General features: G+C 35.9%; 60 protein-coding genes and 1 tRNA gene (2 of these 61 cut by a window edge). 36 read left to right on the plus strand and 25 right to left on the minus strand.

Annotation, left to right across the window (positions count from 1 at the left end; all coding sequences use genetic code 11):
• The 7 genes from QWT87_RS03765 to mce all read right to left on the minus strand — a co-directional run.
• Positions 1-570, minus strand: the 5' end (the start) of a protein-coding gene (locus QWT87_RS03765; protein ID WP_302713750.1) for a site-specific integrase. 633 nt of this gene lie to the left of the window's left edge; the window shows 570 of its 1,203 coding nt (coding positions 1-570); it begins with the start codon at positions 568-570; the stop codon falls past the left edge of the window.
• A gap of 84 nt (positions 571-654) precedes the next feature.
• Positions 655-1,998, minus strand: a complete 1,344-nt coding sequence (locus QWT87_RS03770; protein ID WP_302713752.1) for a DUF3987 domain-containing protein — start codon at positions 1,996-1,998, stop codon at positions 655-657.
• Positions 1,976-2,365 carry a hypothetical protein gene (locus QWT87_RS03775; protein WP_302713754.1) on the minus strand — a complete coding sequence of 130 codons (390 nt, stop codon included), beginning with the start codon at positions 2,363-2,365 and terminating at the stop codon, positions 1,976-1,978. The genes QWT87_RS03770 and QWT87_RS03775 overlap by 23 nt, the downstream gene beginning before the upstream one ends.
• Positions 2,358-2,630 carry a helix-turn-helix domain-containing protein gene (locus QWT87_RS03780; protein ID WP_302713756.1) on the minus strand — a complete coding sequence of 91 codons (273 nt, stop codon included), beginning with the start codon at positions 2,628-2,630 and terminating at the stop codon, positions 2,358-2,360. The genes QWT87_RS03775 and QWT87_RS03780 overlap by 8 nt, the downstream gene beginning before the upstream one ends.
• 128 nt (positions 2,631-2,758) lie before the next feature.
• The gene (locus QWT87_RS03785; RefSeq protein ID WP_302713758.1) at positions 2,759-3,625 is read right to left on the minus strand and encodes a hypothetical protein; all 867 of its coding nucleotides are present in this window, start codon (positions 3,623-3,625) and stop codon (positions 2,759-2,761) included.
• Between the two features lie 87 nt (positions 3,626-3,712).
• A tRNA-Ile gene (locus QWT87_RS03790) sits at positions 3,713-3,786 on the minus strand.
• A 62-nt stretch (positions 3,787-3,848) separates the two neighbouring features.
• Entirely contained in the window at positions 3,849-4,247 is a 399-nt protein-coding gene (gene mce / locus QWT87_RS03795) for a methylmalonyl-CoA epimerase (RefSeq protein ID WP_302713760.1), read from the minus strand.
• A 90-nt stretch (positions 4,248-4,337) separates the two neighbouring features.
• Here mce and rbfA point away from each other — a divergent pair, with 90 nt between their 5' ends.
• The 9 genes from rbfA to QWT87_RS03840 all read left to right on the plus strand — a co-directional run bounded on the left by rbfA (position 4,338) and on the right by QWT87_RS03840 (position 12,747).
• Positions 4,338-4,697, plus strand: a complete 360-nt coding sequence (gene rbfA / locus QWT87_RS03800; protein ID WP_302713762.1) for a 30S ribosome-binding factor RbfA — start codon at positions 4,338-4,340, stop codon at positions 4,695-4,697.
• Between the two features lie 3 nt (positions 4,698-4,700).
• Positions 4,701-5,906 (plus strand): ABC transporter permease, encoded by a 1,206-nt coding sequence (locus tag QWT87_RS03805; protein ID WP_302713764.1) that lies wholly within the window; start codon positions 4,701-4,703, stop codon positions 5,904-5,906.
• Between the two features lie 47 nt (positions 5,907-5,953).
• Positions 5,954-7,747, plus strand: coding sequence for an endonuclease (locus QWT87_RS03810; RefSeq protein ID WP_302713766.1), 1,794 nt, complete (start codon positions 5,954-5,956; stop codon positions 7,745-7,747).
• 62 nt (positions 7,748-7,809) lie between these two features.
• Positions 7,810-8,547, plus strand: coding sequence for a shikimate dehydrogenase family protein (locus tag QWT87_RS03815; RefSeq protein WP_302713768.1), 738 nt, complete (start codon positions 7,810-7,812; stop codon positions 8,545-8,547).
• 78 nt (positions 8,548-8,625) lie between these two features.
• Positions 8,626-10,431, plus strand: coding sequence for a DUF349 domain-containing protein (locus QWT87_RS03820; protein WP_302713770.1), 1,806 nt, complete (start codon positions 8,626-8,628; stop codon positions 10,429-10,431).
• A 60-nt stretch (positions 10,432-10,491) separates the two neighbouring features.
• Complete coding sequence (gene ribD / locus QWT87_RS03825; RefSeq protein ID WP_302713772.1) at positions 10,492-11,523, plus strand: bifunctional diaminohydroxyphosphoribosylaminopyrimidine deaminase/5-amino-6-(5-phosphoribosylamino)uracil reductase RibD; 1,032 nt, start codon at positions 10,492-10,494, stop codon at positions 11,521-11,523.
• A 101-nt stretch (positions 11,524-11,624) separates the two neighbouring features.
• Positions 11,625-11,813 (plus strand): bacteriocin-like protein, encoded by a 189-nt coding sequence (locus QWT87_RS03830; protein WP_087705838.1) that lies wholly within the window; start codon positions 11,625-11,627, stop codon positions 11,811-11,813.
• 45 nt (positions 11,814-11,858) lie between these two features.
• A complete protein-coding gene (locus QWT87_RS03835; protein WP_302713774.1) occupies positions 11,859-12,023 on the plus strand; it encodes a bacteriocin-like protein in 165 nt (54 codons plus the stop codon).
• A gap of 121 nt (positions 12,024-12,144) precedes the next feature.
• On the plus strand, positions 12,145-12,747 hold the full coding sequence (locus QWT87_RS03840; protein ID WP_302713776.1) for an IMPACT family protein: 603 nt from the start codon (positions 12,145-12,147) through the stop codon (positions 12,745-12,747).
• Positions 12,748-12,873: 126 nt separating this feature from the next.
• On the opposite strand, the gene QWT87_RS03845 is transcribed toward QWT87_RS03840, so the two are convergent.
• Both QWT87_RS03845 and QWT87_RS03850 read right to left on the minus strand, forming a co-directional pair.
• Positions 12,874-13,989 (minus strand): hypothetical protein, encoded by a 1,116-nt coding sequence (locus tag QWT87_RS03845; protein WP_302713778.1) that lies wholly within the window; start codon positions 13,987-13,989, stop codon positions 12,874-12,876.
• Positions 13,990-14,114: 125 nt separating this feature from the next.
• Positions 14,115-14,804: a zinc metallopeptidase gene (locus QWT87_RS03850; RefSeq protein WP_087705832.1), complete on the minus strand. Its 690-nt coding sequence runs from the start codon at positions 14,802-14,804 to the stop codon at positions 14,115-14,117.
• 106 nt (positions 14,805-14,910) lie between these two features.
• Between QWT87_RS03850 and QWT87_RS03855 the strand changes: the two genes are divergently transcribed.
• The 18 genes from QWT87_RS03855 (at position 14,911) to QWT87_RS03940 (ending at position 33,153) form a co-directional block, all read left to right on the plus strand.
• Complete coding sequence (locus QWT87_RS03855; protein WP_087705831.1) at positions 14,911-16,038, plus strand: GNAT family N-acetyltransferase; 1,128 nt, start codon at positions 14,911-14,913, stop codon at positions 16,036-16,038.
• Positions 16,039-16,080: 42 nt separating this feature from the next.
• Positions 16,081-16,257 (plus strand): hypothetical protein, encoded by a 177-nt coding sequence (locus tag QWT87_RS03860; protein ID WP_302713782.1) that lies wholly within the window; start codon positions 16,081-16,083, stop codon positions 16,255-16,257.
• A 121-nt stretch (positions 16,258-16,378) separates the two neighbouring features.
• Positions 16,379-16,750 (plus strand): NADH-quinone oxidoreductase subunit A, encoded by a 372-nt coding sequence (locus tag QWT87_RS03865; RefSeq protein ID WP_027380112.1) that lies wholly within the window; start codon positions 16,379-16,381, stop codon positions 16,748-16,750.
• 104 nt (positions 16,751-16,854) lie between these two features.
• Positions 16,855-17,415, plus strand: a complete 561-nt coding sequence (locus tag QWT87_RS03870) for an NADH-quinone oxidoreductase subunit B (RefSeq protein WP_047397471.1) — start codon at positions 16,855-16,857, stop codon at positions 17,413-17,415.
• Positions 17,416-17,420: 5 nt separating this feature from the next.
• Positions 17,421-17,915: an NADH-quinone oxidoreductase subunit C gene (locus tag QWT87_RS03875; protein WP_076393017.1), complete on the plus strand. Its 495-nt coding sequence runs from the start codon at positions 17,421-17,423 to the stop codon at positions 17,913-17,915.
• Positions 17,916-17,979: 64 nt separating this feature from the next.
• On the plus strand, positions 17,980-19,203 hold the full coding sequence (nuoD, locus tag QWT87_RS03880) for an NADH dehydrogenase (quinone) subunit D (protein WP_076393019.1): 1,224 nt from the start codon (positions 17,980-17,982) through the stop codon (positions 19,201-19,203).
• A 138-nt stretch (positions 19,204-19,341) separates the two neighbouring features.
• The gene (locus QWT87_RS03885; RefSeq protein ID WP_302713800.1) at positions 19,342-19,851 is read left to right on the plus strand and encodes an NADH-quinone oxidoreductase subunit NuoE family protein; all 510 of its coding nucleotides are present in this window, start codon (positions 19,342-19,344) and stop codon (positions 19,849-19,851) included.
• 102 nt (positions 19,852-19,953) lie between these two features.
• Positions 19,954-21,312, plus strand: a complete 1,359-nt coding sequence (gene nuoF, locus QWT87_RS03890; protein WP_076393023.1) for an NADH-quinone oxidoreductase subunit NuoF — start codon at positions 19,954-19,956, stop codon at positions 21,310-21,312.
• Between the two features lies 1 nt (position 21,313).
• Entirely contained in the window at positions 21,314-22,198 is an 885-nt protein-coding gene (locus tag QWT87_RS03895) for a hypothetical protein (protein ID WP_302713803.1), read from the plus strand.
• A 42-nt stretch (positions 22,199-22,240) separates the two neighbouring features.
• Positions 22,241-23,239: a 2Fe-2S iron-sulfur cluster-binding protein gene (locus QWT87_RS03900; RefSeq protein WP_302713805.1), complete on the plus strand. Its 999-nt coding sequence runs from the start codon at positions 22,241-22,243 to the stop codon at positions 23,237-23,239.
• 179 nt (positions 23,240-23,418) lie between these two features.
• Positions 23,419-24,483, plus strand: coding sequence for an NADH-quinone oxidoreductase subunit NuoH (gene nuoH / locus QWT87_RS03905; RefSeq protein ID WP_076393027.1), 1,065 nt, complete (start codon positions 23,419-23,421; stop codon positions 24,481-24,483).
• A gap of 90 nt (positions 24,484-24,573) precedes the next feature.
• Positions 24,574-25,131, plus strand: a complete 558-nt coding sequence (locus QWT87_RS03910; protein WP_027380121.1) for a NuoI/complex I 23 kDa subunit family protein — start codon at positions 24,574-24,576, stop codon at positions 25,129-25,131.
• Entirely contained in the window at positions 25,131-25,628 is a 498-nt protein-coding gene (locus tag QWT87_RS03915) for an NADH-quinone oxidoreductase subunit J family protein (protein ID WP_076393029.1), read from the plus strand. The genes QWT87_RS03910 and QWT87_RS03915 overlap by 1 nt, the downstream gene beginning before the upstream one ends.
• Before the next feature lie 4 nt (positions 25,629-25,632).
• A complete protein-coding gene (gene nuoK, locus QWT87_RS03920; RefSeq protein WP_034703571.1) occupies positions 25,633-25,962 on the plus strand; it encodes an NADH-quinone oxidoreductase subunit NuoK in 330 nt (109 codons plus the stop codon).
• Positions 25,963-25,964: 2 nt separating this feature from the next.
• Complete coding sequence (gene nuoL, locus QWT87_RS03925) at positions 25,965-27,878, plus strand: NADH-quinone oxidoreductase subunit L (RefSeq protein ID WP_076393031.1); 1,914 nt, start codon at positions 25,965-25,967, stop codon at positions 27,876-27,878.
• Positions 27,878-29,371: a complex I subunit 4 family protein gene (locus tag QWT87_RS03930; protein WP_185206958.1), complete on the plus strand. Its 1,494-nt coding sequence runs from the start codon at positions 27,878-27,880 to the stop codon at positions 29,369-29,371. The genes nuoL and QWT87_RS03930 overlap by 1 nt, the downstream gene beginning before the upstream one ends.
• 16 nt (positions 29,372-29,387) lie before the next feature.
• Positions 29,388-30,773, plus strand: a complete 1,386-nt coding sequence (locus QWT87_RS03935) for an NADH-quinone oxidoreductase subunit N (protein WP_076393035.1) — start codon at positions 29,388-29,390, stop codon at positions 30,771-30,773.
• 76 nt (positions 30,774-30,849) lie between these two features.
• The gene (locus tag QWT87_RS03940) at positions 30,850-33,153 is read left to right on the plus strand and encodes a GAF domain-containing protein (protein WP_302713822.1); all 2,304 of its coding nucleotides are present in this window, start codon (positions 30,850-30,852) and stop codon (positions 33,151-33,153) included.
• A 48-nt stretch (positions 33,154-33,201) separates the two neighbouring features.
• Here QWT87_RS03940 and QWT87_RS03945 read toward each other — a convergent pair whose 3' ends face one another.
• Positions 33,202-34,374, minus strand: coding sequence for a Pycsar system effector family protein (locus QWT87_RS03945; protein WP_302713824.1), 1,173 nt, complete (start codon positions 34,372-34,374; stop codon positions 33,202-33,204).
• A gap of 26 nt (positions 34,375-34,400) precedes the next feature.
• Here QWT87_RS03945 and QWT87_RS03950 point away from each other — a divergent pair, with 26 nt between their 5' ends.
• Entirely contained in the window at positions 34,401-38,117 is a 3,717-nt protein-coding gene (locus QWT87_RS03950) for a metallophosphoesterase (RefSeq protein WP_302713826.1), read from the plus strand.
• Between the two features lie 461 nt (positions 38,118-38,578).
• Here QWT87_RS03950 and QWT87_RS03955 read toward each other — a convergent pair whose 3' ends face one another.
• From QWT87_RS03955 to QWT87_RS03975, 5 genes are all read right to left on the minus strand, one after another.
• Positions 38,579-39,451 carry a hypothetical protein gene (locus QWT87_RS03955; RefSeq protein WP_302713828.1) on the minus strand — a complete coding sequence of 291 codons (873 nt, stop codon included), beginning with the start codon at positions 39,449-39,451 and terminating at the stop codon, positions 38,579-38,581.
• A 2-nt stretch (positions 39,452-39,453) separates the two neighbouring features.
• Complete coding sequence (locus tag QWT87_RS03960; protein WP_302713830.1) at positions 39,454-40,533, minus strand: FUSC family protein; 1,080 nt, start codon at positions 40,531-40,533, stop codon at positions 39,454-39,456.
• The gene (gene mazG, locus QWT87_RS03965) at positions 40,534-41,301 is read right to left on the minus strand and encodes a nucleoside triphosphate pyrophosphohydrolase (protein ID WP_235132836.1); all 768 of its coding nucleotides are present in this window, start codon (positions 41,299-41,301) and stop codon (positions 40,534-40,536) included.
• A 393-nt stretch (positions 41,302-41,694) separates the two neighbouring features.
• The gene (locus QWT87_RS03970) at positions 41,695-42,219 is read right to left on the minus strand and encodes a hypothetical protein (protein WP_302713833.1); all 525 of its coding nucleotides are present in this window, start codon (positions 42,217-42,219) and stop codon (positions 41,695-41,697) included.
• Between the two features lie 554 nt (positions 42,220-42,773).
• Positions 42,774-42,998, minus strand: a complete 225-nt coding sequence (locus QWT87_RS03975; RefSeq protein WP_302713835.1) for a hypothetical protein — start codon at positions 42,996-42,998, stop codon at positions 42,774-42,776.
• Between the two features lie 157 nt (positions 42,999-43,155).
• Between QWT87_RS03975 and QWT87_RS03980 the strand changes: the two genes are divergently transcribed.
• Positions 43,156-43,392: a helix-turn-helix domain-containing protein gene (locus QWT87_RS03980; RefSeq protein WP_302713837.1), complete on the plus strand. Its 237-nt coding sequence runs from the start codon at positions 43,156-43,158 to the stop codon at positions 43,390-43,392.
• Positions 43,393-43,399: 7 nt separating this feature from the next.
• On the opposite strand, the gene QWT87_RS03985 is transcribed toward QWT87_RS03980, so the two are convergent.
• The 5 genes from QWT87_RS03985 to ruvX all read right to left on the minus strand — a co-directional run bounded on the left by QWT87_RS03985 (position 43,400) and on the right by ruvX (position 48,130).
• Entirely contained in the window at positions 43,400-44,251 is an 852-nt protein-coding gene (locus tag QWT87_RS03985; RefSeq protein ID WP_302713839.1) for an HNH endonuclease, read from the minus strand.
• Positions 44,238-46,181 carry an AbiJ-related protein gene (locus tag QWT87_RS03990; protein WP_302713841.1) on the minus strand — a complete coding sequence of 648 codons (1,944 nt, stop codon included), beginning with the start codon at positions 46,179-46,181 and terminating at the stop codon, positions 44,238-44,240. Before QWT87_RS03990 ends, QWT87_RS03985 begins: the two co-directional genes overlap by 14 nt.
• Before the next feature lie 325 nt (positions 46,182-46,506).
• A complete protein-coding gene (locus QWT87_RS03995; protein ID WP_076393145.1) occupies positions 46,507-47,067 on the minus strand; it encodes a DUF5606 family protein in 561 nt (186 codons plus the stop codon).
• 77 nt (positions 47,068-47,144) lie between these two features.
• The gene (gene def, locus QWT87_RS04000; RefSeq protein WP_087705801.1) at positions 47,145-47,717 is read right to left on the minus strand and encodes a peptide deformylase; all 573 of its coding nucleotides are present in this window, start codon (positions 47,715-47,717) and stop codon (positions 47,145-47,147) included.
• Entirely contained in the window at positions 47,714-48,130 is a 417-nt protein-coding gene (gene ruvX, locus QWT87_RS04005) for a Holliday junction resolvase RuvX (RefSeq protein ID WP_116098477.1), read from the minus strand. The genes def and ruvX overlap by 4 nt, the downstream gene beginning before the upstream one ends.
• A 114-nt stretch (positions 48,131-48,244) precedes the next feature.
• On the opposite strand from ruvX, the gene QWT87_RS04010 reads away from it, so the two are divergent.
• Positions 48,245-48,724: a SixA phosphatase family protein gene (locus QWT87_RS04010; protein ID WP_087705797.1), complete on the plus strand. Its 480-nt coding sequence runs from the start codon at positions 48,245-48,247 to the stop codon at positions 48,722-48,724.
• A 423-nt stretch (positions 48,725-49,147) separates the two neighbouring features.
• On the opposite strand, the gene QWT87_RS04015 is transcribed toward QWT87_RS04010, so the two are convergent.
• Positions 49,148-50,692, minus strand: coding sequence for a serine hydrolase (locus QWT87_RS04015; protein WP_302713846.1), 1,545 nt, complete (start codon positions 50,690-50,692; stop codon positions 49,148-49,150).
• A gap of 120 nt (positions 50,693-50,812) precedes the next feature.
• On the opposite strand from QWT87_RS04015, the gene QWT87_RS04020 reads away from it, so the two are divergent.
• The 5 genes from QWT87_RS04020 (at position 50,813) to QWT87_RS04040 (ending at position 53,722) form a co-directional block, all read left to right on the plus strand.
• Entirely contained in the window at positions 50,813-51,223 is a 411-nt protein-coding gene (locus tag QWT87_RS04020) for a hypothetical protein (RefSeq protein ID WP_302713848.1), read from the plus strand.
• A 34-nt stretch (positions 51,224-51,257) separates the two neighbouring features.
• Positions 51,258-51,755, plus strand: coding sequence for a metallophosphoesterase family protein (locus QWT87_RS04025; RefSeq protein ID WP_302713850.1), 498 nt, complete (start codon positions 51,258-51,260; stop codon positions 51,753-51,755).
• An 81-nt stretch (positions 51,756-51,836) separates the two neighbouring features.
• Positions 51,837-52,331 (plus strand): Smr/MutS family protein, encoded by a 495-nt coding sequence (locus QWT87_RS04030; RefSeq protein WP_302713852.1) that lies wholly within the window; start codon positions 51,837-51,839, stop codon positions 52,329-52,331.
• Positions 52,332-52,349: 18 nt separating this feature from the next.
• Positions 52,350-53,066 (plus strand): DUF3822 family protein, encoded by a 717-nt coding sequence (locus tag QWT87_RS04035; RefSeq protein ID WP_087705790.1) that lies wholly within the window; start codon positions 52,350-52,352, stop codon positions 53,064-53,066.
• A gap of 71 nt (positions 53,067-53,137) precedes the next feature.
• Positions 53,138-53,722 carry an RsmD family RNA methyltransferase gene (locus QWT87_RS04040; RefSeq protein ID WP_087705788.1) on the plus strand — a complete coding sequence of 195 codons (585 nt, stop codon included), beginning with the start codon at positions 53,138-53,140 and terminating at the stop codon, positions 53,720-53,722.
• Between the two features lie 18 nt (positions 53,723-53,740).
• Here the strand turns inward: QWT87_RS04040 and QWT87_RS04045 are convergent, their stop codons facing one another.
• The gene (locus QWT87_RS04045; protein ID WP_087705857.1) at positions 53,741-54,088 is read right to left on the minus strand and encodes a winged helix-turn-helix transcriptional regulator; all 348 of its coding nucleotides are present in this window, start codon (positions 54,086-54,088) and stop codon (positions 53,741-53,743) included.
• 87 nt (positions 54,089-54,175) lie between these two features.
• On the opposite strand from QWT87_RS04045, the gene QWT87_RS04050 reads away from it, so the two are divergent.
• Positions 54,176-54,775, plus strand: a complete 600-nt coding sequence (locus QWT87_RS04050; RefSeq protein ID WP_302713857.1) for a nitroreductase family protein — start codon at positions 54,176-54,178, stop codon at positions 54,773-54,775.
• 209 nt (positions 54,776-54,984) lie between these two features.
• On the opposite strand, the gene murI is transcribed toward QWT87_RS04050, so the two are convergent.
• The 3 genes from murI to QWT87_RS04065 form a co-directional block, all read right to left on the minus strand.
• Entirely contained in the window at positions 54,985-55,815 is an 831-nt protein-coding gene (gene murI / locus QWT87_RS04055; protein WP_108411039.1) for a glutamate racemase, read from the minus strand.
• A 109-nt stretch (positions 55,816-55,924) separates the two neighbouring features.
• Positions 55,925-57,049: a radical SAM family heme chaperone HemW gene (hemW, locus tag QWT87_RS04060; protein WP_302713861.1), complete on the minus strand. Its 1,125-nt coding sequence runs from the start codon at positions 57,047-57,049 to the stop codon at positions 55,925-55,927.
• A 51-nt stretch (positions 57,050-57,100) separates the two neighbouring features.
• Positions 57,101-57,671, minus strand: the 3' portion of a protein-coding gene (locus tag QWT87_RS04065) for a PorP/SprF family type IX secretion system membrane protein (RefSeq protein ID WP_076393081.1). Its footprint extends 380 nt past the window's final position; 571 of the gene's 951 nt are visible here — the last part of the coding sequence; the start codon falls outside the window, past its right edge — the gene reads right to left on this strand; its stop codon occupies positions 57,101-57,103.

The following is a 57,671-nucleotide window of genomic DNA, read 5'->3' on the forward strand; positions in this document are numbered from 1 at the left end:
TGATATTATTTTTCTCCGAATTGCTTTTTTAATTAATGCTCTTAATTCCCTCATCTTAAAAGCAATACCTCCATCTTTATTACCACGAGACCTCATATATGCTTCAAATTTCTCCAAAAATTCAGGCGTTATATCAATAAATTTAATCTTATGATTAGAAAACTTTAGAAGTGTATTTCTGGTTTCACTATAAGCCCTTGCATTACCAAGCCTGTGAGCTGTTGTCATTTCTTCAATGATTTCATCAAAAAAAGGAATTACTAATTTTTTATCCTTTTGCCTTCCTTTAAACTTCTCTTCAAATTCCTCAAGAGAAAAATCCTTTTCATCTAACTGAAAATCTCTAATAATGTTTTGAGCTTTAACTTTATTCTTTGTTAAAATAATATTTTCAGTCTTATAATTCGGATGACCTTTTAAAAGTTGTTCATTTTCAAAATGTTCTCTGGAGCATTTCAGACCAATATTAATTTTTTTTCTTTTACGTGCTTTTATGATTTGTAAGTAAACAGAATATTGACCATTAGACATAGGTTTACTGTCAAGCACTATCTTAACGCTTGCATTCATTTTATTTTATTTTAAAAGTTTAGGAAAACTGCCCAAGAAGTTGGGCAGTTAGATTAAATTGCAGAAACTGCAATAATTGCAAGTTTACACCATCTTTCTGTCTCTGCGATATTCACCATGTTTGACCGGAATAATTATTTTCTTTTTTTTCCATTGGCTTAATTTATCGTCAACCGTTCTGGTTGGAATACCTAAAGTTTCACCTTTTTGTATTGCTTCCGCTCTTGTAAAAGTTGATGGTAATGAAAAAAGAAATTGCTCATCATTTTCTGATAAGAATGAATCATCAAATGAATTAAATGTTATTAATGAATGTTTTAATAATGTCTTCGTAATTCTTAAAGCTAAGATAAAATCAACATTTTCACATTGCAACTTTTTGCCTTCTATAATTTTATCTAAATTTCTTAATGCAGATAAAATCATTGCGATTCTATAACATATAAGACCATGTCTACGTAAATTAGATAAAAATGAATGAGAATGTCCGTTTATAATTGTCTCATGTAAAATCTCAAATTCTTTTGTAAAAGCTTTATTTTGTGACTTTGTAAATAAAAATTCTATTTCACAATCTAATTCTTTCAGCTTTCCATAAAAATCAAATATTACAGAAGCTTCATTTTGAAATATAGTGTTGATATCATTTGTTTTCTTTAAAAACAAATCAGATTTAAATCCAGAGATCTCATCAAAAGAATAAACAATAAACCTGGAAAACAATCCATTCTCTTTAGACTTTATTAAACTTTTGAGCTGTTGTGGTGTTCCACTTAATAATATTGATAATTTTGGTTCTTTTATATCAACAAAAATATTCTCTAATTTTCTGCTAATTGATAAAGGCTCGTGATGAAATGCCTTACGCAATACATCAGAATAATTACTCCAATCATTATTTAGCATAATACTCATTGTATCCGCTTCTGATTCTATTATAACTAAACCGTTCTGTGATTTAGATAAATAGGAGTACATTTCCGCAGTTGAAATATTGGCAGGTAAAATCTTGATTTCAGGTGAAGGGCAATTTTCAAAATCTCTTTCTTTCGCTTTTTTCTTTTCTTCTCTACATTCTTTCTGCTCCTGAATGCTTAATTCCAATAACCTATCGTGAATTTTCTCAATTAGAATCCTTGACTTATTCATAACGCCTTTGCCAGATGCAGCAGGCGCAATAATCATTGAATAAAGATTCGAATAGACTTTATCACTGTCATAAACCCCATAAACATTAGGTAAACAACCACTTAACACAGATAATGATGATACTAAAACTATATCTCTTTCTCTTCCTTCAAAATTATTTGTTATATTTTTCAATACAGAGGGTAATAATTTAAAGACTTTATCATCAAGCATTTCATTAACAATTCCATTATTATATTTAACTTCCTCCATACCTCTACACATTAATTTTGCTTTCAAAAACTTTAGGAAAAATAAAATATCCCTTATTATCATTCTTCATTCTATCATCATAAGGAGGTTCTTTTTTAGATAAAGAGTTAAAAAAAACTCCATCTGTATAAAAAACTAAATAATTCACTAAAACATCTGCCAATTTATAATCATATTTACTACTCAAAGGAGGAATTGAAATTTGAATTTTTTTTGGATAATACGTTACAGTTATACCTCTTTTAGTTTTTTGATCTATTTCATAAAGGTAGCCATTAGTGGCAGTCTGAATAATTGATAAGTTTTCAATAGTTCTTAAAATCCTTTTATTAAATTCATGATAATCAATTTCATCCGCATGACCAATTGAATAATATTCTAAATTTTTATACATCTTTTCTAAATTTTGAATTGTTCAACAATACCTCTTCTAAGGCATCTATACTCTTATTTTCATTTTGAAGCATCCAATTATCTAAATCAGATTTCTTAAAGTACAGTTTCCCACCATTAGGTTTGGAAAATGAAATTTTCGATTCAGATGTTAATTTATACAGTGAACTTTCTGATAAATCAAGATATTGGGTAGCTTCCTTGAAGCTTAAAATATCCTTTCCTATAAATGCAGGATATTCTTTTTTAAATTCTTTTGTTTTCATTTTTCTAAAATTTAAAGAAGTCCAGGTACCTTTATATTGGGACTTCGATTTTTTATGCTGCAAAGAAAACAAGTGAATACTCTTAGATACAATAGAAAAACCCTGATATCAGGGTATATCAGGGTTTATTATAATTTGGAAATAATCTCGTCGATAAGTTCTTTTTGGGGAGAACTTCTTTTAGACATTGAATCTTTAGAAGAAGAAAGTTGTTGTGAGGTAAATTTAGAACCATCATTATTTCTAAAAATATTTGTTAAATAATGATTTTCATAAGAAAGATAAGTTGATTTAATATGTCCCTTATTAGCTAACTCTCTGAATAAATATACCAATAATGGTTTGTTAGTTGTATTATTTTTTGAACTTTTTGCTATCCAATTGATACCTAACTTATTTTCTTCAGTTGTAAAAGCATTAACAAAATCTTCTTTATTACAAAGGATTAATGAATGATTAATTAGTGAAGTATATAGAGCTTCTATTTTCTTAATTTTACTTTCCTCATCCTCAGCAATTACTTCAAGTCGAGGAAAATTTTGTTTAGCTTGTCTCTGTATATTATTGATGTAAGATAAAATGTTTTTATCAGCAATATCTTTATAATGATATAAAAAAGGATACTTATCAATTAAATCTTTACGGAATATTTTAGATACTTGAATATTGATATTATCTAAATAAAAAAGAATTTTCTGCTTGCTTATTTTTTGCTGAAAATCCAGACCTTTATTTATATTTTCAAAGCCTTCGGTTAGGAAATTAAGTACAATTACACTAACCTCTTTACTAAAAGAAAAAATTTGTTCAGATTTTTCATCATCTACATAAATATCCTTGAGCATAGTGACCTGCATATTTATTCTATCAACATTTGTAATTCTAAGAGCAAAAGGTTCAATACTAAATGAATGATAAAAAGTATCTAATTTATCATCTATTGACTGAAGGTAAAGCTCAAGATTTCTGAATGGATATAGCAATTCGTTATTCACAACTCAAAAATAATAAAATGTTGCAGTATTGTTGCAGCCAAAAATAAAAAAAGCACCTACATTTCTGTAAGTGCTTGATTTAAAAAGTGGTCCCACCTGGGCTCGAACCAGGGACCACCTGATTATGAGTCAGGTGCTCTAACCAACTGAGCTATAGGACCTCAAAACTTGGTTAAATTTTGTGTTTGCAAAAATAGTAAAATTTCTTTCACTACAAAATTTTTTATTGCTTTTCTTGGCAAAGTTCTACCAGTACGCCATTCGTGGATTTGGGATGAAGGAAGACAACTAATTTATTATCAGCACCTTCTTTCGGCTCTTCCGAGAGAAATTCAAAACCTTCTTTTTTCAGTCTTTGCACTTCCTCAAGAATATTTTCCACGCCAAAAGCCAGATGATGGATGCCTTCTCCTTTTTTTTCAATAAACTTTGAGATCGGGCTATCCTCTTTACTCGCCTCCAAAAGTTCAATTTTGCTTTCTCCGGCAGCATAAAATGAAGTAACCACCCCTTCCCTTTCTACAGATTCCTGTTTGTAAGATTCCTTTCCTAAAAGCTTTGCAAAAAGTTCATCAGATACGCCTAAAGATTTAACGGCAATGCCGATATGTTCTAATTTCATAAATATTTAAATAAATTAAGTCGTAAATTTGATACAGCGAACAAATTTCAAAGTATCAATTCAAACAAAAGTACTAAATTTGCAGAAATTATGGAAAGTAACAGACAAAGAAAAGTAGCACAGATTATACAGGAAGACTTCGCAGAACTTTTCCGCAAACAGGCTTCAGAAAGCAAACAAAGCATTCTGGTAACGGTTTCGGATGTAAAAGTAACGGCGGATCTGGGTATTGCCAAAATTTATTTAAGCATATTTCCACAGGAGCACCGCAAAGCCGTGATGAAGGAAATTGAAGAAAATAAAGCCCAATACAGAAACTTCATCGGTCAGAAAATGGCGAAGCAGGTTCGTATAATCCCTAATCTTAATTTCTACTTAGACACTTCTCTGGATGACGTTGAAAAACTGGAACGTGAATTGAGAGGTGAAGGTGACAACCCTATTCTGTAACCCTTGAAAAACATTGCATTTTATATCGCATCCCGATACCTTTTGTCTAAAAAAGGAAGCACTGCCGTTACGTTCATTACGTGGTTGGCGGTTGGTGCGATGACGGTTGCCGTAACTGCAATGTTCGTTATCATCTCAGTTTTTTCGGGGCTTGAAGACCTCAATAAAGAATTGATTTCAAATCTTCATGCCGATCTTACGATTAAAAGTTCTTCCGGAAAAACACTGAAAGATTTCGATAAAATTAATTCCGTTCTCAAAAACAATAAAGAGATCAGTAACTTTTCGAGAGTTATTGAAGAAAAGGTATATATTAGCTATAACGGAAAAGGCGATATTGCTTATTTAAGAGGGGTAGATTCTGCCTACACAAAAGTGAACCCCATCAATAAGGATGTTTTTTACGGCGCTTATCCCAGCTTTAAGTATTCCAACGAAGTTTTAATGGAAAACTCTCTGGATAACAGACTTTCGATTCCTGTACCGTCCAGTTCAGATTATGCAACGATCTTTATGCCGAAACCGGGAACCGGAATCATTAATAAAGAAGAAGATATTTACAACAAGAAAGATATCCTCGTCTCCGGAGTTTTTGCTGGAAAAGACCAACTGGACAATTATATTATTGCTCCTGTTGAATTGACTGAAGAGCTTTTAAATCTTCCTAAACATTCGGCTTATCAAATCGTTATCAAATTAAAGAATCCTGAAAATACAGACTCCGTAAAGCAACAGCTTATTTCTTCCCTTGGAAAAAACATTGATGTAAAAACCAAAGAGGAAGAAAATGCGGCATTCTGGAAAATGATCAATACCGAGAAGCTTTTTATTTATTTAATTTTTGCTTTGGTAATCTTTATTACCACCTTCAATTTAGCAGGAGCCATCATCATTCTTCAACTGGATAAAAAAGAACAGGCAAAATCCCTTATTTCGTTAGGTTTTCCGTTAAGTCATTTAAGACAGGTTTACTTTTATACCGGAGTTTTAATTGTCGTTCTAGGAATTATTTCAGGCTTACTTATAGGAACCGGACTTTGCTATTTCCAGCAGTTCACAGAGTTCTTTAAAGCCAACGAAACCTTACCTTTTCCGGTGAAAATAGTGGGTAAAAATTACATCACTGTTGCGGTTACCGCATCCTTATTCGGCTTTGGAATTTCATGGGTATTTTCCAAGATCAGCAAAGATTATATTACTAAAAATTAATACATAAGCTTTCATTTTTTCGTATCTTTGCGTCCCAATTTTTAAAAATGAAACGTAAATTATTCTCTTTTTTATTGAGCTTTGTCTTGATAAGTACCTTTGCTCAGATTCCTACGGGATATTACGACGGAACTGCAGGTCTTTCCGGAGCTGCTTTAAAAACCAAACTGAAACAGATTATTACTAACGGTCACGTTGACAATGGATATAGTGCACTATATAGTGGTTATGCAACAACGGATCGCGATAATATTGCAGGAATTCCGGGACTGGAAAACGACAATACGGTTTTAGACATGTATTCCGAGAATCCTAACGGAACAGATCCTTACTCATACAGCTATCCGGGAGCGCAGTGCGGAAATTATAACAGCGAAGGCGACTGCTACAACAGAGAGCATATCGTTCCTCAAAGTTTATTCAACAGCAATGCTCCGATGGTTTCAGATATTCATTTCATCAGACCGACCGACGGAAAAGTAAACGGAATGAGATCAAACTTTCCTTTCGGAAAAGTAGGATCGGCTTCTTTCACTTCTCAAAACGGATCAAAACTGGGAACTTCTGTTTCTCCGGGATATTCGGGGACGGTTTTTGAGCCTGTTGATGCTTTTAAAGGAGATATCGCGAGAATGGTTTTATATTTCGTAACAAGATATGAAACTCAGCTTTCAGGTTTCGGAACAGGAAATATGTTGGGAGGTTCCGCATTTCCGGGATTACAGACCTGGGAACTGAACCAGTTATTGGCATGGCATATCGCAGATCCTGTTTCTGCTACCGAAATTGCAAGAAACAACGCTTCTTATACTTATCAGGGAAACAGAAATCCATACATCGATCATCCTGAATACGTTGCTCAGATCTGGGGAACTCCGGTTGCCGATACACAGGCTCCGACTGCTCCAACTAATTTGGCGACCAACAACCCTACTTCCAACACCATTTCTTTAAGCTGGACGGCTTCTACAGATAACATCGGTGTTGTAGGATATGAAATTTATAAAGACGGCGTTTTATATGCTACGGTTACCGGAACAACGGCTACGGTTTCCGGGCTGAATCCTTCTACTACCTATAATTTTTATGTGATTGCTAAAGATGCAGCAGGAAATGCTTCTCCGGCGAGTAACACCGCTTCAGGAACAACTCTTGCAGGAGGACAGCCGGGCGGAAGCTGCGGAACAGAGGATTTCTCTAATATTCCGGCGGCGGCTTCAAACTATACAACGCAAACATGGACGAGCAATAGCATTACATGGACAGCCACAGACGCAAGAACCGATCAGACAATTAACAGCAGAGCTATTACTATTAAGAATGGTAACCTGACAAGCTCTACAATTTCAGGCGGAATCGGAAGCTTAACAGTAACTACGAAAATACCGTTTTCTGACTCTGCAGGTAATCTGACTTTACAGATTAACGGAACTAATGCAGGAACTATTCCTTTTACTACTTCAGCTACCACTACTACAATCAGTAACATCAATGTTCCTAACAATGTGGTTATTAAAATAATCAATTCTGAAACAGGAAAAAGAATTTCTATTGATGATTTAAGCTGGACCTGCTTCACTTCATTGGCAACTGCGGAAGTTTCAAAAGATAAATCTCAGTTTACCATCTATCCTAATCCTGTAAAAAACAATGAATTGTTTGTAAAAGGAGAAAATCTGAATAAAATTTCGAAAGCTCAGATTTATGATCTATCCGGAAAGCTGATCGAAACGATTGAAAATCCTTTTAAAACTTCTAACAGAATTAACCTGAAAGGTTTGTCCAAAGGAACTTACATTCTGAAAACAGATTCTTCCTCAGCGAAATTCATCGTAGAATAAAACAAAAAAAATATTTATCTCAAAGACCGGTTTTTTCCGGTCTTTTTTTATAATTTTATCTTATGGATTCCAACAAAAAATTAGGCTTGATCGGGAAAAACATTTCCTACTCTTTCTCGAAAAAATACTTTGAAGACAAATTCCAGAAACTGATGTTGAAAGATTATTCTTACAACATTTTTGATTTAAACGAAATTGATGAAGTGGAAGACGTCTTTTCTGCTCCGGAATTACTGGGCTTTAACGTAACGATTCCCTACAAAGAAAAAATCATCGATTATCTGGATGAACTGAGTGATGAAGCAAAAAAAATCGGAGCCGTAAATTGTGTACTGATTGAAAACGGAAAGAAAACAGGTTATAATACCGATGCTTTCGGATTCGAAAAGACTTTGCTGCTTCACAAAAAACCACACCATGATTCAGCCATCATTTTAGGAAACGGAGGTGCTGCAAAAGCGGTAAAATATGTTTTGGACAAACACGGAATTCCATCGGTTACGGTTTCCAGAAGCACGGAAATTAATTATGACAATTTAAATGCTGCTTTTGTACAGGATCATAAGCTCATTATCCAGTGTACTCCGGTAGGAACTTTCCCGAATGTGGAAGACTGCCTGAATTTCCCTTTCGAAGGGCTTTCAAAAGAACATTTGATTATCGATTTAATTTACAACCCAAACTATACCAAATTCATCATCAGTGCCTCTGAAAAAGGAGCCAAAACAGTAAACGGATATTATATGCTGGAACAACAGGCAGAAAAAGCATGGGAAATTTGGAATTTTCAAAAAAAATAACATAAATTAGTACTATATTTAGCTTTTTAGCTCTATATTTAGAGGATATTTTAATGCCACTCACATAAACGATTTGCTATGATTACAGAAAACAACCTTTCTGAAAACGAGGAAAACAAAAATTCTAACGAAATCCCTCAGGAAAAAACATCAGAACCTGCAGAATCTCAGGATGAAAGCACTCATTATGAGGAAACGGAACATGAAGAAGAGCACGAAGAAGTAGAAATTTCTCTTGCCGATGCCCTGAAGGAAATGGAAAAAATCATCAATGCGCCCAATGCAGGTGAAGATTTCAAAAAATTCAATCAGCTGAAAGAAAAAGCAAGTCATTACATCCATGATGAAGTGGAAGATAAAAAGCATGAATATGCCGAAGCGGGAAATGCTCCTGAAAATTTCAGTTATGAGCATCCTTCTCAGGCGAAATTCTCTGCTTTGGTGAATATTTTCAGAGAAAAGCACGATGCTTACCAAAAGGGGCAGGAAGAAGAACAGAAGAAAAATCTGGAGCACCGCCAAACCATCATCGAAAGGCTTAAAAATCTGTATACGAATTCCGAACCGGGAACCAATCTTTTCAAATCGATAAGAGAGATTAAAGAAGAATGGTCTAAAGCGGGACAGGTTGCGAAATCTGAATTCAAGATTCTTAACAACAATTATTTTCATCATCTGAACCAGTTTTATCAGATGCTTGATCTGAATAAGGAATTTCTGGAGCAGGAGTACAGCCACAATCTTGAAAAAAGACAACACATCATTGAGCGTGCAAAACAGCTTGAACATGAGCCTGTGATTCAGAAAGCGCTGAATGAGCTGCAATATCTTCACAAACTATGGAAAGAAGAAGCAGAACCGGTTGCAGAAGAATTCCGTGAGAAAACATGGGAAGAATTCAAAGAAATTTCAAATAAAATCCACGAAAGAAAATCTGAACTTTCGGCTGCCATTGAAACGGAGCAGAACGAAAATCTGGAAAAGAAAAATCAGATCATCGCTGAAATTAAGAAACTTTCTGAGCCCGGAGAAAATCCCAACCATAATTACTGGCAGAATGCGATCCGCAGAGTGGAAGATCTCCGTTCAGAATTTCTGAAAACAGGAAGCGTTCCGAGAAAGCTCTCTAACCAGAACTGGAACGAGTTCAAAACGATTCTGAGAGGATTCAACACGACAAAAAACACCTATTATAAATCATTAAAAGGTTCTCAGCAGGCAAATCTGGAAGAAAAATTAAAACTGATCCAAACTGCAAAAGACAACCAAAATAATGAAGAGTGGGACATCGCTGTTCCTTTGTTCAAAAAACTTCAGGAAGACTGGAAAAAAATCGGTCACGTTCCGAAAAGCATGACGAATAAAATCTGGGATGAATTCCGTGATGCGTGTAATGCGTTCTTCAACAATTACCGTGAAAAGAGTAATGCTTCTACGGATAACTGGAAGGAAAATTACAAGCAGAAAAAGGCAATTCTTGACGAGTTAAAAACAATCGGGAACGAAGATGGAAGTATCGAAAGAATTGAAGCCATTAAAACCGCATGGAACAACATCGGAAAAGTACCGAGAGATAAAATCTCCATCAATACAGAATTCAACAAAACGTTGAGGGAAAAATTGAAATTAAATAAAATCAACGAGCTGGAACTTAAAGAAGAAGGATTATCTGAAAATCAACTTACGGACAAAGCAAGAAAAATCAAGAGCCAGATTTCTGATCTTGAAGCTGAAATCGTAAAGCTGGAAAACAATCTCGCTTTCTTTAAAAATCCTTCAAGAGAGAATCCTATGTTGAGGGATACTTATAATTCTATCGACGAGAAAAAAGCTCATCTGGAAACTTTAAAACAAAATCTTCACAGCATTATTGCCGGAGAATAAAACTATTTAAAATATTAGAAAGCGGAGCAAAGCAATTTGACTTCGCTTTTTTCATTCAGTATGCAGGACGAATTTTATATTAAAAGAGCCATCGAACTGGCTCAGAAAGCCATCGGAAAAACCTATCCGAATCCTTTGGTGGGAAGTGTGATTGTTCATAACGGTACAATTATCGGTGAAGGCTATCATCAGAAAGCGGGAGAACCACATGCGGAAATTAACGCCATTAATTCTGTTGAAGACCCATCTTTAATTCCCGAATCTACTATTTACGTTACATTAGAACCTTGTGCACATTACGGAAAAACACCGCCCTGTGCTTTAAAGATTAAGGAATTAGGCTTTAAAAAAGTCGTAGTGGGAGCGATGGATTCTCATGACAAAGTGAACGGAAAAGGAAAAAAAATCATTCAGGATGCCGGAATTGAAGTAGTTTCAGGCGTTCTGGAAAAAGAATGTATTGATCTTAATAAAAGATTTTTCACCTATCACGAAAAGAAAAGACCTTACATTATTCTGAAATGGGCGCAATCGGGAGACGGATTTCTGGATAAGGATTTTAAACCAACCGCAGTTTCAAATTCTCTGGTGAATCAGTTTGTGCATCAGTTGAGAGCAGATGAACACGCTATTTTAGTCGGAACACAGACCGCTTTAAATGACAATCCCAGCTTAACGGTAAGAAATGTGGAAGGCGTTAATCCTGTGAGAATTTTAATTGATTTTGATCTTAAAGTTCCTCAGAATTTTAAAATTTACAACGAAGAAGCGAAAACCATCGTGATTAATTCTGTAAAAGAAGAAATTACAGATCATGTTCATTTTATTAAAACCGAAAAGGACAATTTCCTTCAGAATCTTATGGAAGCTCTGTATAAAGAGCAAATTCAGTCTGTGATTATCGAGGGTGGAAAATTCACTTTACAACAATTTATAGATGCTAATCTCTGGGACGAAACTGTGATAATTACTAACGAAAATCTACTTTTGGAAAACGGAACCAAAGCTCCTGTTTTTGACCAGTCAAATCCTTTCAAAACTGAAATTATCCGAGATAACCGCGTAGATTTTTTCCTTTCAGAAATCATTTAAACATTTAACAGTCAAAAATTTAACATAATAAAAATTTTATAATTTTTCACCATAGTTTGAAATTAAATGTGTAGCTTTATGATGAACTAAAAATCATCATCATGAAAAATTTAAGAAAATTATCAAAACATGAACTGAAAAGCGTTCTGGGAGGAATCGAAACCTGTGATCAAAACTGCATAACAGGATATTACAAATGCTGCATCCCGCGTCAGAGATATTATTGCCTTCCGATCGGCACAAAATGCACCAGTAATAATGGCCCCGGAAATCCAGGAGAGCCGGTTTAATACTGATCAGAAATTTTAATCATCTCCGCAACTAATTCAAACTATATGAAAAATCTAAAAAAGCTACCCAGAAAAGAACTTAAAAATCTTGTTGGAGGAATTGCACCGGTTTGCTGTTCTTATTATCCGCCAAATCTACAAAGATGCTGTAAAACCCCTTCAAGTATGAGCTGTCCTCCACCGTGGCTGGAAGGAAGCTTTCCTTGTTAATCGAATAAAGAGAACTGCAACGGTTCTCTTTTTTGTTGTCTGTTTACGGGACTTTTCTTAAAAAAATTTTACCTTTGAACAATTATTCTAACATTCGAAAAAATATCTTTCCTCATTATATATGTTCAATTTTAAAACGATAGAATCTCCGGTAGAAAATACTTTATTAAAAGAAAAGGGAAGTAAATTTCTGGGTTTTGCATTTCCCGTGAACAATGAGGAAGAACTGAAACACGCTTTGGAAAAAATCCGTGCAGAACATCAGAAGGCAACGCATCATTGCTATGCTTTCAGAATGGGACTTAACGGAGAAAACTATCGGGCAAATGACGACGGAGAACCTTCCGGAAGTGCAGGACTGCCCATTTATAACCAGTTATTAGCACATGAAATCACCAATGTTCTGGTTATTTCCGTACGTTATTACGGCGGCACAAAACTGGGGGTTTCCGGTTTGGTAAAAGCGTATAAAGAATCGGCAAAAATTACACTGGAAGAAGCAAATATCATTACAAAAGAGCTTGAAACGACTATTGAGATTCAGTTTAATTTTAATCAGCAGAATATAATTTTTACTTTGCTGTCTAAGTATGACGCGAAAATCATCAATTTTGATGCACAGGAAAGAGCAATAATTTCAGCAAAAATAAAATTAAGACACAAAGATGAAATTTTGGAATCCTTAATCAATATGCAATTTGTGGAATATAAAGTGCTCAATTAAAAGGAATTCACGTAAAGATTGCAAATCAAAAAATGGCTTCAACTGAAATTGATGATAAGTTTAGGTAAAGGCAATTCGTATTGATATTTTTGTAATGTTATTATATCATAATCAGATCAATTAAGATCAAAGTTTTATCATTTTATTTTCTTCCCTGTTATAAAGTATAATTTGAATATTCTTTTTCTGATATTTTTTCTTCAAATAAACTGCGATCTTCCGTTGAATTTCAATTTCCGGAATCGGTGCCGATTTTATTTCTTTAAACGCCCACTCCTGTAAATTTATATACCGACTTCCTTTACAAAAATTATTGGGTTCAGCTTCAAAATACGGTTTTAATTCTTTTACATTTTGTGAAATACAGATATTCATTTGATAGCCTTTTCTGGAATATAAATTAAATGAAAAATACTGATACCAACTCCCCCAGAAACTAAAAACAGGCAGTACAAACCACAGTACCAAAAACAATGCATTTGTGGCAATGGTTTTCTTATTAAGACCTTCCATGGGTTTTGAATAGATAATGCCTAAAATAAATATCATGGCAAAATTCCAGAGCCAGACTATTGAATTATATTTCAGCCCGAATGGTCCGATAAAAATAAGAATGCTTACGTGCATACCTATTAATAGATAACTAATCACTCTCTTTGACTTTGAAAACAATAATAGTAATGCTAAAAGAACTTCTACAAAAGGAATGAATAAGCCCACAAAAAAAAGCTTATACTTTAAAATAAAATCCATCGACAAGCCAAGAAAATCCCTTAAAAACATATTGAGCCATACCAAAGAAAGGAAACTGCGACTGAATTTATGAAGACCACTGAAAATATAGACCGACACTAAAAATAAATGACCAAATATTAAAATATTTTCACGTTTGTAGAAATTAAGAATGACCAAGAGCAAAAAACACAGATACATATATTCCCAAGGCTGCCATCTCACCGTATCCAAAGAACAGCTCATTGCTTCTAATAAAAATAAAACAACAAGCAACCATCTGTTGGGTTTAATACATACAACAAGCAATAATGCAGATAGAGAAGCTCCGAATAAAAACTGATGCACAAAAGCAGGAATGTTTTCTAAACTGCTTATTGGGGGAATTACAGGATATACTCTTTCTGTAATCCAAGTTTTATAGCTCCCAATTTTGGTTAAAAACCAGAAAAAAGCGATGCCCTTGATTAAATAGTTGGTTTGCTTTTCTAATTCATAATTATCGCGCATTGATGTTTCCTGATTATTTCATAAAAATATTAATTTCAATTGAATATAGAACATCATTTATTGCACAAAAAAAACATCTCGGACAAACGATCCGAGATGCGATATGTTTCGTTTACATTTGAAGATTAATCCCTTCTTCCGCCCATTAATAAGGAAGCAAAATAAAGAAGCTGTACCAAAGATCCGATCGCAGCCACCACATATGTTCTTGCTGCCCATTTCAGACTGTCTTTTACGCCTACATACTCTTCCGTTGTTACCGTGCCTGTATCACGAAGCCATTTCATCGCTCTGTTGCTTGCATCATATTCCACCGGAAGCGTCACAAATGCGAAAAGCGTTGTAAAAGCAAACATAATCACTCCTATTGTAAGAACAAGTTTACTTCCGCTTAATGCCATGATAACAAGCCCTCCCATAATGACAAACTGCATCAGGTTGGAACTTATGCTTACCACCGGAACCAATTTAGAACGAAGCTGTAACATAGAATATCCTACTTTATGCTGAACGGCATGACCGCATTCATGAGCTGCAACAGCCGCTGCTGCTGCGTTCCTCTGCATATACACCGCTTCGGATAGGTTAACTGTTTTATTTTCGGGATTATAATGATCTGTTAACTGTCCCGGAACCGACATTACCTGTACGTCATTAATTCCGTTGTCTCTCAGCATTTTTTCCGCAATTTCTTTTCCTGAAAGTCCGTTTCTAAGATAGACTTTAGAATATTCTTCGAATTTCGATTTCAGCCTCCATGAAACAAACCAGCTTACCGCCATCGAAACAATAATAATCAAATAATAACCATTCATCTCTGTAATCTTTTATAATATACTTTTCATCCCATATGATGTAAAAACTGTGCCAAAGTATTGTATTAATTTAGCTATATTTGTTCCATAATTTCACGAAAGAATCATGTCAGAAATTTCAGTTATTGAGGTAAAAAACAGCGATCAGCTAAAGCAATTCGTAAGATTTCCCATGGATCTGTACAAAAACAATCCGTATTACGTTCCGGCTCTTATTAATGATGAGATTAAAATATGGAGTACGAAGGAAAATCCGGCACTGCAATACTCTGAAGCCAAACAGTTTCTTGCCTATCAGAATAATAAAATCGTCGGAAGAATTGCCTTAATGATCAATCATAAGGAAGAACGCGAACTAGGGATAAAGAAAGTACGCTTTGGCTGGATTGATTTTATTGATGATGAAAAAGTTTCTCAGGCACTCATCGGAAAGGCAGTTGAGTACGCCAAAGAAAAAAACATCGGAAAGATTGAAGGACCAATGGGTTTCACGAACCTTGATAAAGCCGGAATGCTGACTTTGGGCTTCGATAAACTGGCAACGATGATCGGAATCTACAATCATGCGTATTATCCTCAACATCTGGAAAAACTGGGTTTAACCAAAGAAAAGGAATGGGTGGAATTTGAAATTATGTTCCCGGATTCCCTTCCGGAGAAAATTTACAAATTCAACGAACTGATTTCCCAGAAATACCATCTGAAAGTTCTAAGATTTAAATCTAAAGAAGAAATTCTGCAGTATGTGGATGCGATGTTTGATCTGCTGGATGAAACGTACAAGCACCTTTCTACCTACACTCCTATTTCAGATGAACAGCGAAAAACCTACAAAGAGAAATATTTCCCTTTAATAGATAAAGATTTCATCGTGTGTATCGCAGATGAAAATAACAATCTGGTTTCTTTTGCCATTACAATGCCCTCCTATTCAAAAGCTCTGCAAAAATCCAAAGGAAAACTGCTTCCTTTCGGATGGTGGCATTTTTTACAGGCAGGAAAGAAAAACGACAGGGCTAATTTTTACCTGATCGGAATTCATCCTGATTATCAGAGACGCGGTGTAACGTCCATTATTTTTAAAGAAATCTGGGACATCTTCAATAAAAAAGGAGTGAAATATCTGGAAACCAATCCGGAATTAGAAGAGAACAAAAGCATTCAGCTTCTTTGGCAGGATTACAATCCCGTGAACCATAAAAGAAGGAGAACCTACGCTCTGGAAATCAAATAATTTTTCATCATCAAAAAGTAGACTTATTGTAAGTTTTAAAATATGAAACCACAACTCATCATTTTCGGAATTTTAATTGTCGGATTTATTGCATACAATTTATTTTTCCAGTTGGCGGACGACAGAACCAATACAGCAGTGAATATTATCTACGCAAGTCTCCTTTTTGCCTATATTTCCTTTATGGCATATTCTCTCATCAGAAAAATGAAAAAATAATCGTTATTTTTAATGATTCTAAATTATCCGTTTTATCCATTTTCAAGCTACTTTTAACCTCATAAATTTCATGCTTTCTTGTTTATTCGCTAAATTTGCAAATTGAGATAATAATGCAAAAATGAATTTACCTGAAAGTTATATTCCAATCCTTATACAAGCAGGTGTTGCGATCGGTTTCGTAGCCATTTCTTTGCTTGGAGCGCATTTTTTAGGTCCGAAACAGAAAAAAGGAAATTCTGTAAAAAACCAGAGCTGGGAGTGTGGAGTCCCGGTAGAAGGAAATGCAAGAACACCGTTTTCCATTAAGTACTTTTTGACGGCGGTATTATTCGTATTATTCGATATTGAAATCGTATTTTTTTATCCGTACGCGGTAAACTTCAGAGAATTCGGAATGGAAGGATTCCTTGCCGTTCTTACATTCGTAGCGATCTTCTTCATGGCATTTTTCTATGTATGGAAAAGAGGCGCTTTAGATTGGGATAAATAAGAAATTATAAATTTTAAATTACAAATTTTAGATGGTGATTTTCGATTAAAGTTAACATTAACAATAATTTAGAATCTAAAATTTAAAATCTAAAATCTACTAAAATGTCAGATAACAAACCAGTAATAAGAACAGATGCACCGGCTCCGGAAGGATTTGAAGGAGAAGGTTTTTTCGCAACGAAACTGAGCAGTGTAATCGGGATGGCAAGAAAATTCTCTCTTTGGCCGTTACCATTTGCAACCTCTTGTTGCGGTATCGAGTTTATGGCTACCCTGAATCCAACGTATGATGCTTCCCGATTTGGTATGGAAAGAAACTCTTTCTCCCCAAGACAGGCAGATATGTTAATGGTTTGCGGAACGATATCCAAAAAATTAGGACCAGTACTTAAAGAAGTGTACACTCAGATGGCAGAGCCGAAATGGGTGGTTGCAGTTGGAGCCTGTGCTTCCAGCGGTGGTATTTTTGATACGTATTCTGTTTTACAGGGTATTGATAAAATTATTCCGGTAGACGTTTACGTTCCGGGATGTCCTCCGAGACCGGAACAGATTATTGAAGGTGTAATGCAGGTTCAGGCTTTGGCGGAAAGCGAAAGCATCAGAAGAAGAGATATGCCTGAATACCAGAAATTACTAGATTCTTACAACATTAGCAACTAACGGAAATGACAAACGAATTCGTATTAGAAGCAATTACAAGAGAATTTCCGGAGTCTGTTATTGCAAGTTCAGAGCCTTATGGAATGTTGACGATTGAAGTAAAGAAGGAAGATCTGAAAAAAATCGTTCACTATCTGAAAGATTCATCACTGGAAATCAATTTCCTTACCGATGTATGCGGAATCCATTATCCTGAGTTTCCGGAAAAGGAAATCGGTGTGGTTTATCACCTGCACAACATGATGACGAACTTCAGATTACGTCTGAAAATATTCATGTCCAGAGAAAACATCGAAGTAGATTCTTTAGTGGAATTGTATGCAGGAGCCAACTGGATGGAAAGAGAAACGTATGATTTCTACGGAATCAAATTTAAAGGACATCCGGATCTGAGACCTATTTTAAATATGGAAGATCTTGGTTACCACCCGATGCTGAAAGAATATCGTCTGGAAGACGGAACAAGAACAGACAAGAACGACAGCATGTTCGGAAGATAAAAAAGCGAATGGCACCAATGGCAGCGAGCCAATAGCCAGAAGCAAATAGCTAAAAGCAATCATTATGAAAGATAACTCATTATCTAATATACTCAACCAATACGAAAGTAAGGAACAGATTGACGGACAGTTATACACCCTCAATTTAGGACCTACCCACCCTGCAACGCACGGTATTTTTCAGAATATCTTAACGATGGACGGAGAAAGAATCCTTCATGCAGAGCAGACTGTGGGATATATCCACAGAGCATTTGAGAAAATTTCTGAAAGAAGAAACTACTCTCAGATCACTACCCTTACCGACCGTATGAACTACTGTTCTGCGCCGATTAACAATTTAGGTTGGCACATGACGGTTGAAAAACTGATCGGCGTTGAAGTTCCAAAACGTGTAGACTACATGCGTGTTATTTTAATGGAGCTTGCGAGAATCGGAGATCACCTAATCTGTAACGGTGTAACAGGAATGGACTCCGGAGCAATTACCGGTCTTACCTATATGTTCATCGAAAGAGAACGTATCTACGATATGTATGAGCAGATCTGCGGAGCGAGAATGACGACCAATATGGGAAGAATCGGAGGTTTTGAAAGAGATTTCACTCCAAAATTCCATGAGTTATTAAAGGATTTCCTTAAAACGTTCCCGCCAAGATTCAAAGAATTCTGTACATTATTAGAAAGAAACAGAATCTTTATGGACAGAACCATCGGAGCAGGATCTATTTCTGCAGAAAGAGCATTAAGCTATGGTTTCACAGGTCCGAATTTACGTGCAACAGGTGTGGATTATGACGTGAGAGTTGCGCAGCCTTATTCTTCTTACCAGGATTTCGACTTTATCATTCCGGTAGGAACTTCCGGAGATACCTACGACCGTTTCATGGTTCGTCAGCAGGAAATCTGGGAATCTATTAAAATCATCAAACAAGCATACGAAAACCTTCCTGAAGGACCATTCCACGCGGATGTTCCGGATTTCTATCTTCCTGAAAAGGCAGATGTCTACAAGAAAATGGAAGCACTGATTTACCATTTCAAAATTGTAATGGGAGAAACAGATGTACCGAAAGGAGAAGTATATCATGCAGTAGAAGGCGGAAACGGAGAATTAGGTTTCTATCTTGTGAGTGATGGCGGAAGAAGCCCTTACCGACTGCATTTCAGAAGACCTTGTTTCATCTACTATCAGGCATATCCTGAGATGATTACAGGTTCTGTAATTTCAGATGCGATCGTTACGATGTGTAGTATGAATATTATTGCGGGAGAATTGGACGCATAAAAGAAATTATAGATTTTGGATTATAAATTTTAAATTAATCTAAACTCTTTAAATATAAATTAATATCAAAATTGATAAGATTTTTAGAACTAAGATTTTCATCTAAAATCTAAAATCTAAAATCTAAAATCTTTAAATATGAGCGAAACAATAGCTTTTAAACCGGAAATTTTAGAACAGGTACACAAAATCATCGCAAGATATCCTGAAGGAAGACAAAAATCTGCCCTTATCCCTGTACTTCATTTGGCACAGAAAGAATTCGGAGGCTGGTTAGACGTTCCGGTAATGGATTATGTTGCAGAATTATTGAGTATCAAACCTATCGAAGTTTATGAAGTAGCTACTTTCTACACCATGTTCAACATGAAGCCGGTAGGTAAATATGTTCTGGAAGTTTGCAGAACCGGACCTTGTATGGTTTCGGGAAGTGAAAAAATCCTAGACCATATCCGTACAAAACTGAACATTAAAGACGGACAGACTACGGAAGACGGAATGTTTACTTTAAAACCTGCTGAATGTTTGGGAGCTTGTGGATATGCTCCGATGATGCAGCTTGGAAAATTTTTCCATGAAAATTTAACGATAGAAAAAGTAGACGAAATCCTTGATCTTTGCAGAGAAGGACAAATCGCTTTAGACTAATAGAAATTTTAAATTCTACATTTTAGATTTTAAATTATTCACTTAACGTTTAATCATAATTAATGCAAGAAGCCAAAAGCCTATTGCAAGAAGCAAATAACAATGAGTAAAAAACTTTTACTTAAAAACGCACATATTGAAGGCATCCGCTACTTTGAAACCTACCGTAAAAACGGAGGTTACGAAGCTGCTGAAAAAGCCTTAAAAATGACTCCTGACGAAATTCTTGAAGAAGTAAAAGCTTCAGGACTTCGTGGACGTGGTGGAGCAGGATTCCCAACAGGAATGAAATGGAGCTTCCTTGCAAAACCGGAAGGCGTTCCGAGACACCTTGTTGTAAATGCCGATGAGTCTGAACCGGGAACGTTCAAAGACAGATATCTGATGGAGTTTCTTCCTCACTTACTGATCGAAGGAATGCTTATTTCATCATACTGTTTAGGTTCAAATGTTTCCTATATCTACATCCGTGGAGAATACTCATGGATTCCTGATATTCTTGAAGAAGCTATTGAAGAAGCAAAGGCAGCAGGATTTTTAGGTAAAAATATTTTAGGAACCGGTTTCGATTGTGAAATTTACGTTCAGAGAGGTGGTGGAGCATACATCTGTGGTGAAGAAACCGCATTGCTTGAATCTCTTGAAGGTAAAAGAGGAAATCCGAGACTGAAACCGCCATTCCCTGCTGTAAAAGGACTTTGGGAAAGACCAACGGTAGTGAATAACGTTGAATCTATTGCGGCCGTTGTTCCGATCATTGAAATTACAGGTGCTGAATATGCTAAAATAGGAGTTGGAAGATCTACAGGAACAAAATTAATTTCTGCCTGTGGAAACATCAACAAACCCGGAGTGTATGAAATCGACATGACCATTACGGTTGAAGAATTCATTTACTCTGAAGAATATTGCGGAGGAATTAAAGACGGGAAAAGATTAAAAGCCTGTATTCCGGGAGGAAGCTCTGTTCCGATTGTTCCGGCTAATTTATTATTAAAAACCGTAAACGGAGAACCTCGATACATGAACTACGAATCTTTGGCTGACGGTGGATTTGCTACCGGAACCATGATGGGTTCAGGAGGATTCATTGTTTTGGATGAAGATCAGTGTATCGTAGAACATACCATGACTTTAGCGAGATTTTACAATCACGAAAGTTGCGGACAATGTACCCCTTGCCGTGAAGGAACGGGATGGATGTATAAGATTTTAAAGAAAATCGAGAAAGGAGAAGGAAAAATGGAAGACATCGATCTACTTTGGGATATCCAAAGAAAAATCGAAGGAAACACAATTTGTCCGTTAGGTGATGCAGCAGCATGGCCTGTTGCAGCGGCTATTCGTCACTTCAGAGATGAATTCGAATGGCACATTAAAAACCCTGAGTTATCACAGACTCAGAACTACGGATTGGCACATTATGCAGATCCGATTCCTGCAGTTGAGAAGAATGCTTAAGATGAAAAAAATATTGGCAGTAGGTCTAATGATGTCGGGTTTTGTTTTCGGACAGGTAAAAAAAGATACATTAGAAGAAAAAAAATATAAACTAGAGGCGACTCCATACAAAGCTGAAAAAAAAGAAAAACCTTTACCCTTAAGCAAAAAAGGTCAGGTTTTCGTTTTCTACGGATGGAACAGAGCGGCTTACAGCAATTCTGACATTCATTTCTCGGGAAACGGTTATGATTTTCAGTTGAATAATGTCTCTGCGAAAGACAGACCAACTAAATTCGGAATTGTTTATTTCGATCCAAGCTGGTTTACAGTGACCCAGTATAATTTCAGACTTGGTTATTTTATTAAAGATAATTTAGCTTTGGTTTTAGGAATTGATCATATGAAATATGTAATGAACCAGGATCAGACGGTTGGGTTTTCAGGAAATATTTCAGATCCGAAATATGCAGCCATGGTACAGAATGGGCAGGTAAATCTTGCCGATGAAAAGTTCCTTACTTTTGAGCATACAGACGGATTAAATTATGAAAACGTAGGACTTGAAAAATATAAAAATCTGGTTCATAAAAAGAACATCGATCTGGTATGGTCTTACGGAGCCGGAATCGGGTTTATGTTTCCGAAAAGTAATGTAAAGCTTTTTGGTAACGAGAGAAGCGACCGTTTTCACGTTGCCGGAATGGGAACCGATTTAAGATCCAGTCTTAACCTTGTATTCTGGAAAAACTGGATGCTGAGAGCAGAAGTAAAAGCCGGATACATCAATATGTGGGACATTAAAACGACATTAAATAATAAACCGGATAAAGCCAGACAGGATTTTGTTTTCGGACAGGTTCTTGCCGGAATCGGATATACATTTAATACAAAAAAGTATAATTAAAACAGAGCTTAATTGCTAAGGCAAAAGCGAAAAGCATAGAATATGAGCGAAGAGGTTAAAAAATTCAAAATAACGATAGACGGACAGACTACTGAAGTTTTGCCGGGTACTTCTATTCTGGAAGCTGCAAGACAAATCGGCGGAAAATCTGTACCTCCTGCAATGTGCTACTACAGCAAACTGGAAACCAGCGGCGGAAGATGCAGAACCTGCCTTGTGGAAGTTTCCAAAGGGTCTGAAGCAGATCCGCGTCCTATGCCGAAATTGGTGGCAAGCTGCAGAACCAACGTTATGGATGGGATGGAAGTAAAAAATCTTACTTCTGAAAAAGCTCAGGAAGGAAGAAAAGCAGTTACGGAATTCCTTTTGGTAAACCATCCGTTAGACTGCCCTATCTGCGATCAGGCAGGAGAATGTCATCTTCAGGATTTAGGGTACGAGCACGGAAATCTTGAAACCAGAACGGAATTCGAAAGAAATACACATGAAGCAGACGATTTGGGTCCTCACATCAAACTGAATATGAACCGTTGTATTCTTTGTGCAAGATGTGTACTCGCTGCAAACCAGTTAACCGGAGAAAGAGAACACGGAATTTTGTTCAGAGGAGATCACGCTGAAATTTCAACCTACTTAAATAAAGCTCTGGATAATGATTTCATCGGAAACGTAATCGACGTTTGTCCTGTAGGAGCATTAACCGACAGAACAGCACGTTTTTCAAGCAGAGTATGGTTTACAAAACCAATGAACGCTACCTGCAAATGTGATAAATGTTCCGGAAAAGCCGTAGTCTGGATGAAAGGTGACGAAATCGTGAGAGTTACCGCAAGAAAAGACCAGTGGGGAGAAGTTGAAGAATTTATCTGCGACACCTGCCGTTTCGACAGAAAAGAGCTTTCTGACTGGAATATTGAAGGTCCGAGACACATCGACAGACATTCAGTAATTTCATTGAACCACTACGAAAAGCCTAAAGATGAACTAAGAGTTTTAGATAATCCGATGGCAAAGGAAATCAGTGAAAAAGACGAAAAATAAGAAGTTGGATGTCTGAAGATGGAAGATGGAGGTTTATAACCGTAAAATATTCCGCTTCTGCTTTTAACTTTAAAATCGTTAAAAAATAAAATAAATTGGTAATGTGATGAAGAGTTGATGCCACGATGTGATAAACTTCCAGCTCCCAGCTCCCATCTTCAAAACATTTAAAATAAAAAATGGATTTACTTACATTTAAACTTATACTTGTATTTGCGCTTTTCCTGCTTTCGTTAACGATTGCAGCCTACTCTACCTGGGCAGAAAGAAAAGTTGCTTCTATTATGCAGGACAGAATTGGTCCCAACCGATCAGGACCTTTCGGATTGCTTCAGCCTTTAGCCGACGGTGGAAAGTTTTTCTTTAAAGAAGATTTTACCCCTGCGAATGCAGAAAAATTCCTTTTCGTACTGGGACCGGCTTTGGTAATGTTTATTTCATTAATTACAGGAGCTGTTATTCCCTGGGGTAAAAGTTTAAATATTGCAGGTACGTCTTATGATCTTCAGGTGGCAAACATCGATGTCGGAGTACTTTTCATCATCGGAATGGCTTCCATCGGAGTTTACGGAATTATGATCGGAGGTTGGGCTTCTAACAACAAATATTCATTATTAGGTGCGATCCGTGCTTCTTCTCAGATGATTTCTTATGAATTAGCAATGGGATTGGCTTTGCTTTCCATCATTATGATGACGGGAAGTTTAGATTTAAAAGAAATTACGGAAAGCCAGACAAACGGAAAACTGTGGGGATTCATTCCTTGGGTTTCGGGACTTAACTGGAATATTTTCTACCAACCGATTGCTTTCTTAGTATTTATTGTAGCAGCTTTGGCAGAAACCAACAGACACCCTTTCGATTTACCTGAGTGTGAATCTGAATTGGTAACAGGATATTCTACGGAGTATTCTTCCATGAAATTAGGATTGTATATGTTCGGTGAATACGTGAATATGTTTATTTCCAATGCTTTCATGGTTGTTCTGTTCTTCGGAGGTTACAATTATCCCGGAATTGAATGGGTTACTCAGAACTGGGGAGAAAATACAGCCGGAATTTTGAGTATTGTGGCGTTTTTAATTAAAACCATCATCGGAATTCTGATCTTTATGTGGATCAGATGGACACTTCCGAGATTCAGATATGACCAATTAATGCACTTAGGATGGAAAACTTTAATTCCAATGGCATTGGTTAACCTGCTGGTTACAGGAGCTGTAATTTTAGCATTTGGAAATTAATTAATTTGAAAATGAGCTGATGTGAAAATGCGATGATGCGATCAACTTCCATCTCCCGGCTTCCATCTTCTAACATTTAATAATAAAAAAATGAAACTTACGAACAGATCAAAAGTTGTTTCTAATAAAGAAATGACCCTTGCTGAAAAAATCTACTTACCTGCGATTTTTACAGGAATGGGGATTACATTTAAGCATGCTGTAAGAACCGTATTGAAAGGGGCTCCCGCAGTATACTCATATCCGGAAGTACAGAAACCGAGAGCAGAAATCTGGAGAGGTCAGCACGTTTTGAAAAGAGACGAGGAAGGCAGAGAAAGATGTACGGCTTGCGGACTTTGTGCGGTGGCATGTCCTGCAGAAGCAATTACCATGACTGCTGCAGAGAGAACCAAGGAAGAAAAGCATCTTTACAGAGAAGAAAAATATGCATCGGTATATGAAATTAATATGCTGAGATGTATTTTCTGTGGTATGTGTGAAGAAGCCTGTCCGAAATCTGCGATCTATCTTACCGACAGATTGGTAGACGTGGAAACCAACAGAGGTTCTTTCATTTACGGAAAAGATAAATTGGTAGAAAAAATAAATGAAAGGATTGACATCACAGAAAGACAATCCGAGAAACAAAAAAATGCGGTAAAATAATGGATCAGTTTTTATTTTTCTTGGTGGCGTTTTTAGCAGTGGCAAGTGCGGTTTACTTCGTTTTTGCGAGAAATCCTCTGTACGCTGTTTTGTCATTAATTGTTACAATGTTCTCTATTGCGGGCATGTACATCCTTCTGAATGCACAGTTCCTTGCGATTATCCAGATTATTGTGTATGCCGGAGCGATCATGGTATTGTTCCTTTACATACTAATGATGCTTAACCTTAATAAACAAGACGAAAGTAAGAAGGGCAATACTTTAAAATTTGCCGGAGTTTTTACAGCAGGACTTTTGTTAATTGGAGTTTTAGGCGTTTTCAGAGGTGTTCAGCAGAATCAGATCGTTGTTGAAAATGTAGACAACGGAGTTGGTCTGACGAAAAATCTGGGAAGACTTTTGTTTAATGAATATGTTTTGCCGTTTGAGCTTGCATCCATCCTTATTTTGGCAGGTATTGTAGGTGCGGTATTAATCGGTAAAAAAGATCTATAAAATTATGGGAGAAGTAAATACATTTATACAAAGCGTCCCTCTGAATTATTTCATCATACTTTCATCAGTACTGTTCTGTTTGGGAGTTTTAGGAGTATTGCTGAGAAAAAACGCGATTGTTATTTTGGGTTGTGTAGAGCTTATGCTGAATTCTGTAAACCTTTTACTGGCTGCGTTTTCTGCATATAAAGGTAACGGCGACGGACAACTTTTAGTTTTCTTCATTATGGTGGTTGCTGCTGCGGAAGTAGCGGTAGGTCTGGCAATTATTGCTATGCTGTATAGAAATACCCGTTCTGTTGATGTAAGTATATTTAATAAATTAAGAGGATAAGAATGGAAAATTTAGTGTATGCAATAATACTTTTACCACTTTTAGGTTTTCTTATAAACGGACTTTTCGGAAAAAATCTTCCAAAAATAGTTGTTGGTAGTTTAGCTACAGCAATGGTTTTTGCATCTTTCTGCATCGCAGTAAGTATTTTCATGAATTTTGATTCTGAAAGCCAGCCTGTCATTGTAAAAGCTTTTGAATGGTTCAGAGTAAATGGAGTTCAGATTAATTTCGGGTTCCAGATCGATCAGTTATCATTAATGATGGTGATGATCATCACAGGGATCGGATCTTTAATTCACCTCTACTCTATCGGATATATGAGCCACGATAAAGGTTTCTATAAGTTTTTCACTTATCTGAACCTGTTTATCTTCTCTATGTTGTTATTGGTAATGGGAAGCAATTACTTAATCTTATTCATCGGATGGGAAGGTGTAGGATTGTGCTCTTACTTACTGATCGGATTCTGGTACACCAACGAAGAGTATGGTAAAGCAGCAAGAAAAGCATTCATCATGAACAGAATTGGTGACCTTGCTTTATTAATAGGTATTTTCATGTTAGCTTCACAGACGAATGCTGTGGATTATTTAACAATCAAAGAAAATGCAGGAAAATTTGAATTGGACGGAACGGTAATCATTTTCATTACAACAAGTTTATTTATCGGTGCTACCGGTAAGTCTGCTCAGGTTCCATTATATACATGGTTACCGGATGCGATGGCGGGACCTACTCCTGTTTCAGCGTTAATTCACGCCGCAACGATGGTAACGGCGGGTATTTATTTAGTGGTAAGATCCAACTTCTTATTTACTTTGGCACCTACCGTTCAGGGAGTGATTTTATTCATCGGATTCTTAACGGCAGCTTTAGCTGGATTCTACGCACTTCGTCAGAACGACATCAAAAAAGTACTGGCATATTCCACCGTTTCTCAGCTAGGATTCATGTTCATCGCTTTAGGTCTTGGAGCTTATACAACAGCGATGTTCCACGTAATGACACACGCTTTCTTCAAGGCATTATTGTTCTTGGGAGCAGGATCTGTAATCCACGCGATGAGCAACGAACAGGATATGCGTTTCATGGGAGGTCTGAAAAAGTACATTCCTATTACACACGCTACATTCCTTATCGGAACATTGGCAATCTCAGGATTCCCTTTGCTTTCAGGGATGATTTCCAAAGACGAAATTTTAGTGGCAGCTTTTGCTAAAAATCCGGTATACTGGGTAATTTTATTTGTTTTAGCGGCTGTTACGGCTACTTATATGTTCAGATTGTATTATCTTACTTTCCACGGAGAGTTCAGAGGTACTGAAGAACAAAAACACCACTTACACGAAAGCCCTTCGAATATGACATTACCATTGATCGTACTGGCTGTTCTTTCTGTTTTGGGTGGATTAATTAACCTTCCTCACTTCATCGGTCACGGTCATTATGCCAAATTAATGGAATGGCTGAAGCCTGTTCTTACCGAGGAAAGCTTTAAACAAATGGAAGCAACTCTTTCGGGAGTTCCGTTTGGGACTGAAATGATACTTTTAGGAGCAACAGTTGTAATGTTCTTCTGCGTTTGGTTCCTTGTTAAAAATACTTATGTGAATAAGAAAAAACAGGCATTACCGGAACAGCAGTATACAGGATGGGAAAAACTGTCTGCTAAAAAATTATACATTGACGAAATTTACAATGCATTAATTGTAAAAACTGTTGAAGGATTAGGACGCGGAGGAAAGATGTTTGATAAAGGTATTCTTGATCGTTTTGTGGACTTCGTAGGTGAAGGAGCTGAAGACAGCGGAAAAGCCATGAAGCGTATCCAGAACGGAAATGTTGAGAATTACATCTTAATCATGTCTTTGGCTGTGGGAATTATACTGATTGTTAACTTTATATTACAATAATGTCTGGTTTATTATTAACACTATTACTATTACCTCTGGTAGGTTCGGGATTAGTTTTTGCATGGAAAGATAAATCCAGCAAATATTTGGCACTGGGAATTGCGTTGGTACAAATGCTGATTACCTTCTACATCACTGCGGATTTTGATTTTAATCCTACGGTAGACAGCGTATTGCAGCACGAGATCAACTATCCTTGGTCACAATTCATGAAGAGCTCTCTTCATTTCGGAATCGATGGAATGAGTCTGCTTCTTTTATTGTTAACCAATATTCTGGCGCCAATCATTATTTTATCTTCTTTTAATGAAAATGTAAACTACAGAAATACATTCTACGGTTTGATCCTGCTGATGCAGTTCGGTCTTGTAGGAGTTTTTACTTCGCTGGACGGTTTGCTGTTCTACATTTTCTGGGAAGTTACTTTGATTCCGATCTGGTTTATTGCCGGAATCTGGGGTCAGGAAAATAAAAGATTTGAATTCACTACGAAATTCTTCGTTTATACCTTCGTTGGATCATTATTCATGTTAGCAGGATTGATTTATGTATACAATCACTCTGCATCTTTTGCGCTGACAGATCTTTATAATGCACAGTTAAACGAAACACAACAAACCGTTGTATTCTGGTTTATCTTCTTTGCTTTTGCAGTGAAATTGCCGGTTTTCCCTTTCCACACGTGGCAGCCGGATACGTATACCTATTCGCCAACACAAGGTTCCATGCTTTTATCAGGGATCATGCTGAAAATGGCGATTTATGGAGTTATGCGTTATCTTTTACCGATCACTCCCCTTCCGATTGCAGGAATTTCAGGACAGATTGTGATTATCTTAGCTATTGTGGGAATTGTTCACGGAGCTTTAATAGCGATCATCCAGACTGATATGAAAAGAATTATTGCATATTCTTCTTTCTCTCACGTTGGATTAATGGTGGCAGGTATTTTTGCTTCGGCAGTAATAACCTTAAGAGGAAACTTCAATATTGAAGGTGCTGAAGGAGCTTTGGTGCAGACTTTCGCTCACGGTATTAACGTTGTAGGTCTGTTCTACTGCTGTGATATATTATACAAAAGATTTAAATCAAGAGATATCAGACAAATGGGAGGTTTGGCGAAAGTTGCTCCTAAGTTTGCCGTATTATTCTTGATCATTATATTAGGTTCAATGGGAGTTCCGTTGACCAATGGATTCATCGGGGAATTTATCCTGTTGAAATCGGTGTATGATTTTAACGGATTGGCAGCAGTAATTGCAGGTCTTACCGTAATCCTTTGTGCGGTATATTTATTGAGATTCTACGGAAAAGCAATGTTCGGACAGGGTGATGAAGCTGTTTTAAGCACAGTAAAAGATCTTTCTGCAGTAGAATTCTCTGTATTGGCAAGTTTAGCGGTTTTTGTGATTGTATTTGGTATTTTCCCACAACCGATAATCGAAATGGTGAATAGTTCGTTGAAGTTTATCTACCAATCAATGGTAAGCTAATTTGATATTTTAAGAAATGAGTGTTTTAATTATTGTTTTCCTAACGGCAGTTGTTGCGTTATTTTCAGGAGTTTTTGAACAAGGGAAATTCGCAAGATACATTGGGATTTTGGGATTAATCATCGCATTATGGGTAAGTTTCATGCCGGAATGTGCTTTCTTCGGACAGTACAAACATATGTATGACTACACCGCCAATACTGCGCTATTCACAAAAATATCAATCGTAACGACATTATTGTTATTCTTTCTGGGCGGTTTTGCATTCAGCAACCACAGAAGCCACCAGTCTGAACTCTATGCTTTAATGCTTTTCGCTCTTTGTGGCGGGATTATCCTTTTCGGATATCAGAATATGGTAACGCTGTTCTTAGGAGTTGAAATTCTTTCTATTCCTTTATATGTAATGGCGGGTGCTAACAAGACAGATCTGAGATCCAACGAAGCTTCCATCAAGTATTTCCTGATGGGTGCATTCGCAACAGGTTTCCTGTTATTCGGGATCGCATTTATCTACGGAAGTGTAGGAAGTTTCGATTTATATAAAATTCAGGACTTCGGAGTTTCAAACCCGAAAGATGTGATGTTCATCTTAGGCGTTCTTCTGATTCTTTGCGCATTGGCATTTAAAGTTGCTTTAGCACCTTTCCATATGTGGAGTCCGGATGTTTATTACGGAGCGCCTTCATTAATCACCGCTTTCATGGCGAGTGTGGTAAAAATCTCAGGATTTTTCGCATTATTCAGATTAATGACGATAGGATTTGGCGGAGTTACAGAAAACTGGATCAATGTTTTCGGGGTATTTTTAATCATCACATTGCTTTTGGCAAACGTTATGGGACTGGCTCAGACAAATGCTAAAAGAATGTTGGCATACTCTTCAGTTTCTCACGCAGGATACATCGGTTTGGTATTCTTCGGAATGACAAGTCTTTCTACTTACAATTTGGCTTTCTATCTATTTGCTTACGCTTTGGCGACAGTAGGAGTTTTCATGTGTCTGATTTATGTTGAAAAACTGAAAAGAGAAACCTCTTTCGGAGCGTTCAAAGGATTGGCAAAAACAGAACCTTTATTGGCAACTACTGCATCAGTTTCCATGCTTTCAATGGCTGGAATTCCTTTAACTGCAGGTTTCATGGGGAAATTCTCTTTATTTTCTCAGGCAATGAATTCTCAACACGGAGTTTTCCTTGTTTTGATTGCTGTTTTAGGTTCAGCAGTTTCCATTGCTTACTATTTAAGACTGATTATTTCCATGTTCTTCTTCAAAGAAAGTACATTTAAATCTTCAGAAAAAGTAACGATCACGTACAACATCGTAGGAGTATTTGTTATTGCTTCAATCGTTGTTCTTGGCGTTTTCCCGGATCTGTTTGCAAGACTTTTCGGATTATAAAAAATCATATTAAAATAGAGAACCACAACCTTTAAGTTGTGGTTTTTTTTTACCTTTACTCTAAATTTCAGTTTTTGTGTCACAGCTATATAAAAAAGACACTCCATTTCAGGTTTTTATTTCGTTCAAAAAATATTTGGATGTGTTGGAACACATTCGATACAATGACCGTTTGGAATACCGAGCCAGTTACGCTGAATCTTTAATTGAAAAGACTAAAAATTTCAACGAATTCCGCAACGGATTTCAGGATATTTCTCTGCTTGAAAAAAATGAAGACCTCATCAAACTTCTTCTTGCAGACCTCTTCCCTACCGGACTTACCAATAACGAAATAAAAGCGGCAAGTGTTCCGCTTTCCAATATCACCTTTAATTATACAGACCGTTTCAAAGCAATATTAAAAGATGCCGGAAAAGATTTCGAGATCGGATTGCGTGGTATTGATGATGACGAATTTTATGTCTTCTGCTGCTGTCTTATTTTGCAGAGCTACTTCAAAAAAGATATAAAAAGTACCATTCCTTTTTATTATGATATTCCCAATGCACAGGGAATCATGAAGCATTATAAAATTACGGTAAATGCAGATTTTACCGAAATTTTTCCTGCTGAAGGAACAAAAATTCCTTCCGATGAAATTCTGGATATCTTGCTGGAAAATTTAGATGATTTTAAACTGTGGAAGAAACATTTTCAGCCGGAATCATGGATTTTAAAAGGGTTCACTATTATTTCTCTTGTAGACTGTACCAGTGAAATTGCCCTCTCCGATCTTAAATCTACCATGATCGAAATAGATTCTGAAAACTTCTCGCAGGATGAAAACCTTGTTGAAATATTCAAATCGTATTTTGATATTCCGGAGCTGAATTTCGGACTGATGCTTTACAATAAAAAAGAGCAGCGGCTGGAAAAAATGCCGGTGTATGAAAATATGTTCACCAATCATGTATTGAACTTCTGGATCAATGCCATAGATGAAGATACAAGAAAAAGTACCATCATCAATCTTCATTATAACCCAAAACCTATTGTTGTTTCAAACCTTAATCATCTCGAAGAAGAAGCAAAAATGAAACCTTCTTTCAGTATCTTAAAGGAAAACAACATCAACAGTTTTATGGTTATCCCGATCGTAAAAGACAACGAGCTTTTGGCTATCATGGAGTTTACCTCTCCTATCGCGAACAGCTTCAATGGTCTTAAACTGAAAAAAATGGAATCGTTCAGCAACATGATTATTTTCTCGCTGAGCAGATTCAGCTTTGAAAAAAATTATCAGATTGAAGCCATCATTCAGCGGGAATACACCACCATCCACAACAGCGTGGTTTGGAAATTCAGAAATGAAGCCGAAAAATATTTCAACGCTTCTCTTGGCAATAAAATATATTCTTTAAAAGAAATTTCATTTAGAAACCTTACCCCGCTCTTTGGATTTTCAGACATCCGTTCTTCTTCGGAAAAACGTTTTAATTTAATGCTCGAAGATCTCAACCAACAGATTGAATCCCTTTACGAGATTTTTAATTTAACCCGTTCAGACTCGGAAAAATTTTTACCGGCTCTGGATATTTTCGAAAACGAACTAAATAATGAGATCAAAGCAGACAGCGAACAGAGGTTTCAGGGATTACTGAGAGATGAAATTCATCCTTATCTTCAGGCTAAGCTGGAAGTAAAATCCTCCAGTGAAGTAAAGGCAAAAATAAAAGATTATTTTGCGCAGGTTTTTAGCCAGACCGATCTCTTTTATACCCATAGAAAAAGTCTGGATGATTCGATAACGTTAGTCAACAGAAAACTGGCAGATGTTCTGGATGATGCACAGATACAGGCACAGCAGATTTTTCCGCATTATTATGAAAGATTTAAATCAGACGGTGTGGAGCATAATTTATATACCGGACAAAACATTGCGCCGGATCTTCATTACCATCCAAAAATTGTTAACAAACTTCGTTACTGGCAGTTAAAAACCATCTGCAATATGGAAATTGAATTCCGAAATTTCAAAAAAGATCTTCCGGTTTGTCTCGATATTGCTTCGCTGATTTTTGTATATAATGAAAAAATAGACATCCGCTTCAGAATGGACGAAAAGCGTTTTGATGTAGACGGAGCCTATAATTCTTACTATGAAATCATTAAAAAACGGCTCGATAAAGCCCACGTAAAAGATTCAGACGACAGAATTACCTGCCCCGGAAAAATAACCATCGTTTATTTCGGGATGGAAAATCAGAGAGAATATCTGGATTATATCAACAAACTGCAAAAGAAAGGAATTCTCCAAAACGACATAGAATTCCTGAAAGTAGAAGATTTGCAGGGAATTACAGGACTTTTAGCTTTGAGAGTATCTTTAGTACAATAAAAAAGCTCATCCAATCGGGTGAGCTTTCCTATTAAGTTGATATTTTATCTAAAGACTTAAAAACGCATACGCAAAAGACAGAACAGAAATTACAATTCCTGCCATAAAAATCTGGTACGTAATGGATAAAAGCCTGTATTTTCTGTCTAAAACCTTTCCTAAAAAATACAAATCCTTCACCATAGAATCGTAAATATAATCGCGGTCTTTAATAAGAACATTCATTGCATCCTGATAATCATCAAAAATCATCCTGTTGAAATTTCCGAAGAATAAAAGATTCACCTTTCTGTCGGCAACATCCTGTAAACTGAATTTTGCTTTGGTAACATTCGGTTTTGTGGATAAAATGGCAAAAATGATGGTAAGAACCGCAGAAGCCAGCAAAATAAAACTTGGAATAATAAGATGAGAATTCTTAGGCGTATCCAGTTTCGGAACCAAAACAGAAAGACAAACCGATATGATGATGGCATTTACAGAAAGAAGAATATTCGCTTTGCTGTCGGCAATATCACTCAGTCTTGTATGATTGCTTAAAGTCACTCTGAACAGCGTATCTACACTTCTGTCGGATTTCGGCTCCTTTTCTTTCGACTTTTTATTTTCAGAACTTTCTTTTTTATCCTCGTCTTTTTCCAACTTCTTTTCAATTTTTTTAATATTTTTCTCCTTCAGAGGCTGCCATTCTTTTTTTGCATACTCTGTATAAAACTGATGTTTGTTTTTCAGCATATCCAAATTTCCGGCGTTCCATTCGTCGTTAGAATAGCAGCGTACATTGGTAAGCTCCCACTCTTTTCTGAGGGCATCGGAAATATCGTTATAATCGTGGCTTGCAAAATGGCTGCAATCTGCATCTTTCACTATTTTTTCCAGAAGATTCTGCGGAACGTACGTTATTTTAGTTGCTAAAATAAGCTTCGAAACATCTTCGATATAGTTTTCAGGATAATTTTCCTGCTGCAAAAAATCTTTCATAATCTTTACTCCTGCCTCTTCATGATTTTTGGCACACTCTATGTACCCTGTATCATGAAACCAAAGAGCCAGAACTACTTTCTCCTGATCTTCTTCAGAAACCTGAGTGTTTTTAAGAATTTCTTCAGCCTTATTTACTGTGAAGGTAGTATGTATAAAATTATGATAAGAATATACTGAAGATAGTTTATCTTTGAATAAGGTTTCGACATAGTCTTTGGCTTTTTGTAAAATATTCATCACCGAAATTTTATTATTGTAAATTTATGAATTTATCCTTTAAAACTCATTTAAAAAATACGTCTGTTGTCATCAGAGTAGCATTGTCTGCCGGAGTTCTCTACTCCTGCGCAACATATAACGTAAAAAAGGGTAAAAACTTATCTGAAATTAAAAATTCTGATATACAATTTTCCAACGATTTTAAAATATTTCTCGTAGGCGATGCCGGAAATGCAGACGAAGCACAGGCTCAGAACACCCTGAATCTGTTAAAAAGCCAGCTTGAAAAAGCCGACAGCAATTCAATGCTGATCTTTTTGGGCGATAATATCTATCCTTCCGGAATGCCAAAAGAATCTGACAAAAATTATCCACTGGCAAAACAGAAACTGGAAGATCAATTATCCATTGTAAAAAACTTTAAAGGCAAAACACTCCTTATTCCGGGAAATCATGACTGGTACAACGGATTGGACGGCTTAAAAGCGCAGGAAGAACTCGTAAAAAATTATTTAAACGATAAAAAAGCATTCCTTCCTAAAAATTCATGCCCGATTGATGATATTAATCTTACCAAGGACATTAAACTGATCGTAATCGACACGGAATGGGCTCTCGTCAATTGGAACAACTATCCGGGAATTAATAAAAACTGCGATATTAAAACGCGGGAAGATCTTTTCACAGAGTTTAAAGATTTAATTAATAAAAATCAGGACAAAAGAATTATCGTTGCGCTGCATCATCCGATTATCAGCAGCGGAACTCATGCAGGATACACCTCTGCAAAATCTCACCTTTTTCCGCTGAAAAGTAAAATTCCGGCTCCGGGAGTTGCCAGTCTCATTAATGTGGTAAGAAGTTCATCGGGAGTAAGTCCTGAAGATCTCAACAACCAGCATTATGCAGATTTAGCCAACAGAATAAAAAGCATTGTTCAGGAAAAGGAAAATATCATTTTTGTTTCCGGGCACGATCATAATTTGCAGTATCACGAATTCAGAAACATCAGACAGATTGTAAGCGGTGCCGGTTCTAAAGTAGATCCTGCAACAATTGGCGAAAAAACAGATTTTTCTTACGGAGGAAGCGGTTTTGCAGTTCTGAATATCAGAAAAGATAAAAGCTCGGATGTAGAATATTTTTCAACAAAAAACAATGCGCTGGAAAAGCTTTCGCACATTCAGGTGATCGATAAGCCGAAAGAATTTGTTAATGATTATCCGAATTCTTTTCCTTCCACAATAACCTCAACCATTTATCCTGAAAAATTAACGAAAAAAAGAAAATTCTATACGTGGCTTTGGGGAGAACATTACCGAAAATATTACGGAATGCCTATTGAAGCACCGACTGCGAATATTTCAACGCTTGACGGGGGTTATACTCCTTTTCGTGAAGGCGGCGGAAACCAGTCCAACAGTTTAAGACTGAAAGCGCAGGACGGACAGGAATTTGTGATGAGAGGCGTTAAAAAAAGTGCCGTGCGTTTTCTGAACAATATGGCTTTTAAGAAAAGTACATTCGGGAACGAGCTCAATAATACCTTTCCTGAAAAATTCCTTTTGGATTTTTATACAACCAATCATCCGTTTACACCATTTGCCATCGGAAATATGGCGGATAAAATTGATCTTTTCCACAGCAATCCGCGATTGTTTTACATTCCTAAGCAAAAAGCTCTGGGAGAATATAACCTTAATTATGGGGACGAATTTTATATGGTGGAAGAACGTTTTTCTTCTGATCCGAAAACGCTGGCTTCGCTGGATAACGCAACAGATATTCTTTCCACAGACGATGTCTTAAAGAATTTCGGTAAAAATTATAAATACTCGGTAGACAAAGAAACCTACATCCGGGCAAGAATTTTTGATATGCTGATCGGTGACTGGGACAGACATTCTGACCAATGGAAATGGGCGGAATACAAAGAAGGCGACAAAGTAGTCTACAAACCGATTGCCAAAGACAGAGATCAGGCTTTCAGTAAATACGACGGTGCTGCTTTTAAAATCATTATGAATATTCCGGCAATCCGCCACATGAAAACCTTTAAAGATGATATTAAAAGTGTAAAATGGCTTGCTATGGAACCTTATCCTCTGGATCTGGTATTCCTTAAAGGTTCTACGCAGGAAGACTGGATTGCACAGGCGAAATATATTCAGGAACATCTATCGGATAAAGATATTGATGAAACCTTTGCCAATCTTCCGAAAGAAGTTCAGGATGAAACCATTGCAGATATTCAGCGAAAACTGAAACTGAGAAAGACAAAATTAGAAACCTACGCCTCACAATATTATGAGGTGCTTCAGGAAAAAGTTCCACTTGCCGGAACGGTGAATCCTGATAAATTTGTGATTACAAAAACGGCAAACACCGTTAATGTAAAGCAATATAAATTAGACAAAAACAAAGAAAATCCGGAACTGGTTTTCGAAAAAACATATGACGATTCCAAAACAAAGGAACTGTGGATTTACGGACTGGAAGATGATGATATCTACGAAGTTTCCGGAGACGGAAGACCTAAAATGAACATCCGACTGATCGGAGGATACAATCACGATACCTACAATGTTGCCAATGGAAGCAAAGTAAAGATCTACGATTTTAAATCGCAGAAAAACACCTACAATACAAATGGTGCGACGAAAAATATTTCAGACGATTACGACATCAATACTTACAACTACAAACATCCGAAATACAACTTTGTAGCAGGATATCCGAATGCAGATTTCAATCCGGATGACGGAGTGATTCTCGGTGCGCTGGTTAATTACACGGTCAATAATTTCATCCGCTCTCCTTTTACCCAAAAGCACAGCCTGAAAGTTAATTATTATACGGCAACAGGCGGTTTTAATGCCTATTATAAGGGGATCTTTAAAAAAGCCATTGGAAGCTGGGATTTTAATCTTGACGCAGGATTTACCACACCGCGTTTCGCCGAAAATTTCTTCGGATTATCCAATGAAAGTTTTTACGATAAGGAAGCAGAAGACAGAAGATTCAACAGGGCAAGAATTTCAAAGATCAATTTTGCGCCTTCGGTTTCCAAGAAAAGCTGGACGAATGTTTTCAACCAGTTTCAGTTGACTTTTGAAAATAATAAAGTACAGCGAAACGGTGACCGTTTTGTAGATCTTTCACCCGATGTAAGACCTGAAGTTTTCGATAATCAGCAGTTTGCAGGGGGAAATTACACCTTTAGTTATAAAAATCTGGATAACAATGCTTTCCCGACCATGGGAATGGAATTTAAAGTAAATGCAGACTGGAAAACCAATCTTGCCGATACCAAAAGAAATTTTCTGATCTTAAAAGGAACGCTTTCCATAGATCACAGGTTAGACAGCCGCGGAAATTTTGTTTTTGCCAACTCCAGTAACGGAATGTGGATCAACAATAACAATTTTGATTTTTATCAGGCAGCAGCCATCGGCGGAAACAATGGAATGAGAGCTTTCAGAAACGACCGTTTTTCAGGAAGATCCTATTTTACCAATAATTCGGAGATCCGTTGGGATTTTGGAAGAGTAAAAAACAATATTGTTCCGGCAAACATGGGCGTTTTACTGGGATATGATGTCGGAAGAGTGTGGAATGATAACGAAGACTCTAAAAAATGGCATCAGTCTGTAGGCGCAGGATTCTGGCTGAGTATTGTAGAAATGTTCTCCGCAAGACTGAATTATTTCTACGGAAGCGACGGAGGAAGAATTTCCGGAGGTGTGGGAATGACGTTTTAAAATTATTCAATGAATTATAAAATAAAAATCCGCAGAAGTTCTGCGGATTTTGTTATTAAAGTTTGCAGTAAAATGTCAGAAAACTCTTTGGAGTTTTATCTGTGTAGAAATCATATTAAGAGTAGGTTCAGCGTTCCGTAGGAACGCTATCTTTAGAACATTTATCGTATTACAGATATCAATCCTATGGATTGATTGATAGACTTATTCTTATTTTTACACAGATTCTGCTCCTAAAGGAGCAAAGATTTTTTACTTCATTATAATTTGAAAGATGCTTCGACAGGCTCAGCATGACATTCCTAATACTAACTTTTAATTTGTAGCGGTGTCATACTGAGCCTGTCGAAGTCTTTTTGATAAAAACAGGCAATTAAAATATAGTGTTCATTATTGAAAATGCGTTGTTGAGATCCTTTAAGTATGACATCATTCTGCATGACGTATCCGTCTAAATTCATTTATTTTAAACTAAATTGATACACATTTCCGCCTTCTTTCCCATCCTTTTCATCGGCGATAAGCAGTGTTTTATCATCAGCAAATACAACGGCTTCTTTTTGAGAATTGTGGTTGAGTGAAACTTTTTCAATCTTGGTCTTGCTGAAATCATCTGCTGAAAAACCAGTGAGGATCTGGATATTTTTATGGTTCAGAAGAACAATTTTATCTTTCGTGCTGTTGATGGTTGCGGAAGTAATTGCAGCATCGCTGTATCCACCGTCAAGTTTCAGTTTCCCGATCAGTTTTGCTTCAAAATCTCCTGTTTTGTTAGGAACCTGAAAAACTAAAAAAGTGCCGTCGAAACCTTTGCTTCTGTTTTTGGTGAAAAGGTAGAAATTTCCATTCATCTCTACAAAAGCCTCGCAATCATACAGCCAGTTGGATTTCTTTGGAGGAAATTCCGTCTGTCCTTCGTAATGAAATGTTGTGGTTTGGGTAACTTTTGCAGATTTTTGGGAGGCATCTTTTAAATCAACTTTTAAAATCGATAAATTCTGCCTGTCGTTTTCATTATTTCCAAAGTCACCGATGTAGATATTTCCAGCTGCATCTTTCGTAATATCTTCCCAGTCGTGATTTTCTGTGTTTTCTACCAAAACATCACTCGTAAGGTTTCCTTTTCGGTCTACTCCGTAAATAACGTTTTTATTTCCCTGATCTTCAATTGCCCAGATTGTATTGTTATCCTGAGACAAAGTAATACCGGAAACTTCCTTTAGTTTTTTAGGCAAAGAAAATTCAACCTTCAGATCATCGGTTTTGGGAGCTTCCTGAGCTTTGGGATTACAGCTCAACAGTAAAAATGACGATAAAACGACGATGCGCAACATATTTATTTTTTTAATTTTTTAAACTGAAAATAAGAGAACCTTATATTTTTCTCTAATTTATTAATAATCTGCTGATGATGGAGGAAAAATCCTGCCGCCAAACCAATAAGACTTCCGATAATGGTATCCAATAATCTTGCCTTCATTAAAATTTCCACATCATGATGAATTTCACTTGCCGTTTCCGCCAGAAGAATCGTTAAAGGCGTGATGAAAACCACTGCAAAACCGTAGTTTCTTACAATTAACAATTCAATAATAAACTGTAAAACGGTAATGATAACGATCATGATGATCTTTTCGGGATTAAAAAGCAGAATCACCCATGCCAAACCAATTCCGATGAAAGTTCCCAGAATTCTGTGCATATTTCTCTGTCGGACGTGCTCAAAATTTCTTCCCTGCATAATGGCGACTGCCGCGATGGAAATCCAGTAAGTGTTTTTAAATTCCATTAGATGACCGATGATTAAAGTAAGCGCCATAAAAAATCCGATGATGGTGCTTTCCACAAATTTTGTATATCTTCTTTTATTGAAACTTCTTCTCGGTACGGTTACCACTTTGCTTTTTTCAATAAAAACGGAGTACAGAAAAGCAAAGGAGCAGGAAAGTATCGCTCCCATTGCAACCAGCCCTACTCTTGTGGGGATCATTTCCAGATCAAACTTATAGGTACTCGCCATTGCTGCGACCATGATGAAGAAAAAATTTCCCGGCGGCGGAATTTTAAAATACGAAGAAATAAAATGCGCAAGAAAAGAGATAACGGCAACCGACAGCGCGGCAAAATAAATATTAAACCCGAAAAAAGAACTTACCGTAAAAGAGAAAACAATTCCGAAAGCACAAATCGCGAGATGAATCATTCTTTGTGTAATCGGCGCAGATGTAAAATATAAAATCGTTAAAGCGCCCAAACTCGAAAGCGCGCCGTAATTCGGTTTTCCTAAAAAATATCCGATAAAAAGACAGCTTCCGATGCACAGCGCGGCAAGAAAAGGAAAATGCCATTTCCTTTCCGTCTGCTTAAACTCCAGGAGATACTGAAATCTGTTCTGCGTCGGGTTCTGTACCTTCATTTACTGTAAACGTTTAGCTTTTTCCCACAATACATCCATTTCTTCCAGAGAAAGATCGGCAAGATTCAGATTCTGTTCCACAGCTAAAGCTTCCATTTTCTGAAACCTTGAAATGAATTTAAGATTGGTTCTTTCGAGTGCAGAATCGGGATTGATTCCTGAAATCCGGGCATAATTGATTAATGAGAAAAATACATCGCCCAATTCCTGCTCTTTTTTATCCAGATCTGTTTCCGCATGAAACTCCTGAATTTCTTCATCCACTTTTTTCCACGCATCTTCCGCATCATGAAATTCGAAACCGATTCCTTTTACCTTATCCTGAATTCTGTAGGCTTTTACCAGACTCGGCAGACTTTTCGGAACGCCGCCCAGAATAGATTTGTTGCCTTCTTTCAGTTTCAGTTTTTCCCAGTTCTGTTTTACTTCCTCTTCGTCTTTCACTTCCGTGTCTCCGTAAATGTGAGGATGGCGGAAAATTAATTTTTCGTTTAAAGAATTAATGACATCCGCAATATCGAAACTGCCTTTTTCAGAACCTATTTTAGCATAAAAAACCAGATGAAGCAGCACATCTCCCAATTCTTTTTTTATTTCCTGCAGATCATTCTGCAAAATGGCATCCGAAAGTTCGTAAGTTTCTTCCAACGTTAAATGGCGGAGCGATTCCAGCGTCTGTTTCTGATCCCACGGACATTTTTCGCGCAGATCGTCCATAATGTCTAATAATCTTCCGAAAGCTTCCAGTTTTTCCTGTTTGGTATTCATAATTGAGAATTCAAGTCTTACAAATTTACGGGAAATCTTTGTGAAAGTTCTTTTGTCCTGAAATAAAGGAGGGTTGTCGTTGGCTTCGGCTCCGCTCAGCCAACGGTGTTGCTCATCCCATTTTAATTTTCGGTTTTATTCTACTGACCATCATAGTTGGCTTCGGCTCCGCTCAGCCAACGGTGTTGCTCGTTCCTTTGTGATTTTGGGTTTTATTCTACAGACCATCATGGTTGGCTGAGCGGAGCCGAAGCCAACGGTTTTGCTCATCCCATTATGATTTTGAGTTTTATTTTACAGACCATCATAGTTGGCTGAGCGAATCCGAAGCCAACATTACAATTCATTACAGTCTGCGGTTGGCTTCGGCTCCGCTCAGCCAACCTTATCCTTTCATTTTTTTTGGCAATTTTCCACAATCAGCGGGGCGGCTTCCAGTAATTTTATGAGCTGGAAGTAGGGAATGATGATCTTCTTTTCTGTATCACAACTGAAATTTCCCAACGAGAAATAAGCTGTTGCCGACAGAAAATCATCAAAATTCTGCAAAGTGCAGACTTTAAAAGCGTTCTGAAATACGCGCAGCGGATTCCGGTATTCTTTTTCTGAAAGGCTCATTGCTGTTTTGGGAAAACTGACTTTCGTTGAGTTTTTAAACTTTCCTTTTTTAGCTTTTTTAGCGATGTGATGAGTGGCGAGAATGAATGACCGTAACGATTGATACAAATAGAAAATTTCGGCGGGTTCTTTTGCAATTCGGATGTTTTTCTGTAGTGAAGATTGTACCATTTCATTGAGGGTTTCTTTCGTTGCCGCAAGATCATTGAACTGGAAAAAGGTTTCCAGTAAACTTATGGCGGTATGTTTTCTCGTTCCTGACCAGAATTTGGCTTCGAAATCTGTTTTTTTCTTTTTCATGAGTCTGTTTTTGGGTTATTGGTTTCTATGAATTTCAACAGGTTGGATTTTAATAGGTTGGATTTTCGCAAAGGCGCAAAATATTCATTAAATACAGCCTTATTTTAAGACGCAAGGATTTTATCTGCGATAAAATTAACATCACTCCTTTATCGAAAATCTTTGATTTTCTTGCGCCTTAAAAGATTTGATACGAATAAAAAAACTTTGCGCCTTCGCGTTTTTCCAACAAGAATATTCTTATTTATAAAAAAGTTTAAACACCAATCCTTTACCGAAAATCTTTGATTTTCTTGCGCCTTAAAGATTTGATATGAATAAAAAAACTTTGCGCCTTCGCGTTTTCCAACAAGAATATTCTTATTTATAAAAAAGCTTAAACAAGCCCTTTAAAAATTTCTAAAATCCGTTTGTTTTGATGGCAACAGTTTGCCAAATGGAACAACAGCGCTTCCCGATCTGTGGCAGAGAAACCTTCTGCATTTTTTAAATTCCTTTCGGGATGAAAATAATTTGGAAAATTAAAAGAAAGCCAGTACTTTTAAGGGTGATTTTTAGCGTACTTCGGCTTTCCTTTGGCGTAAAGGAATTTCGAAGGGTAAAGGTTTTTGGGTAAAACTGTACTCCGGCTTCCTGCGTTTGCGGGCAGTCTCGGTGTAGCGCTGTTGTTGGTTTTGCAGCAGAACTCCGTTTATTCGGGAGGGGCTGAAAACAGCAGGGTTGAGATTTTCTTTTTCATCATCTGTGTATTTTGAAATTTGTACCTGAAACCTATCCAAAGACCGCATTTTCACCGACGAAAAAATGCAGGACTTTTTGTTGTCGGCTCGGAATGCGTCTTTTCAATAGGTCTTTCGAGGCTTTTGCTAATTCGCTGATACAAATATAGTAACAATTTTTAATTGTGGCAATAAAACCACAATATTTTTTTTTAGTATGGACGATAAATTTTTGAATATATATAAAACAGTAGGTGAAAATTTGAGAGATAAACGAAAAGAAAAAAACTTATCTCAGCAACAATTAGCAGATTTAGCAGGTAAAATTGATCGATCTAAAATTAGTGACATTGAGAATGGTAAAGAAGATTTTTTGTTTTCTACTTTATTGAAAATTTGTTGTGCCTTAAATGTTAATCTTGAAGAATTATTAAACAGGAAAAATATCTCTTAAAATAAAATTATATTAATTTAAAAAACTTAGGTTCCGTGATTAATTTTTCTGTAAGAATTATCTTCCAATGATTTACGCCCAAATGTTCTCTATCTTTAACACATTTTTTCTGTACAATACTAATTATTTTATCTAAAGTAAGCCCTTCTTCCAAACCAGATTTACATGTATTTTTTAATTCCGATATAGTATCATCACAATTGTCCGAAAATCGATCTAATAAATGCAATTTAGAATAATGACTTTTTATAACATTAAATAAATCAACATCAATTTTACTTTTATTTTCTAAATTGAATTTCGTTATAATTTTCTTTTTTCTTAAGTCGATGTTAATCTTTACAAATAAATATTGATCAGCAGGTAATGGATCTAAATACAAATTAAGAAATAGAGGCTTACCGCTTTTGACCCAATTAGTGCTTTTGTGACCATTACACACACTACATGAAGGAAATAAATTTTGAGGGTGAACCGAGAATTCTGGAAAATCATCCTTTGGTAAAATATGGTCTAAAGTTTTAGCTTCATTAATTGTACAATTTTGGCATGTATTTATAAGTCTATTGTACTTAGTAGTAGTAACATTCTTTTTTAATTCCTGAATTTTACTATTTCTATAAGAATATAATTTTATTAAGTCATCTTTTTGAGGGTTAACATATCCAAAGGATTTTACAATTAATAATGTATTATTTTTAAAATTTTTATTATAAACATCATAGCACTTTCCAATATTTGGCTTTAGTAAGCTTATTCTACGTTTATAGTCAGGATCTTTGATACTATTTTTTTTCGAAGAAACAACTTCATCAAAAAAATTTATACAAATTTTTGAAAATGCTTTAAGATTTTTCATATAAGCTGCTTAAATAAATATTTGCATTTAGTGACATAGGTATTTGGTCTGATTCCAACTTACTCACTACTTCATCGTACGCATAACCATCTTTTACCATATTTCTTAAAATCTCTTTATATTGTTTTGGAATTTCCCTATTGCCAAAAACTTCATCAGTCAAGACCGTCAAATTTTCTCCAAATGTCTCAATTCCTAGCTTTCTGACAGAAAAAAATTCTGCTTCTTTCTCAATAACAAGTACGTTCTTAGATAAGAGATCTCTGATTATTAATGGAGAATGTGTTGCAACTATACAATATGATTGAAATTCAGTCACTAGATCATAGATTGTATTTACTAGTTGAGATATTGCATTTGGATGTAAATGCGTTTCCGGTTCATCATATAGTATTATGGAATCATATCTGATATTAGCAACAATTTCAGTAATGATATACAATATTATACTTTGACCCGAGCTCAAGAGTTTTCTAGTGGTACTAAAACCATTATAGTCGAAAGTGTAAGTTTTTCTTTTTTCAATTATAAATAAATTAATTATGTCTTGTTCTATGAAATTGTACAATAATTCTACCCAGATAGACATTCTCTCTTGTTCCTCGAGTTTTTTTCTAGAATTGTGAAATCTTAAAACTAATCCCCTATCTGTAATTCTTTCCCCCGCATCATCCCTTAATCCACAATAGACGTAATTAAATGAAGATGTTTTTTTGGGAATATCAAAAGAATCAAAAGCACTATAAGAAACGGCAATAACCTTACTAAATGATGGAGATTTTGGCGAGAAGTTTTCATGTTTTTTACGTGAAATATCCAGAGGGAGTGTAGTCATAAACTGTGTCTTACCAGTTCCGTTCTTTCCAATTAGTGCATAAATCCTATTTGATGATAAACCTTTATCACTAAATCTAAAATCAATTTCACAAATATTCTTTGCAAATTTCGGTTGAAATTTATATTTAAAATTATATAAGTTTTCTAAATCATAATCATATATGCTAAATTTTGCTGTTCTCAATAATCTTTCAACCTCATTATAACGTATTAGTGAGTTATTGAAACTATAATCATTCTCAAACTTTTCTGAAATATCTGGAAAAAATGCAGCATCCTTCATTGCCCATAAAAAACTTTCTAAATTTTTTCCTAAAATTTCCTTTAATTTATCATAATATTCTTGTGATTGACCCAATGCACAGTACTGATTATTCAAAGAATAAAAAGGCTTTGATAGAGTTCTTAATTCTTCAATAACTGAGTCTGATCTTTTTGTTATAATCTTTACAGTACCAATACTATTATATTCATCTTGGCTTGTATAAAAAAATAAGTTAAATTCGGTTTTAAGGGTAAAATCATTCCATCCTTCATTCCAAACAAGAACCATTGAAGGAAAAATTTTCGGAATATTATGAGATCTTTTTTTGTCAGATCGACCACTGGGTTTATCTTCAAGAAATATTGGAATTTTATTTTCGTTTATATCATTTGGTTCATCAATTTTTAACTTTTGTAAAGTATAGATGGGAAGTTCTTTATCATTATATTCCTTTAAATAATATGATAAATTCTCTTTCTCTAAATAAGGATTAATAAGAAAATAATATTGGTAAATACTGTCTTCGGTTTTTCTTATATCTGGTGAAATCAGAACATTTAGAAAATTAATAAAACTTTTTGTACTGACTTCTAGAATATTCAATTTTTCAAAAAAAAGGTATTCAAGATCCCAATCATCATTACGTAACATATGTTGGGCAATATCATCTAATGCATTTTTTCTGTTTTCTTCAGAAGGCATATTTTCTAAATCCCAGATCAATAATAGAAAGTCTGTTATCGTAAAATTATCTGTTAAGTTAAAAGGATTTAATGACGTAAGGATCACCTCCACTATACGTAATTTGCCATCTTTTGAAATTTTCATTGATATAGTTTTTACTAAATTAAAAAAATTACCTTACAATTATATACCATTAATATAAAAAATATTTATTATCAAAATTTTATAATATCCATTAAAATTATAAAGGTATAATGTTTATAAAAAGCAGAGAGACAATAAAATATTCTAATTTTCAACAAATTATATTTTATGTTTAAATATAATAATAAGAAATTATCAACGTTTACGGCAATCCGTATTTATACTGAATTAATACTAAAATTTTTCTTGACTTTCAAACTGAAATGCAACAAAAAAACCTCATCATTTCTGACGAGGTTTTATATTTTAAATTCAACTTAATGAATTATCCTTGCTTTCTGTGCGTGCTTTTAGGAGCAGATTTTGCGGCAGAAGTAGCTTTTACTTTTGGTGCTGCAGGTTTTTCTGCTTTTGGCGCTTTTTTAGGTGCTTCTTTTTCTACGTTTACTTCTTCCGTTGCTGCTTCACCTTCTAAAGTTTCAGGCTCTGCTTTTACGAAGCTTTCCGGCGTAATGTATCCCGCTTTCTGAAGGATGTTGTACCACTGCGCCAGTTTTTTGATGTCTGAAGCGTATACTCTTTCGGTATCGTAGTTCGGAAGAGAAGCCGTCATGAATTCTTTCAGTTCAGCATCTGTTGCTTTATGGTGGATCGCTTCTTTGTAATCGTAGTTTTTAGCAATATTTTCAAAAACTTCGAACAACGGAACTTCTTTATCAAAGGTAAACATCGCGATGTTATCCAACAAACTTACCTGACTGGAGTTTCCAATGCTTACTTTTTTCTTCGTGGTAACGTCTTCAATAATAAATCCGTTTCTTAATTGTGAAACTAATTTGAAAAGTCCTGGTTTTCCTGAAATTGAAATTATTTTTTCTAACAGCATAATTTTATTTTTTGTAAATTCTGCAATCGGCATTCCGCCTTTTGCTATTTAATATTCTTTTTATTTTAATTCAAACTTTATTTTGGAAATCTCATCTTGTAACCGATGCTTACATCACCCTGAGTAATTTTCGACAGTTTTCCTTTTACAAGCTTCTTCTTCAAGGCGCTTAAATGGTCTGTAAACAAAATTCCTTCTATGTGATCGTACTCATGCTGAATTACGCGGGCTCTAATATCGGAAAAAGTTTCTGTATGTTTTACAAAATTTTCGTCATAATATTCGATCACGATGGTTCCTTTTCTTTTTACATCTTCTCTTACATCCGGAATAGAAAGACATCCCTCGTTGAATTTCCACTCTTCTCCGGATTCTTCAAGAATTCTGGCATTAATAAATACTTTCTTGAATTCTGCCAGTTCATCCTTAATATCCTCATAATCTTCATCTTCTGCCAAAGGACTTACGTCGATCACAAAAAGACGGATATCCAGTCCGATCTGTGGAGCAGCCAAACCAATTCCGTTGGCGCTGTACATGGTTTCGAACATGTTGCCTATCAATTCCTGTAGCTCGGGATAATCTTTGTCTATATCCTTCCCTACTTTTCTTAAAACTGGGTCACCAAAGGCTCTTATCGGTAAAATCATCTTGTTCTTTGTTCTAAAAAATTCTGCAATATGATGGTTGCGCTTACTTTATCTATTAATCCTTTTTCCTGTCTTTTCTTTTTATTCTTTCCGCTTTGGGAGATAAAAAACGAAGCCATTTTGGAGGTAAATCTCTCATCGAAGCGGTGTACTTTTATCATCGGAAATTCTTTCTGAAAAACTTCAATGAATTTTAAAATATCTGTTTCCACTTCGGAGACATTCCCCTTTAAATCTGTCGGAAGACCGATCACCACTTCATCCACCCGATTTTCACCGAAATATTTCGTCAGAAAATCAATAATTAATGAAGTCTGCACCGTCTCCAGACCGCTCGCAATAATCTGCATATCATCCGTCGCAGCGATGCCGCAACGAGCTTTTCCGTAGTCTATTGCAAGGATTTGTCCCATAGGTTTGCAAATTTAGTAAATTTTAATGATTTTATTCCAAACACAGTTTTTTTTATAAATCAATGTTTTAATCCGCTAATTTTTTTATAATTTTAGTTATTCAAAAACAAAATTATGAAGAAACTCATCCTCGTAAGACATGCGAAAAGCGACTGGCCGGAAGAAACGGAAGACTTTGACAGACCATTGGCAGACAAGGGTTTAGAAGAAGCAATGCATATGTCCCGATTCATGAAAAACAATAACGTAGCGATCGATTACTTTGTATCGAGCCCCGCAGTACGCGCACTGAATACGTGCAAAATTTTCAACCAGGCTTACCAGATCAGCATTAATACGAATGAGAAACTTTATAATCCTTCCGAAAGCAATTTCGAATCTGTAATCTACGATCTGGACGACAGCCACGAATCGGTTGCCTTCTTCTCTCACAACAACGGAATTTCCAATTTTGCAAATTCCATTTCCGAAGATATTTTCCACTTCCCAACCTGCGGTGTTGCCGGTTTCGAAATCGACTGCAATTCGTGGTCGGAATTCGACGGAGCCAAAAAGAAACTGCTGTTTTTCTACGATCCGGGAAAGATTAAATAAATCGTCTGTAAAAATTCCCCTCCTCTGGAGGGGTGGCGAAAATTCGAAAGAATTTTTGACGGGGTGGTTTTAGAATGTAGGTAAATTTGTGAATGGTGAATGGTTAATGGTGAATTTCCCAAATTAACTAATGTCAGATTTAACCACAAAAGTCGCAAAAGATTTTAAAGCGTTATTAGAATATGTAAAGTCCTCAAAAGAAAAAAAATCAAAGATTTTTAAAAACTAATGTGTTCTAAAATATTCGCATTTTTTTTATTTAATCTTCTGTGAATTAAGTGTTAAAAACTTTTTGAACCTTTATAAAAAAACCTAAATAAACTTAATCAATAATTTTGGCTAAAGTCTTTTACTACCCTCTAAAACAAAAAGACGGGCAAAAGCCCGTCCCTATTGATAATCATATTGAATGATTTTCCTGAATTATTTTCTTCTCAGATCCAGATCATCAAAATCAAAACTGAAATCTGTAACGTCTGAGATTGGTTTTAATCTTGCAGATTGTGCTTTCCCAGTTTCATCATAATCAAAAATAATATACGCATCGGCATCGTAGCTTCTGTCATCCCATTTAATGATGAAAGAATTGTTGGAATACGGAAGCAGTTCCCCTTTTAAACGTGGAGAACTTTTGCATGAGATTCTGTATGTACTTCCCTGCTGCGCAATTTCCACATCACCAAACCATTGATCGTTGTACATTCCTACAAACTGCTCCGGTTTTGGCTGTAAATTTTTATCTTTTTTAAATGTTTCAGATTTTGCAAAAGCTTCTTTTTTCTGCTTATCAAAACTTTCTTCCATTTTTTTCATCCGGTCGCCGTAGGTTTTCAGCCAGTTGCGGTCTGCAATTCCCAGATAAGAATCTTTCACGGTATTGGTAATCGTGTTGAAAGCCGCTCCCGACTGCTGATTCGTTAAGACAACAATTCCCAGTTTCATATCCGGAATCAGCGTAAACTGCGTTACCGTTCCGATCAGTCCTCCTGTATGCTGAACTTGTTTATGACCTTTCACATCGCTTAAAAACCAGCCCATTCCGTATCCGTAGAAACTGGTATCATAAGGATTTTTTGCCGCCACTCCGCTCGGAATCTGTAAACTCCACAACTGCTGAACATTTTTATCTGAAACTAATTTTTTACCGTCTTTCGTTGTGAAATTATTCAGCAGGAATTCTGCCCAGGTTGTCATGTCTTTAATATTACTCATAATTCCTCCGGCTGCGTTGGCTGTCTCGTTCCAGTCATGAGGAACGGCGATGGCTTTTCCATCTACCGGTGCATGAGCGTCAATTTTGTTGGCAACAGCTTTTGCCCTGTTGTAGCTTCCGAAACTTGAAGTCATTCCTACAGGCTTCATAATGCGCTGTTCAATAAATTCTGCCCAGCTTAATCCAGAAATCCTGTGAATCACTTCTCCTGCAACAATAAACATGATGTTATTATAATCTAAAGTTGTTCTGAAAGGATTTTCAGGCTTTAAATATCTTACGTTGTGAACGATATCGTTTACCGTTAGATTTCCGCCTTCCGGAAAGAACATTAAATCTCCCTGTCCCAAACCTAATCCTGCTCTGTGTGTCACCAGATCTTTAATAGTAACATTCTGCGAAACATACGGATCGTACATCTGAAATTCCGGAATGTATTTTGAAACTCTATCGTCCCAGTTCAGTTTTCCTTCGTCTGCTAAAATGGCAAGTGCAGTACAGGTAAAACCTTTGGAATTGGAGGCAATTCCGACCAATGTATTCTCATCCATCGGTTGTTTGGAAGTTAAGGAACGTACCCCAAAACCTTTGGAATAAATTACTTTTCCGTCTTTGATGACACCAACCGACATTCCCGGAACGTCGAAAGTTTTTAAAGTGTTCTGGACCAATTCATCCAGTTTTTTCTCTTCAACCTGCGCATTCGCAATCCCAACCGATAAAAGAAGAAGGAAAAAAGAAAGTTTCTGCTTCATTTTTAATTTTTTTCAAATGTAGTAAATAAAGCGGTTTAAACTCTTTTCAAATTTAAATGTAAAGATTCATCAATTCAAAAAAAGATTCTTTATTTTCGGTTAAAATACTTTTTTATTGTGATGAAAACTTCAGTTTATATTTTTCTACTAACACAACTTCCTTTTAATTTGATTAAAAGTCAAAATACGGTCGATAATCCATACTTATTTCAAACATGGAAATTTAAGAATACGGAACACCTAAATGCTGTTTATGAAAAAAGCAAATATTCTGATAAGAACACATTAAACTTTAGACTTAGTAAAGATGGAAAAGTTATTGCCAACTGGGTTGAAAATATTTGTTATTCAGGAGATAAAAAACCGAAGTTTAAATTTAAAAAGATAAAAGGAAGTTGGGAAAAGATTTCAGACTCTGTCATTCATATCAATTTCACCACAAATGTAAGTTTAAAAGGAAACTATATCATTTCAAATCTCACAGAAGAACAGTTAACATTAAAGATGTTTGTAAATCTTAAGAAAAAATAATTTCAAATCTTATCTTTGCAGAGAATTTTAAATAATGACAAAAATCCTGCTTCTTTCCGACTCTCATTCTTATATAGACGACCGCATTTTAGAATATGCAGGTCAGGCGGATGAAATCTGGCATGGCGGAGATTTCGGAAGTATGGATGTCATTGAGCAGCTTGAAAAGATAAAACCACTCAAAGGAGTTTACGGAAATATCGACAACGCAAAAATCCGTTCTGAATTTCCGGAAGTGAGTCGTTTTAAATGCGAAAATGTAGAAGTTCTCATGATCCACATCGGCGGTTATCCGGGAAAATATACACCGTTGGCAAAGCAGGAGATTGCTGAAAAAGCTCCGAAACTGTTTATTTCGGGACATTCTCACATTTTGAAGGCAATGTTTGATGAAAAAAACAATCTTCTCCACCTGAATCCGGGAGCGTGCGGAAAACAGGGATGGCATAAAATGCGAACGATGATGCGTTTTGTAATCGATGATACGGAAATAAAGGATTTGGAGGTTATTGAATTGGGACCGAAGTTTTAAAATAATTTTTAAACCATTAAGAAAAAAATTGAGGAGTTAAGAATAATAAGAAATTGCTTCGTTCCTCGCAATGACAGTACTATGAAAATTGGTGATAAAGTTTCTGTGATAGATGAAGATTTGAGCGGGGTGGTTACTTCCGTGAAGGGAAATATCGTGGTTTTTAAAGATGAATACGGTTTTACGCATCAATATCCAAAGGAGAAACTGGTTCCGAAAATTTCGGATTTTTATGAAAATACTCCTATCATAAAAAAAGCGGAGCCGAAAAAGATAATTTCCAAAGCACATCAGAAAAATCATTTGGTTCTTGATCTGCATTTTCATAATTTAGTTAAAAATCCAAATGATTACACCAGTTTTGAAAGACTTTTCATCCAGAAGGAAAGATTGGTGGAAACCATCAACTTTTGCAGAAAACACAATCTTAAAAGGCTGGAAATCGTACACGGAATCGGAGACGGAGTTTTGCAGAAAATGGTATTCGATACGTTAGAAAGCCAGACGAATGTGGATTTTTATAATAAGGAAATACTTCATCATCAATCGGGTGCGGTAATGGTAGAATTTCACTAAATTTGCAGGAATCAAATTATGAATATACTTAATTTACTTTTTACCAAAGACGGATTAATCTACCAGATTGCTAAAAATAAGAGCATTGTGGAAGAGAAATCGTATTTCGTGGATGAAGAATCTCCGGAAAACTTTATTTCGGATATGCTGGATAAAGTGCTTCTTCTGCAGAGATTTGATGAGATCCATGTGATTTCCGCGCTCAATCATTTCACGCTGATGCCGGAAGGTTTTTCTGAGCATGAAGCCGGATTTGATCTTATCGCCTTCAACGCTCCTGTGGATAAAGAGAAAGAAGAACTGATGCTTTCGATTAATGAAAAGTTTAAAATTCAGTTTTATTATACATTTCCGAAGCATTTTTATAAAAAGATTAAAGAACTCGCCCTGCCTGTTCAGTTTAATTTTTCCGGTGAAAAGTTTTTAAATTCCATCAATAATAAAAACAGCAAAGAAATTCACATCAACCTGTATCATAACCAATGTGAGTTTTTCGCGATAGACAACAAAAAAATTATTTTATACAACAATCTGGACGTTAATTCTGAAGTAGATTTTCTTTATTTCGTGATGTTTACGTTAAGCAAGATCGGTTTCGGAATCAATGAGACCAATTTCTACGCGTACGGAGAAACTACTGAAAATGAGACGTTTATTTCGGAGCTTCAGAAATTCGTAAAGAATCTGAAAATTGTATTTGATAATATTCCTTCTAAAAATTTTATATTAAATTAGGTTGCAGAAGATCAGATAGCAGGTTTTAGTTTATCTGCAATCTTTTACCTCCAATCTAAAACCTATCAATTATGTACAGAATCATATCCGGCAAATGGAAAGCCAAAAAAATCGCCGCTCCGAAGAATTTTGATGTAAGACCGACTACGGATTTTGCCAAAGAAGCACTTTTCAGTATTCTGGAAAACACCTACGATATGCAGTCGGTTTCCGTACTGGATCTTTTTGCGGGAATCGGTTCTATTTCGTTTGAATTTGCTTCAAGAGGATGTCAGGATATTACCTCCGTAGAAATGAATCCGAAACATACGTCTTTTCTTAATTCTACCGCTTCTGAACTTGGATTCAGTCTGCAGGTGAATGTTCAGCGGGGCGATGTTTTCGACTGGCTGAAGAAATTCAGAAACAAAAAATCTTTTGAAATTGTTTTTTCCGATGCTCCCTTCGAAATGGAAGAAAAAAAGTATCAGGAAATTATTTCGCTGGTTTTAAACAATAAATACCTGAAGGAAAACGGAATTCTAGTGATAGAACACCAAAGCCGAATGAAATTTGATCATCCGAATTTAATCGATACCCGAAAATACGGCAATGTAAGCTTCAGTTTTTTTGAACCGAATAAAGAAGAAACTACAGAAATACAGAATCAGGAATAATTTTCCTGATTTTTTGTTTTAAACAATTTTTACTTTTTCAGAAGAAACAACCGCACTTTCACCCCATTTTGCAATTTCTTTTAAAAGAGGAAGCAACGTTTTCCCGAAATCCGTTAAAGTGTATTCCACCATTAAAGGCGGCTTTTCTGTGTACACCTTTCTGTCGATAATATGATCTTCTTCAAGCTGTTTTAGCTGTAAGCTTAATGTTCTTTCCGTAATCGTAGGAATTAATTTTCTTAGCTCGTTGTATCTTTTTGCCCCATCAATCAGGTAAAACAAAATGACCGCTTTCCATTTTCCGCCGATAAATCTCATGGTAACTGTTGTACAGCACGGATATTCTTTATTATCTATGGAATACATTTTTTTCATACTATCATTTTAGACCGTTATTGCAAATATATTAAACATACATTAATTTTGCAACTATAAAAAATATAGTATAAAATTATGAGCTTTTTAGAAAAAATGAAATCGAGATATACCGTAAAAAAGTATAATCCTCAAGGTACAATAAGTGAAGAGCAGATTCAGCAGCTTAAAGAAATTCTGCATTTAAGTCCATCTTCCATTAACAGTCAGCCATGGAATTTTGTGTTTGTATCGGATCCTGAAACAAAAGCACTGCTTGCCGAAGCCTCTTATTTTAACAAAGAAAAAGTTCTGGACGGAAGTCATCTTATCGTTTTTCAGGCACTTAAAAACCCTGAAGATTTTGAAAAGCAGATTGAAGAAAATCTTCCGGAAGGTTCGGTAACTTATTATAAAACTTTTGTAAAACCGAAAGGAAAAGCGGAGATCAGATCGTGGCTGAAACATCAGGTTTATCTTTCATTGGGCGTTTTGCTTTCTGCGTGTGCAGATATGGGAATAGATTCTACTCCGATGGAAGGAATTGAAACTGAAAAATATGATGCGATTTTAAAGAACGAAAAGTACGAAAGTGTTTTTGCAGTAGTTATTGGAGTAAAGTCTGAAGAAGATAAAAATCAGCCGGTTCATACCCCGAAAAGAAGACTGGAAAGACAGCACGTAATTTTGGAAATTTAATTTATTTAAATGCAAAGATTAATATAATCCCCGAAATTATTTAAGAGAGCAAAGAGTGGCGACAAAGTCGCTTATGAAGTATGCTTTATAAAATCAATTTTCAATTGATTAATTCTTAGCTCACTAAAAATAAACTTTGAAAAATAAATCTTTGCGTTAAAGAATCTTCTATAGAAAAAGCTGTTTCAAATTGAGACAGCTTTTGTTTTTTATAATACTTTTAATTCCAAATCGATGGTTTTCCCGAAGAATTTCTTTGAGATTTTTTCGAAGTTTTTCGTTAAATCCGAAAGATAGAAATGGTAATTCGGTTTTGGATTCTGCTCATTCAGCAGATGATACTTATCCAGAATGATTTTTAAATGATTGGCGACAATATTCGGAGAATCAATTACGCGGACACGGTTTCCGTAATATTGCTTGATTTCATCTATCAATAACGGATAATGCGTACAACCCAAAATTAAAGTCTCAATATTCTTTAATTTACTATTGCTTAAGTAATTGTAGATAATTGCGTGGGTAATCGGGTGATTTTTAAAACCTTCCTCAATAGCAGGAACCAATAAAGGTGTTGCCAGTTCATCCACCTTGATCCATTTATTATGCTTTCTAATGCTTTTTTTATACAACCCCGAATTCACAGTAGCTTTCGTTGCGATGACCCCCACATTGTTGTGGATTTCATAGGAAACTTTTTCTGCAACGGGATTAATTACGTCAATCACAGGAACTTTTCCCGCAACAGACTGCATCACTTCATTCAGCGCATTTGCCGTTGCCGTATTGCAGGCAATAACAATCGCTTTACAGTTTTGCTCCAACAGAAAATTGGTGATCTTTGTAGAATATTCGATAATCGCCTCCTTCGATTTTTCACCATACGGAAGATGTTTGGTGTCACCGAAATAGATCAGATCTTCGTTTGGAAGAAGTCTTTTTATTTCTTTGGCAACCGTAAGTCCGCCCACTCCGCTATCGAAAATTCCGATAGGCTGCTTCGGGGAAAGATGCGAATAATCCTGCTTTTTAGTTTTCAAAATTGAGCTGAAATTTTATACAAAAATAGTGAAATTGTTGGATGCAGAAGCTGGATGTTATAAGTTTTTCACAAACCGTTCTTCCGACTTCCGGCTTTGGACTTTCATCTTAGATGATGAACAGATCCGAAGCAATTCCATCTGCCATAAACCAGTGTTTTTCCGGAATTTTCAGGTGGTTATTTTCTGTTACCAGAATTCCTTCTTCAAGCTTTGGTTTGATTTCATTCTGAAAATGTTCTAAAATGCTGTCATTAAATTTTTCTTTTAAGCTTTCCAGATCAACACCCCAGATTGTTCTTAAACCAATCATGATCATTTCATTAAACTGATCGTTTTGAGAAAGAAATTCCTCTTCTTTAGCCAAAAGATTTGAATTTAATTTTTTGATATACTGCTGATTGTTCGCGACATTCCAGCTTCTCACATCGAAGCCGTTATAAGAATGTGCAGAAGGACCAATTCCAAGATATTCTTTATATTTCCAGTAGGAAGAATTGTGTCTTGAGTAAAATCCGGGTTTGGCAAAATTGGAAACTTCATAATGCTCAAAACCATTATCTTTCAGAAAATCCGATAAGTAGTAAAATTCTCTATTCTGTTCTTCTTCCTTAGGGCTTTTTACTTTCCCTTTTGAGATCCAGTTTTCTAAAGCAGTTTTCGGCTCAACCGTTAAAGCATAAGAAGAAATGTGCGGAACTTCAAGCGCAATGGTTTTATTTAAATTCTCTTTCCAGATTTCCAGATTGGAAGTTGGCGAACCGTAAATTAGATCAATGCTTAAATTTTCAAAACCAAAATCCTGCGCTCTTTTGATGGAATCTTCGGCTTCGTTTGCAGTATGCGCCCGATTCATTAATTTCAGATCTTCTTCAAAAAAACTTTGGGTTCCGATGGATAGACGGTTTATCGAGGATTCCGACAGTCCTTTCAGGAAGTTTTTATCCAGATCATCGGGATTCGCTTCTAAAGTAATTTCGATATCCTTTTCAAAAGTAAAATGTTTTAATACCTCATCAATTAAAGATTTGATTTCATCCGGTGAAAGAATAGAAGGCGTTCCACCTCCAAAATACAGTGACTGTAAGTTTTTGTTTTGCAATTCATCTTTTCGGAGAAAGATTTCTTTCTTCATCGCAGCCAGCATTTCATCCTTAAAATTTAAAGATGTTGAAAAGTGGAAATTGCAGTAGCTGCACTTTTGCCTGCAAAACGGAATGTGAATGTAAATCATAAAAAAAGCCCTGAAAAAATTCAGAGCTCAAATTTATTTAAATTAAATCAATTAATATCTATAACCTCTGTGGTTAATGAAGTTATCGAAGTTATATCCTAACCCGATCATAAAGCTGTTTCCTCCATATTCCTGAATATCAGACAAACCTAAGTTGTAAGTAGCTCCAATCATGAATTTGTTGAATCTTACTTTTACAACCGGAGCAATCTGTAATTGCTGGCTGTCGAATCTGTTCTGAACAGATCTGTAGCTTACCCCGAAAGAGAATGCATTGATATCGTTGAAGAACGTTGCCATTAAGTTATAATCAATCGTTCTTGTAGAGTTTGTATTAAGGTTGATTAAAGCTGAAGGTGTGAAATAGATGTTATCACCTACATGCCAGTCATATCCTAAGTTTAAGAAAAACTTGATTGGAGAAGGTTCACGTCCGTTTACGATCGCTTCATCGTTGGTAAGTGCGATATCGTTAACAGAAACTCCTGCGAAAATATTTTTGTAAGTTGCCTGTGCTCCGAAGTTTGCATATGCCATGAAGATATTACTTTCACTTCCCTGCAATAACGGATCTGAAGCATCCTGCGTGTTAATCTTTGAATAATCAAAATTCATATTGTAG

Source organism: Chryseobacterium urinae, assembly GCF_030518295.1.
In the GTDB taxonomy this organism is placed as follows: Bacteria; Bacteroidota; Bacteroidia; order Flavobacteriales; family Weeksellaceae; genus Chryseobacterium; species Chryseobacterium mucoviscidosis.

What these genes read in the sequence shown, in the direction of transcription:
- QWT87_RS03775 (WP_302713754.1), bottom strand. Translation starts at nt 2,365, where the DNA reads ATGTATAAAAATTTAGAATATTATTCAATTGGTCATGCGGATGAAATT.
- QWT87_RS03780 (WP_302713756.1), bottom strand. Translation starts at nt 2,630, where the DNA reads ATGAAAACAAAAGAATTTAAAAAAGAATATCCTGCATTTATAGGAAAG.
- mce (WP_302713760.1), bottom strand. Translation starts at nt 4,247, where the DNA reads ATGAAATTAGAACATATCGGCATTGCCGTTAAATCTTTAGGCGTATCT.
- rbfA (WP_302713762.1), top strand. Translation starts at nt 4,338, where the DNA reads ATGGAAAGTAACAGACAAAGAAAAGTAGCACAGATTATACAGGAAGAC.
- QWT87_RS03810 (WP_302713766.1), top strand. Translation starts at nt 5,954, where the DNA reads ATGAAACGTAAATTATTCTCTTTTTTATTGAGCTTTGTCTTGATAAGT.
- QWT87_RS03815 (WP_302713768.1), top strand. Translation starts at nt 7,810, where the DNA reads ATGGATTCCAACAAAAAATTAGGCTTGATCGGGAAAAACATTTCCTAC.
- QWT87_RS03820 (WP_302713770.1), top strand. Translation starts at nt 8,626, where the DNA reads ATGATTACAGAAAACAACCTTTCTGAAAACGAGGAAAACAAAAATTCT.
- ribD (WP_302713772.1), top strand. Translation starts at nt 10,492, where the DNA reads ATGCAGGACGAATTTTATATTAAAAGAGCCATCGAACTGGCTCAGAAA.
- QWT87_RS03830 (WP_087705838.1), top strand. Translation starts at nt 11,625, where the DNA reads ATGAAAAATTTAAGAAAATTATCAAAACATGAACTGAAAAGCGTTCTG.
- QWT87_RS03835 (WP_302713774.1), top strand. Translation starts at nt 11,859, where the DNA reads ATGAAAAATCTAAAAAAGCTACCCAGAAAAGAACTTAAAAATCTTGTT.
- QWT87_RS03840 (WP_302713776.1), top strand. Translation starts at nt 12,145, where the DNA reads ATGTTCAATTTTAAAACGATAGAATCTCCGGTAGAAAATACTTTATTA.
- QWT87_RS03845 (WP_302713778.1), bottom strand. Translation starts at nt 13,989, where the DNA reads ATGCGCGATAATTATGAATTAGAAAAGCAAACCAACTATTTAATCAAG.
- QWT87_RS03850 (WP_087705832.1), bottom strand. Translation starts at nt 14,804, where the DNA reads ATGAATGGTTATTATTTGATTATTATTGTTTCGATGGCGGTAAGCTGG.
- QWT87_RS03855 (WP_087705831.1), top strand. Translation starts at nt 14,911, where the DNA reads ATGTCAGAAATTTCAGTTATTGAGGTAAAAAACAGCGATCAGCTAAAG.
- QWT87_RS03860 (WP_302713782.1), top strand. Translation starts at nt 16,081, where the DNA reads ATGAAACCACAACTCATCATTTTCGGAATTTTAATTGTCGGATTTATT.
- QWT87_RS03865 (WP_027380112.1), top strand. Translation starts at nt 16,379, where the DNA reads ATGAATTTACCTGAAAGTTATATTCCAATCCTTATACAAGCAGGTGTT.
- QWT87_RS03870 (WP_047397471.1), top strand. Translation starts at nt 16,855, where the DNA reads ATGTCAGATAACAAACCAGTAATAAGAACAGATGCACCGGCTCCGGAA.
- QWT87_RS03875 (WP_076393017.1), top strand. Translation starts at nt 17,421, where the DNA reads ATGACAAACGAATTCGTATTAGAAGCAATTACAAGAGAATTTCCGGAG.
- nuoD (WP_076393019.1), top strand. Translation starts at nt 17,980, where the DNA reads ATGAAAGATAACTCATTATCTAATATACTCAACCAATACGAAAGTAAG.
- QWT87_RS03885 (WP_302713800.1), top strand. Translation starts at nt 19,342, where the DNA reads ATGAGCGAAACAATAGCTTTTAAACCGGAAATTTTAGAACAGGTACAC.
- nuoF (WP_076393023.1), top strand. Translation starts at nt 19,954, where the DNA reads ATGAGTAAAAAACTTTTACTTAAAAACGCACATATTGAAGGCATCCGC.
- QWT87_RS03895 (WP_302713803.1), top strand. Translation starts at nt 21,314, where the DNA reads ATGAAAAAAATATTGGCAGTAGGTCTAATGATGTCGGGTTTTGTTTTC.
- QWT87_RS03900 (WP_302713805.1), top strand. Translation starts at nt 22,241, where the DNA reads ATGAGCGAAGAGGTTAAAAAATTCAAAATAACGATAGACGGACAGACT.
- nuoH (WP_076393027.1), top strand. Translation starts at nt 23,419, where the DNA reads ATGGATTTACTTACATTTAAACTTATACTTGTATTTGCGCTTTTCCTG.
- QWT87_RS03910 (WP_027380121.1), top strand. Translation starts at nt 24,574, where the DNA reads ATGAAACTTACGAACAGATCAAAAGTTGTTTCTAATAAAGAAATGACC.
- QWT87_RS03915 (WP_076393029.1), top strand. Translation starts at nt 25,131, where the DNA reads ATGGATCAGTTTTTATTTTTCTTGGTGGCGTTTTTAGCAGTGGCAAGT.
- nuoK (WP_034703571.1), top strand. Translation starts at nt 25,633, where the DNA reads ATGGGAGAAGTAAATACATTTATACAAAGCGTCCCTCTGAATTATTTC.
- nuoL (WP_076393031.1), top strand. Translation starts at nt 25,965, where the DNA reads ATGGAAAATTTAGTGTATGCAATAATACTTTTACCACTTTTAGGTTTT.
- QWT87_RS03930 (WP_185206958.1), top strand. Translation starts at nt 27,878, where the DNA reads ATGTCTGGTTTATTATTAACACTATTACTATTACCTCTGGTAGGTTCG.
- QWT87_RS03935 (WP_076393035.1), top strand. Translation starts at nt 29,388, where the DNA reads ATGAGTGTTTTAATTATTGTTTTCCTAACGGCAGTTGTTGCGTTATTT.
- QWT87_RS03945 (WP_302713824.1), bottom strand. Translation starts at nt 34,374, where the DNA reads ATGAATATTTTACAAAAAGCCAAAGACTATGTCGAAACCTTATTCAAA.
- QWT87_RS03950 (WP_302713826.1), top strand. Translation starts at nt 34,401, where the DNA reads ATGAATTTATCCTTTAAAACTCATTTAAAAAATACGTCTGTTGTCATC.
- QWT87_RS03955 (WP_302713828.1), bottom strand. Translation starts at nt 39,451, where the DNA reads ATGTTGCGCATCGTCGTTTTATCGTCATTTTTACTGTTGAGCTGTAAT.
- QWT87_RS03960 (WP_302713830.1), bottom strand. Translation starts at nt 40,533, where the DNA reads ATGAAGGTACAGAACCCGACGCAGAACAGATTTCAGTATCTCCTGGAG.
- mazG (WP_235132836.1), bottom strand. Translation starts at nt 41,301, where the DNA reads ATGAATACCAAACAGGAAAAACTGGAAGCTTTCGGAAGATTATTAGAC.
- QWT87_RS03970 (WP_302713833.1), bottom strand. Translation starts at nt 42,219, where the DNA reads ATGAAAAAGAAAAAAACAGATTTCGAAGCCAAATTCTGGTCAGGAACG.
- QWT87_RS03980 (WP_302713837.1), top strand. Translation starts at nt 43,156, where the DNA reads ATGGACGATAAATTTTTGAATATATATAAAACAGTAGGTGAAAATTTG.
- QWT87_RS03985 (WP_302713839.1), bottom strand. Translation starts at nt 44,251, where the DNA reads ATGAAAAATCTTAAAGCATTTTCAAAAATTTGTATAAATTTTTTTGAT.
- QWT87_RS03990 (WP_302713841.1), bottom strand. Translation starts at nt 46,181, where the DNA reads ATGAAAATTTCAAAAGATGGCAAATTACGTATAGTGGAGGTGATCCTT.
- QWT87_RS03995 (WP_076393145.1), bottom strand. Translation starts at nt 47,067, where the DNA reads ATGCTGTTAGAAAAAATAATTTCAATTTCAGGAAAACCAGGACTTTTC.
- def (WP_087705801.1), bottom strand. Translation starts at nt 47,717, where the DNA reads ATGATTTTACCGATAAGAGCCTTTGGTGACCCAGTTTTAAGAAAAGTA.
- ruvX (WP_116098477.1), bottom strand. Translation starts at nt 48,130, where the DNA reads ATGGGACAAATCCTTGCAATAGACTACGGAAAAGCTCGTTGCGGCATC.
- QWT87_RS04010 (WP_087705797.1), top strand. Translation starts at nt 48,245, where the DNA reads ATGAAGAAACTCATCCTCGTAAGACATGCGAAAAGCGACTGGCCGGAA.
- QWT87_RS04015 (WP_302713846.1), bottom strand. Translation starts at nt 50,692, where the DNA reads ATGAAGCAGAAACTTTCTTTTTTCCTTCTTCTTTTATCGGTTGGGATT.
- QWT87_RS04020 (WP_302713848.1), top strand. Translation starts at nt 50,813, where the DNA reads ATGAAAACTTCAGTTTATATTTTTCTACTAACACAACTTCCTTTTAAT.
- QWT87_RS04025 (WP_302713850.1), top strand. Translation starts at nt 51,258, where the DNA reads ATGACAAAAATCCTGCTTCTTTCCGACTCTCATTCTTATATAGACGAC.
- QWT87_RS04030 (WP_302713852.1), top strand. Translation starts at nt 51,837, where the DNA reads ATGAAAATTGGTGATAAAGTTTCTGTGATAGATGAAGATTTGAGCGGG.
- QWT87_RS04035 (WP_087705790.1), top strand. Translation starts at nt 52,350, where the DNA reads ATGAATATACTTAATTTACTTTTTACCAAAGACGGATTAATCTACCAG.
- QWT87_RS04040 (WP_087705788.1), top strand. Translation starts at nt 53,138, where the DNA reads ATGTACAGAATCATATCCGGCAAATGGAAAGCCAAAAAAATCGCCGCT.
- QWT87_RS04045 (WP_087705857.1), bottom strand. Translation starts at nt 54,088, where the DNA reads ATGTATTCCATAGATAATAAAGAATATCCGTGCTGTACAACAGTTACC.
- QWT87_RS04050 (WP_302713857.1), top strand. Translation starts at nt 54,176, where the DNA reads ATGAGCTTTTTAGAAAAAATGAAATCGAGATATACCGTAAAAAAGTAT.
- hemW (WP_302713861.1), bottom strand. Translation starts at nt 57,049, where the DNA reads ATGATTTACATTCACATTCCGTTTTGCAGGCAAAAGTGCAGCTACTGC.